Here is a 53,028-nt window from a genome sequence, read left to right on the forward strand (position 1 = left end):
CAGGGTGTTCCGGTCCTGTGCTGGACCGTTCGCTCGGCCGCGCAAGAGGCCGAGGCTCGCAAGATTGCCGATAATGTGACTTTCGAAGGGTACTTAGCCGCGCATCCGGGTTGAACCGCGCCCCTTCCGTCACAGATAAAGATCAAACGCAGAGGGCACATGGATCAGGCACAAATCGAGGTTCGGGTACTTGGATCGCTCTCGCAGATTACTGCGGCAGAGTGGGACAGCTGTGCCTGCCCCGAGGCTGCGGATGGGGGCCGTCCGCTTGATCCCTTTACCACTCATCGCTTTCTTTTGGCTTTGGAGGAGAGCGGGTCGGTCGGGCCGGGTACCGGCTGGCAGCCGCAATACCTGACGGTTTATCTGGATGGAATGTTGATCGGGGCCGCCCCGATGTATGCCAAATCGCATAGTCAGGGCGAATATATCTTCGACCACAACTGGGCGCATGCCTATGAAAACGCCGGCGGGCGGTATTATCCCAAACTGCAGATTGCCGTGCCGTTCACCCCGGCCACCGGGCGCCGCTTTCTGCTGCGGCCGGGATATCAGGCGGTGGGAATGTCCGCCTTGGTGCAGGGGGCGGTGCAGCTGGCCGCGGATAATCAGGTATCGTCGGTCCATGCGACCTTTTGCACTGAAGATGAGGCGCTGGCGGGCGAACAGATGGGCCTGATGTTGCGCCATTCCCAGCAATTTCACTGGCTGAACGACGGGTATGCGAATTTCGATGGATTTCTGGCCGCTTTATCCTCGCGCAAACGCAAGAACATTCGCAAGGAACGCGCGCAGGCCTGCGCCTTTGGCGGCGAAATCCGCGCGTTGACGGGTGATGACCTGCGCCCTGAACATTGGGACGCGTTCTGGGAGTTCTATCAGGATACCGGCGCTCGGAAATGGGGCGTGCCCTATCTGACGCGGCAATTCTTTGATATCGCTCAGGAAACCATGGCGGATGACATGGCATTGGTTCTGGCCGAGCGCGGCGGGTATCCGATTGCGGGCGCGCTGAACTTTATCGGGCGCGAGACGCTTTATGGCCGTTACTGGGGCTGCGTCGAACATCATGCCTGCCTGCATTTCGAACTGTGCTATTATAGGGCAATCGACTTTGCTATTGCGCAAGGCCTGGCTCGGGTCGAGGCTGGGGCGCAGGGCGAACACAAGCTGGCGCGCGGCTATCTTCCCACGCGCACGCACAGCCTGCACTGGGTCAATGACCCCAGCTTTGCCGATGCGATCAAAAAATATCTGGACGCCGAGGCCCAAGCAGTGGGAGAAGAAATCGAGATTCTGACTGATTATGGCCCGTTCAGAAAGTCGAACCCGGAGGAACACCAATGACTGAACTTCTGTCGACCGAGACCCGTGGCCCCTTGCTGGACCCGCTGTTCAAAAGCGGCTGGACCATGGTCAAGGACCGGGATGCGATCACCAAAACCTTTATGTTCGAGGACTTCGTCCACGCCTTTGGTTGGATGACCCAAGTGTCTATGTTTGCCGAGAAATGGAACCATCATCCCGAATGGTTCAATGTCTACCGCACGGTCGAGGTGACGCTGTCCACCCATGATGTCGGCGGGCTTTCGGCGCTGGACGCCAAACTGGCCCGCAAGATGGACAGCCTGGTCTAGCCGCTGTCACCGCGTGATCCGACACCACCGGCAAGGCTGGCAACCTGACCCAGCCGCCTGAACTCGGCTGGGGTGACCAGGTTGTCACTAACGTCGATTTCGGCAGGTATCCGGGTAGTTCTGTTGCCGTTCATGCGCACGGACCGTGCTGCGGGGTTGATGTCGAGACAACGCCGGTCATAGCAGGTCAGGCCATTGGTACTGATCTCTATCCTCGGTTGGCCATCAGGGCCGGTCACAATAGGGGCCTGCGGCACATCACATGCCGCAAGCAACCCCAACGCAAAAAGAGCGTTCCATTTGGTCATTGCATACTCCTGTCTGGCCCAAGGCCGCAGAGCCTAATCCAGTTGACCGTTGCTGTTCTGATCAGCAGAAATAAAATCTTCGGTCATATGCTGATCGTATTCCGTTCTTGAAATATTACTATCCCGGTCCCGGTCAACCTTTTGGAATTGCTTTATATCCAGAAACGGCTTGGCTTCATCCAGGCCCAATGTGCCGTTCTTGTCCTCATCCATCGTCTGGAACGCATAGTCGGAAAAGGCGTCGAACTCATCTTTCGACAGGAAGCCGTCATTATTGGTGTCGATGGCCTTAAGCTCATTCTCATGCAGCTCTGCCACGGTTTCGGCCGTTGCGGCACCCGCCAGGGACAACATCGACAGGACGATTGCGGTTTTCATCTTCATCCCTCTCAACATGCGAACCTCTGACCTTCAACGCCGCCGACCGCAGCACCCGCTGCCGTCAGGATGGTTTTCCCGGAACCGCCGCCAAACTGATTGCCGATGACGCCGCCCAGCAAGGCACCACCCACTGTGCCGCTCAGGCAGGCGATCTCATGCTGTTGCTGCGGGGTAGGGGCCGGTCCACAAGCGCCAAGTGCGCCGGTCAGACCTAAAAGAAAGGTAAATGTCTTTAGGTTCATAAACAAACTCCCTGATGAATATGTACCAAGTATTCGCCCATCATGAGAGTGCCGCAAGTTAAATTGCGAAAATGGCCCCAGCAGCACTGGGGCCAGATCAAGTCAGATAACCTCTAACAGCCCTTCACCTGCGGAAATCTCGCAGACGCCGGGATTTTCCTCCAGGTTCATGGCGACCACTTTGCCGTCTTCGACCAGCATCGCATAGCGCTTGGACCTGCCGATCAGACCAACGGGCGGGGCGTCGAAATCCATCCCGATGGCTTTGGTGAATTCTGACGCCGCATCGGCCAACATGGTTAGGCCAGTCGCAGTTGCGCCGGTGGACTCACCCCAGGCGCTCATGACAAAGGGATCGTTGACCGAGATGCAGATGATTTCTTCCACGCCTTTTGCATCGAACTGGTCTTTGGTACGCATAAAGCTTGGAACATGCGCCGTTGTGCACGTGCCGGTATAGGCGCCGGGCACGGCGAAAATGACAACCTTGCGCCCTTTGGTCTTGTCCGAAACGCGGACCTCTTCAGGGCCATTTGCCCCCATTTGGGTCAATGTGGCGTCGGGCAGAGTGTCACCTGTTGAAATCATTTTTTCGCTCCTGTCATTTGGATTTGCAGAGTCGGGCCTAGCCGCAATATAGGTGAGCTAACAAAAGTGACCACGGGAATTCGACAGGGTGAGGGGAATATGAGCCATATTGTCGTGATTGGCGCCGGCCAGGCAGGTGCTTCGCTTGTCGCCCGGCTGCGCAAAGATGGGTTCGACGGCGAGATTACTCTGATTGGCGCAGAGCCGCATTTGCCCTATCAGAGACCGCCTTTGTCCAAGGCCTATCTTCTGGGTGAGATGGGGCTAGAGCGCCTCTTCCTGCGCCCCGAAAACTTCTATACCGATAACAATATCACCCTGCGCCTTGGTCAGCGTGTGACCGGTATTGACCCGCAGGCCAAGACGGTGACGCTGGGTGATGAGGTTGTTTCTTATGATGAGCTGGCCCTGACCACTGGATCGGATCCGCGCCGCCTTCCAGCCGCTATTGGCGGCGATTTGGAAGGGGTGCATGTGGTGCGTGATCTGTCCCATGTGGACGAAATGGAACCCTATGTGTCCGAAGGCGCGCGTGCGCTGATCGTGGGTGGGGGATACATCGGGCTTGAGGCCGCAGCCGTTTGCGCCAAGCGCGGGGTCAAGGTGACCCTGGTCGAAATGGCCGACCGCATTTTGCAACGGGTCGCCGCCCCCGAAACCAGTGACTATTTCAGAACGCTGCATTCCGAATATGGCGCCGATATCCGCGAAGGTGTCGGGTTGGAGCGACTGCTGGGTGAAAACGGCAAGGTCACCGGCGCGGTGCTGACCGATGGAACAGAACTGGCGGTCGATTTCGTTGTTGTCGGCGTTGGCATCGCTCCTGCAACCCAACTGGCCGAGATGGCCGGGCTTGAGCTGGACAATGGCATCAAGACCGATGCGCATGGGCGCACCTCTGATCCGTCGATCTGGGCGGCGGGCGATTGCGCCTCATTCCCGCATGCTGGCGGGCGTATCCGTCTGGAAAGCGTGCCAAACGCGATTGATCAGGCCGAGATTGTTGCCCAGAACATGTTGGGCGCGGCAAAGGATTATACTGCGACCCCGTGGTTCTGGTCGGATCAGTATGACGTCAAACTGCAGATCGCGGGCCTGAACACCGGGTATGACCGGGTGGTGACCCGCAAAGGTGACGGGCAGACCGTGTCCTTCTGGTACTATAAGGGCGATCAGCTGATCGCGGTCGACGCGATGAACGATCCGCGTGCCTATATGGTTGGTAAGCGTCTGATTGAAAGCGGAAAAACAGCTGATCCTGCTATTGTGGCCGACCCGGATGCGGACCTGAAACCGCTGCTCAGAGCGTGAGGATCATCGCCGGAGCCTTCCGAGGTCGGGCTTTGGCCTCGGTCGGCAAGGGGGACGCCGGCGCGCATCTGCGCCCGACCACAGACCGGGTACGCGAAAGCCTGTTCAACGTACTGGCCCATCAGATTGATTTTGACGGGCTGCGCGTGTTGGACCTGTTCGCAGGCACCGGTGCGCTGGGGCTTGAGGCCTTGTCGCGCGGTGCGGCACATGTGAGCTTTGTCGATGATGGCCGCGTGTCACAGGGCCTGATCCGCAAGAATATCGACCTGACCCGCAGCTCTGACTGTACCGAGCTGATCCGTCGCGACGCAACGCGGCTGGGGGCCAATCCCGACGCGCCTTATGACCTGATCTTCCTGGACCCGCCCTATGGCAAATCCCTTGGGCAAAAGGCGATTGCGGCTCTTTCTGACGGCTGGTTCGCACAAGGCGCCCTTGTCGTCTGGGAGGAAAACGCGCCCATGCAGCCGCCCGACGGGTTCGTGTTGCATAACAGCCGCAAATATGGCGACACGCATATCACCCTGATGTGGAATGGCGATCCGGATGCATGATCTGGTGATCTTTGATTGCGACGGAGTCCTGGTCGACAGTGAGCCGCTGTCCAATCAGGTACTGGTCGACAATCTTGCCCGTTATGGCCTGAACCTGACAATCGAAGACAGTATGAAGCTGTTCGTTGGGGGCACCATGACCGGGGTGCGGGACAAAGCCCGGGCGCTGGGCGCGGAGCTGCCCACAGGCTGGGTTGATGAGGTCTATGCGGAAACCTATGACCGGCTCCGACTTGGCGTGCAGCTGATGCCCGGCGTGGCGGACCTGCTGGCGGTTCTCGAGGCAAACGGGCTGCCCTTCTGTGTCGCCTCGAACGGCAGCCCGGACAAGATGCAGATCACTTTGGGTCAGAACGGGTTATGGGATCGGTTTCGCGATGTCGCCTTTTCGGCCCATGTCCTGGGAACGGCCAAGCCGGACCCGGCATTGTTTCTGACTGCGGCTGAACGCTTCAACGCGTCAAACCCTCTGGTGATCGAGGACAGCCTCAGCGGCGTGACCGCAGCAAGCAGGGCACATATGCGCTGTTTGGCCTATGCACCGCATGGTGGCGGTAAAAAACTGGCCGCTGCGGGGGGCGAAGTCTTCTCTGACATGGCGCAGGTTCCGGCGCTTTTGGGGATTTGACCCGGTCATGTTACCCTGCGGGGCATGGACCGTGCACTGACCCCGTCGAATTGGTCACTTCCGCAAGAGGCTGACACCGCAACCGATCCCCAGCGCACGCCTCTGCGCGCGCCGGTTTTCATCCATGATGCGGTCACGCCATGGGGGCAGGAAACCCTGCTGCTAAAGCTGCTACGGGATCAGGCGGCGGATCAGGAAGAATAGGTCGGGTGGTACTTGCCGCCTGGCGACAGGGTAAAGATCTCGACCCCATCTGCCGTTACACCGACCGAGTGCTCAAACTGTGCCGACAGTGACTTGTCGCGCGTCACGGCGGTCCAGTCATCGGCCAACGTCTTGGTCTCGGGGCGGCCCAGATTGACCATCGGCTCGATGGTAAAGAACATGCCCTCTTCCAGAACCGCACCAGTGCCCGGACGGCCATAGTGCAGAACGTTTGGCGGTGCATGGAAGACCCGGCCCAGCCCGTGGCCGCAAAAATCGCGGACTACGCTCATCCGGTGTGCCTCGACAAATGATTGAATCGCGTGGCCGATATCGCCGAACGTGTTGCCGGGTTTGACCATCTCGATGCCCTTGAACAGGGCATCATGAGTGATCTGGATCAACCGTTCGGCTTTGCGCGGCAGCTTTCCCGCTACATACATGCGCGAGGTATCCCCGAACCAGCCGTCGACAATAACGGTCACGTCGATATTCAGGATATCGCCATCCTTCAGCTTTTTGTCGCCGGGAATGCCGTGGCAGACCACATGATTGACGCTGATACAGCTGGCATGCTGATAACCCTTATAGCCAATCGTGGCCGACGTCGCGACCGCATCCTCGACCATCTGCGTGATGAGCCCGTCAATCGCGCCAGTGGTCTGGCCGACGAAAACATGATCGGCAATATCATCCAATATCCGCGCAGCCAAAGCCCCTGCCGCCTGCATGCCGGCAAAGTCACCCTGTTCATAGATACGGATACCGTCCTTGGTCAGACGGCCACGATGTTCTTTCATCGATGCGAGGCTCCAAATATTTCGCGCAGCACCCTTTTTACGCTGCTTGTGCAGAAAGTACCAGAGGGCGCACGGTCGCGGGTTAAGATGGGGATCAATGCTGTGGCTTCAAGGATTAGTCGGATCGCCTTTGTTGGGCGGGTGCTTTTTCAGAGCTCTATGCGCAGTTAGAGGGGGGTGCTAATGTCGGCTTGGCGGACAAATCTGCCGTTCGCCGCACCTGCATCAGTGTGACCTTCCGAAACACTGGAGTGACCTTTCAAGCTCTGTTCGCGTTCACTGTGACAAGACCCATTTCCTACTAGTTTCTGTACCTGTTTTTACCTGAATTTTGCGACCAGAAAAGATCCGATGTGATAACCGGAGTACAAGACCCATAAGAACCACAATGCGTCCAGCGCCCAAGCAGGGTTAAAACTGCCTTCTCCGAAAGAGAAATACATCTCGTTTGATACGCCGCTAATCAGAAAGTATGAAACAAACGTTGACGAAATTACTAGCAACGGTCTCTTGTCCAGAACACTTTTATACACTTTGCTTCCCATTTCTTTCCGCTATGTCGCGATAGTAATGCGTTTTCGCGGCACGCCCGTGAGCCAACTTGGGGCAGCGAATTGGACATTGCAAGTTTGGGCTCAAACTACCCCTTCAACGCTTCTGCATGAACGATAGTTTTTCGGCTAAGTTCACCCAGACCCCCTCAGTCGAAACCCGCGTGCCGTAGACCAGTTTCTCGACACCCCTAGCTGCGCCGCCTCGAACGCCGCTGCATAGGTCGGGTCGATATCTGCGGCCATGGAAATTCGTCCACAATCGCCGTTTTGCCATTCCACAACCTGAGCGATGATCCAGAACAGTTTTTCAGTGATGGTATTACAGAAGACATCATCACAGGATTGTCGCGCTTTTGCACGCTTCAGTTGGTCTCAAGGAACGCTTCTTTTCGCTTCAGAGGCAAGGAGGCCGATCCAGCTGAAATTGCGGCGACTTTGGGCGCGGATTATCTTGTCGAAGGTAGTGTGCGAAAAGCAGGGAGCGGGGTCAGAGTTTCGGTGCAGCTCTCCGACTCAATTTCGGGATCGCAGTTGTGGTCGGATCGAAATGATCGTGAACTAGAGGATGTTTTGGAGGTTCAAGACGATGTGACACGAAGCATCGTGGCGGTCCTCCCCGGGCGGGTTCAGCACGATGTTGACGATCGTTCGACCCGAAAGCCAGAAAATGAAATGAAGGCTTACGAGCTAATGCTAAAGGGCAAAGCCCTTCGCGAGGGCCTGAATGCCCTAGATACGGCAAAGGCACGGGCCCTGCTAGAACAGGCGGTAGCCCTCGACCCGACAATCGCGCGATCGTTCATGTACCTTTCAGATACCTATGTCATTGATATTTGGCTAGAGTTAGCGGTTACCGTAGCAACCAACCATGTATTGCACATTGCTCGAAAGGGGACGGCACTGGACAACCGGGATGTCTACATCCAGGACCAACTCGGTTTCGCCTATTTGTGCGCAGGCCTTTGGCAAGAGGCTGAGACCCAGTTTGAAAAAACGCTGTCTTTGATCGAAAACGAGGCAGAGTCCATGGCTTGGTGCGGATACGCCTATTTTTGCTCGGGAGGCATGAGAAGGCGCGTGACGTCGTATCTGAGGCAGTGCAGTTGGATCCTTTGCACCCCCCCCCCGGCCATCGATTGGATTATGGGACAGATACAATTCTTCTGCGAAGACTTCTAAGCGGCACTCGGTTTGTTGATGGGAGAGGCTCGGCTCAATTCCTTGGCGACGGCACTGGTGGCGGCCTCCTACGCAAAGCTAGATCGTCAGGCAGAGGCCGAAGCAGCCCTCGTTGAATTTTACAGCCGAGCGTCGCGACGAACTCATGAGCCGAGGTATCCGAGTGAATGAAGAAACCGTTTCCACTCTCGCTCATGGGTTTCAGACGATGTGGCGGCAACCAGATGATTTCGAACACCTTGCTGCTGGCCTAGGCGCAGCCGGTTTGCCCAGTTGAACTTAAGTATAGAAAATGCTTTCGACTTTGTAGGGCTGGACCAGACCTCGGAGGCAGAAGGAAATTCGGGGTTCAGACACATTTACTTGGATGAGGACGGCCTAGAGCAGCCACTCGATCCGGCCCTGTCATGCTGCGGTGCAGCCCGCCATTGCCGCCGTTGATACATGGCGCAGCATTCACAAAGGATCAGTTTTGTTGTTGGGGCAAATCAATCCCTGATGCGTTTCTACTTAAGGGTACGATCGGATTGATTTGATTCCAGTTGCCTAACATCATGTCCAAGCCTGAACTCGGTGGTATCAATCCGGTCGCAAACCTAATATGCCTCCCTGCAACCAAGAGAGGACACCCAATGCCTAAATCCAAAAAGCCCAAGGCGAGGCGCCCGGGTGCAAACCCTGTCAAGAAGCCTGCTTGGCATCAAGCGCTCAACGGTACTGCCGGACAACATGGGGAACGGCCTACCAAAACAGGCAAAAAGGCACAGAACAAATCGGCCTAGGCAAATAGCCAATTTCGCCAGATCCATCCTTCGCAATGCTAGCGGCGTTAGCTTCTTTTTCTTACTATCAAATATGTAGTGGATTGCTTTCGACCGTGAAGTATCTCGCAGAGCGCGTGTTTCCTAGAAGTCGTCGTATCGAGCCGCACCGACAGCTCAACACACTTCTAAAGGAACAACACAATGACCACGCAACCCCAAGACAAGCCCGTTTCAAATGGCGTAAATACCGAGGCCCTGATCGGGGCACGGGGCGCATTTGCCGAGATGCCAAAAGCTGCGTCCTTCACATTCCGCAGCACTTGCGACTGGGTCGACGGCAGTGAAAGCCGCAACACCATCAATGGCTATTTTGGCCTGGGTGAAGAACACACACGCAAAGAAACTTTTTCAATTTGCTCGGACCATCCAGAAGTTTTCGCTGCTCGTGACAGCGCGCCGACCCCCCCGGAAATCGCATTGTCCGCATTGGCGAGCTGCCTGACCGGTGGCATCGCTGCAGTCGCGCAACATCGGGGCATCCAACTGCATGACGTACAATGCGTTGTCGAGGGTGATATGGATATGCGCGGGATATTGGGCATGGACCCCGACATTCGCAACGGCTTCAGCGCAGTCCGTGTGACCTTTGATATCGATGCGGACGCAAGCGACGATGACATTCGCGCTTTGGTCGCACAGTCACAAAAACGATCCACTGTTTTTGATCTTATGACCAATCCGACCAACGTACATGTGGTCGTGGCCTAAGCCGCGATTACAACGGGAGCGAGTGTCATGCGACATATTTCGACCGTCATCATTGGCGCCGGGCAAGCCGGGCTTGCAATGAGCAAGTGTCTTTCGGACCGTTCCGTTGCGCATGTTGTGGTGGAGCGGGGCGAGGTGGCGCAGTCCTGGATGAAAGACAGGTGGGACAGCCTGCGGCTGCTTACTCCAAATTGGCAGTCAAGGTTGCCGGGGTATGGGTATAAAGGACCTGATCCGGACGGGTATATGAACATGCCCCAGATCACTGGTTATCTGCGTGACTATGCCCATGCGATCGATGCCCCGGTCGAAGAGCACACAGCTGTTCATTCTGTGACCTCTCACGGGAACAACTATCTGGTTCGCACCAACAAGGGCGATTGGATCTGCGACCATGTCGTTGTCGCCAGTGGGGCTTGCGCACGGCCTAAACTGCCTCAGTTGGCGGGCGCTGTTCCGGAAGGCGTCACGCAGCTGTCGCTCGGAACGTATAAATCGCCTGATCAAGTTGCAAAGGGCGGTGTGCTGGTGGTTGGAGGGTCAGCCAGCGGCGTGCAGATTGCCGCTGAACTCTGCAATGCAGGGCATGCTGTGACCCTTGCCGTTGGGGAGCATATCCGTGCGCCGCGGCGTTATCGCGGGCGGGATATTCAATGGTGGATGGATCGTAGCGGCATTCTGGACGTCCGCGTCAAGGATGTGGACGATATCGAACGCGCCCGCCGCGTGCCCTCGTTCCAACTGATGGGTGATTCTGGAATAGGCTCCATTGACCTGAATACGCTTCAGGCGATGGGGGTTGCAGTAACGGGTCGACTGGTCGGCATTCAAAACGGTATGGCGCAGTTTTCCGGCTCAGTTGCCAATCACTGTGCCATGTCGGACTTGAAGATCGGCCGCCTTCTTAAGCATTTCGACGACTGGGCCGAACGCGTGAACATTACAGGCCTTCCCGAGGCGCAGCTGTTGCCCCCGACGTTATTGTCCAACCCGCCACACCTCATGTCCAATCTGAGAAACGGAGCGATCTGCACCATCATCTGGGCAACGGGTTATTCCCCCGAATTCAGTTGGCTGAAGCTTCCTGTGTTCGACCGGAAAAGCATTTTGGTCCACGATCAGGGCATCGTTGCACCCGGTCTATACGTCCTGGGATTGCCCTTCATGCGGCGTCGGAAGTCGGCGCTGATTGATGGCGTGGGCGGCGATGCGCAGGCCCTTTCCGATCACCTTATTGCCAATCGAAACCGCCACGCGGCTTGAAGGAGTTCAATCATGAACAAGGCGATCAAAACCCGCGCAATTTCGACGGCGTTTACAGATCTGGTTGCGGTTGATCACCCTATCGCGCTGGCCCCCATGGCCGGCGCCGTGGAAAGCGACTTGGCTGCTGCTGTTGGCAATGCAGGCGGCTATCCGATCATGCCCTTCTCGTGGAGCAGCAGAGAGACTATTGAGGCTGAACTTACAAACCTGCGGGCAAAGACCGGTGCGCCATTTGCCGTAAACCTTTGCCTCGACATGCCGCAAGAAGCCCGATTAGAGCTTTGCCTATCGCATCGCCCTCATGCTGTGCATTTCTTCTGGGGGGATGCAGCGCCCTTCGTAAAACAAGTGCATGCCAGCGGGGCATTGGTAATCCAAACCGTCTCGTCTGCGAATGAGGCAAAACGCGCCGTTGATGCGGGCGTTGATGTATTGGTCGCGCAGGGTTGGGAAGCAGGAGGGCATGTTCGTGGGACCGTTGCGACCCTGCCGCTGATCCCGGCCGTCGTGGATGTGGCAGGATCGGTGCCAGTTCTGGCGGCCGGAGGTATCTCGGACGGGCGCGGGTTGGCTGCGGTCCTCTGTTTGGGGGCCAGCGGCGTTGTCATGGGAACTCGTTTTCTGGCAACCGCAGAAAGTGCGGCGCATTCCGAATACATCGCACAGCTTTTAGCGGCCCAGCATTCAGACACAGTCCATGAGACCGATCTTTATAATGTTGGATGGTCAAATGCTGCACATCGCGTGCTGCGTAACGCCGTAGCGGATCGTTGGCTAGCAGAGGGCCGCCCCGGCAATCGGGCACGTCACCGGTCCGGTGAAACGGTTGCAATGCGAGGCATCGCCCCAATCAAGGCCTATCAATCCACGACACCCCATCATTCGATGACCGGTGAGATTGAAGCGTTATCGATGTGGGCAGGTCAAAGCGTTGGCCTGGTGAACAGCACTGAACCCGCTGGAACGATTATCGACAGTATTATGGCACAGGCCGGCGCTGCGCTAAGATTGTCCTAACGTGTTGCCAAAATCTCTTCGGCATTCGGCAAGCTTGCAAAAATGCAATCGGAAAGCCAGCTTGATATATTACGTGTCAGAGCCGCCGGTCCGATGATCTCCATCGCGCCAGAGGCTTTGGCAGCCTTATAGGTCGTGTGACCCAACCATGCATCCGCCATCGCGCGCACCTTGGTTGTGATGAATACGTCCACGTCCAGACCGGGGTCGGTTGTGCAGACATCAACATTGCCACCTTCAACCGTGATCCACCATTTAGGTTGCTCAGCGAAATCCGTAAACTGGAACAACACGACCGTTCTGCTGCCGGGCAGGTTCTCGGGAACAATACTTCGTTGAAGATAAAGCATCAAAAGCTCGACGTCGTAATCCGCGTCGCTCATAAACGCCTTTGACCATTCCATGCCCCAACTTCCAAGTGCCAGCAGGATTGGCTGCAGCTGCCGGCAGCTTGCGGTTGGTAGGTATTCGTGCCCCCGACCGCCTTGAATACGACGCTTATAGACAAGGTCATACTCCTCGAGCGTGACCAATCTGCGCGTCAAAAGCGTGGGAGAGATCGCGCCCAACCCACGCTGGAGCTCTGAAAAACGTGTGCTGCCCATCAACAGTTCGCGTACAATCAGCATGGTCCATTTCTCGCCCAAGATTTCAGTTGATTTGGCGATGGGGCACCATTGGCCATAGCTGTGCGACATCAAAGTTACTCCAGAAAGTGTAGTAAGGCACTCCAATCGGTATAGTGCTTTGCTCCAATCTGTAAAGCATCGCGTAGGGACGCCGTCAGATAGATCTCATGACATCAAGCAGCCCAACTGCGGATCTGCAAAACAGAGAGTGCTTATGACCCTATCCATACACACGCCCCAGACAGCGGCCCCACAATCACGTCCGATATTCAACGCGATCACGCAGGCACGTGGCTTTGTTCCTAACGTTTATGCCGTCTATGGCGGTCTTCCTGATGCGATGACCGGGTTTGCGGGGCTGACCGGCGCCTTTGGGAACAGCAGCCTGTCGCCCGCCGAACGCGAGGTGATCCAACTTGCGGTTAGCGTGGCCAACAAGTGCCGCTACTGCGTCGCAGGTCACACAGCTTTTGCTGCTGATGCCGAACTGAGTGACAGCCATGTTCAAGCGATGCGTGCGGGGCGCGACCCTGAAGACGATCGTCTTGGTGCTCTGGCACGGTTTTCCCGGAAACTCACAACAGACCGTGGTCGCGACTGCACCGCAGAATACGCGGAATTTTTGGCGGCGGGGTATCACCCGGATCAGGCTTTGGAGGTGATCATAGGCGTTGCAAACAAGACGCTAAGCAACATGACCGCCAACTTACTGGACCTGCCGCTAGACGCGGAATTTGCGCCCTATGCATGGACTCCTAAGGCAGACGCAGCATGAGCCCCGAAAGCCGCGCAAAGGGATTAAAGATCGCCTTGGCCCTGTTTGGGACCATCTGTTTTCTGATCTATCCACTGGCCGTTATCTGGCCTTCGGGGTGGGTCTGGCATGGTGGCGGAGGTCAGCACTATTTCCAGATGATCTGCGGTATTTACGCGGTTCTGGGATGGTTCCTGATCCGGGCATCCTCAGCCCCGCAAAACCATATGAGTCTGATCAGTTTTGCCATTTGGTCAAGTGTCGTCCACGCAGCGATTATGGCCGCTCAAGTCAGCCGGGACCATATGGAGATCGGTCATTTGGTGGGCGATATCCCAGCCCTGATCATTATGGCTGCGGTGCTTTGGTATCTGTCGCCACGCCGATCAGAGACACCCAGAACCAGCGAAGGAACACCCAAATGAAAACCGCAGCTCTGCAGCGCGTGGCCGTCAAGACCGCCCAGACACCCGCTGAAATCGCCGCCATACAAAACATGATGCGCGCCTTGGTTGATTGGTTGTTCTTGCGCCATCACGCCTATCGCAATCTTGTCGCCCGCTATTTCGACCCGGTTGAATTTGAACGAGAGCTCTCAGACCTGCATCGCATATATGGAGCGCCCACAGGAACGTTGTTAATCGCAACCATTGATAAGGAATTCGTTGGGTGTGTCGGTCTGCGCGCACTCGATACAGAATATTGCGAAATGAAGCGCATGTTCGTCGTTCCGAAATTTCACGGGCAAGGCGTAGGTCAGGCTCTTGCAACGCATCTTACCCACCGAGCCCGCGAATTTGGGTACTCAAGAATGTATCTTGATACAGGCCCAGAACAAATCGAGGCACGAGGATTGTATCAAAAGCTCGGTTTTAAGCCGATCAAACCCTATTATGATGTCAGCGAGGAAATGGCGGATTGGCTAACCTTCATGGTCCTGCAACTCGACCCACAATGACTGGATCAAGGTTGTGGACTGATTATGACAGCACTGCGTGTAATGACGCATTCCTCAGATACTCATGAAAGATATCTGCCTTGTCGTGACTGCTGACCCAATGATCGTACATTGTTGTCATTGCCGGATGTGCCAGCGGCAAACAGCCAGCGCATTCGCCGCAATCCCACTTCTTACGGCAGACAATGGGTGTTCAGATCAGGGAGGGCCAGCGCCCCGGATTTCTTGCTCACGCAGAGAATCCCAGGTTGCTAGAGGGTCGAATTCACAGGATGGGATCAAAGGGCCTTTTCAACGCTTCTGCATGAACGATTGGCTTTCGGTCACGTTTACCCAAACCCCTTCAGGCGATATCCGTGTGCCATAGACCAATTTCTCGACACCCCTAGCTTGCGCCGCCTCGAACGCCGCTGCATAGGTCGGGTCGATATCTGCGGCCAATGCAATTCGCTCACAATCGGTGCGCTGGACCAGATACAGCAGGATTGCGCGATGCCCCTGGTCCACCATAGCTGTCAGTTCCCCTAGATGTTTGGTTCCGCGCGCTGTGACGCTGTCGGGGAATTCGGCCAGACCAGGTTCGCGAGACAGGGTCACGCATTTGACCTCGACATAAGCGTCCTGAAGGCCCGGCTGGGTCAGTAGGAAATCAACGCGGCTGTTCTCGCCGTATTTCACCTCGGGGCGTACAGTTTCATACATTGCCAGTTCGGGGATCTCCCGCGCGATCAATGCCGCGCGCAACGCCCGGTTCGGGACGGATGTATCCACGCCGGTGAAATGCCCGTTTTCGTGATCGACCAGCCGCCAGCCATATTTCAGCTTTTTCTTCGGGTCGTCATTGGGCTCCAACCATATTTTCTCGCCCGGTTCGGCCAGTCCCATCATCGAGCCGGGATTGGCGCAATGCGCTGTCACCTCGCGCCCGTCCTCAAGCCTGCAATCGGCTAGAAAGCGTTTATAGCGGCGGATCAGGTGGGCGGGGACAAGAGGGGTTTCAAATCGCATGCTTCAGGGCCTATACCTGCGGAAAGGGTCGATCAAGGGGGCGCAGGCCATGCAAAATCCAACCGCAGCCATGCTGGTGATCGGGGATGAAATCCTGTCGGGTCGCACCCGCGACGCAAACATGCATTATCTCGCGCAGGAGCTGACCAAGCAGGGGATCGACCTGAAAGAGGTCCGTGTGGTCAGCGATGACGCCGCTGCAATCGAAGCCGCCGTTCAGGCGTTGTCGGCAAATTTTGATCATGTCTTCACCAGCGGTGGGATTGGACCGACCCATGATGATATCACCGCCGATTGCATCGCCCGTGCCTTTGGCGCGCATATCGACATCCGCGACGATGCTCGCGCTTTGCTTGAAGCGCATTACGAGAAATCCGGGCTGGAACTGAACGCTGCCCGTTTGCGCATGGCGCGCATCCCCGATGGTGCCACGCTGATCGACAATCCGGTTTCGACCGCGCCAGGCTTTACCATCGGCAATGTTCATGTGATGGCTGGGGTGCCCTCGGTCTTTCAGGCGATGGTAGCGAGTGTATTGCCGGGTCTGACCGGCGGTGTTCCTCTGCTGTCCCAGACCTTGCGGGTGGATCGCGGCGAAGGCGATATCGCCGCCCCCCTTGCGGCACTCGCCGCGGATTTTCAGGATTTGTCCATCGGGTGTTATCCGTTTCAGATCAACGGTGTGTTTGGCGCCAATGTGGTCATTCGCGGAACCGAAGGTGCCCGGATCGACGCGGCCTCAACCCGGTTGGCGAAAGAGCTTGGTCTGTGAGCGTTACCTGGCCTGACGTCGTCGAGGGTACATGGCCATCTGCGCAGCGCCAAAAGCTGGGGCCGTTTCTGGTGCGTCAGGGTCTGGGCGGCGGATCGCGGGTGAGTGCGGCCAATGCGCTGGGGCCTGCCTCGGATGACGATATCGCGGCGGCCGAGGTCGCAATGCAGGCACTGGGGCAAAAGCGCATCTTTTGCCTGTGGCCAGGGGACGAGGCGCTGGATACGCAGCTTGAAGGCCGGGGCTATTCCGTGTTGGATCCGGTCAATATTTACACCTGCCCGGTTGAACATCTGACTGATCTTCCGCTCCCCCGCGTAACGGTGTTCTCGATATGGGAGCCGCTGGCAATCATGCGTGAGATCTGGGCCGAGGGCGGGATTGGACCAGAGCGGCTGGCCGTGATGGAGCGAGCCCCGGGTTCAAAGACTGGCCTGCTGCTTCGAAATAGTGACCAACCTGCTGGTACCGGGTTTGTTGCGATGCACGGGGACGTGGCCATGGTCCACGCACTTGAGATTTTGCCCGCTCATCGCCGTCAGGGCCTTGGGCAATGGGCGATGCGCGCGGCTGCGCTCTGGGCACAGGATCAGGGCGCCGGGACGCTCAGCGTGATTTGCACCAAGGCGAATGCGGGTGCCAATGGCCTTTATCGCGCGCTTGGGATGGAGCTTGCCGGAGAATACCATTACCGTCAGCTGGCTGAAGGAGAGAACCCAAAGTGACCGATCTTACCCCACCCACCGCGCTGAACCTTCCGATGGTGGATCCGCTACCGCCGGAGACGCAGAAATATTTCGACATTTGCGTCGAAAAGCTGGGTTTTGTGCCCAACGTTCTGCGGGCCTATGCCTTTGACATCGACAAGCTGAACGCGTTCACCGCGATGTATAATGATCTGATGCTGGCGGATAGTGGGTTGTCCAAGCTTGAACGCGAGATGATCGCAGTGGTCGTGTCGGCAATAAACAAGTGTTTCTATTGCCTTGTCGCACATGGGGCGGCTGTCAGGCAGTTGTCGGGTGATCCGCAACTAGGCGAAATGCTGGTCATGAACTACCGGGTTGCGCCTTTGGATCAGCGGCAGCGTGCCATGCTGGATTTCGCGGCCAAAATGACCACCGAAATCACCAAGATCGAAGAGCCCGACCGACAAATTCTGCGGGTTGCTGGGTTTAGCGACCGCGATATCTGGGACATTGCCAACGTGACCGGCTTTTTCAACATGTCGAACCGTGTTGCAAGCGCGACTGCGATGTCCCCCAACCCCGAGTATCACGCCCAATCAAGATGATCCGCCGTCTCGTTATATTCCTGTTGCTCATGGCATCGCCTGTTGTCGGGCAGGAGCTGACGCTTCCTTCGGGTACGCGATTGGTCAGCGACCGCACGAGCCCGTTGGACAGCTATGACCTGCCCACTGGCCCCTATACCGACGGAGCAGTCCCGGCGCGCCGGGTCGAAGGGCGGGTCGAGCGCTATACCTGGCGGCTGCAGGCCGGGTCCAGCACCACTTTGCAGCTGCTAGCCCCGTTGCGGGAACAGATCAAAGCCCAGGGGTATGAGGTTCTCTTTGACTGCGACGCCCGCAGTTGCGGCGGCTTCGATTTTCGCTTTGGAACCGAAGTTGTCCCCACGCCTGACATGTATGTGGCCATCCAGGACTATCGCTTTTTGTCCGCTGCCAAGGGCGACGAAGTTCTGAGCCTGTTGGTCAGCCGAAACCCGCCCGATGGCTATGTGCAGATGATCCGCGTGTCACCTGAAGGGGCCGAAGCCGCGCCTCCGTTGGTGATCGAAGAAGAGGTCGATCAGGCACAGGGGCTGTTGGCAGAGCTTGCACAGGAGGGCCATGTGATTCTGGGTGATCTGCATTTTCGCACGGGCGAGATAACCCTGGGTGACGGGCCTTTCGGCTCTCTGAATGAGATTGCGCAGTATCTGTCGGACAATCCCGGAACGCGGCTGGCTCTGGTCGGGCACACGGATGATACTGGCGCACTCGAGGCCAACATATCGGTCAGCACCGGCCGGGCGCAGACCGTGCGCGCCCGGTTGATCGAGAAATACGGCGTGGCCTCCGACCGGGTCGAGGCGCGGGGGATCGGCTATCTGGCTCCGATCACCTCGAATGCAACGGCCGAAGGTCGCGATTTGAACCGCCGGGTCGAGGCGGTTCTGCTGATCAACTGATCCCTACATCACCCACCACAGGTACAGCGGCAGCCCGATCGTGATGTTGAACGGGAAGGACACACCCAGCGACAGGGTCAGATAGATCCCGGCCTCGGCCTTTGGCAGCGCGATCTTCATCGCCGCGGGCACAGCGATATACGAGGCGGATGCAGACAGGACCATGAACAGGAACAGGCTGCCTTCGGGCAGGCCGATCACCGCCCCGACCACCCAGGCCATCGCAGCGCCGATCAGGGGCATCAGCATTCCAAAGGCAAACAGACCCAGCGAGAGCTTGTCGCGGTTCTTGATCAGGCTGCGCCCCGCGGAAATGCCCATATCCAGCAGGAAAAGGCACAGGATGCCGGTGAAGGGTGTGACGATGAAGGGCGCAATCATCTGCATCCCTTCGCCACCCGTGACCGCGCCGATCAGGAAAGCCCCGGTCAGCAGGACAATCGACCCGTTTGCCAACAGATCGCGCCACAGCCCATTGTCATTGACGCCCTTGCTGCTGGTTTTATGCGCCAGCCAAAGGGCCGAAAGGATGGCGGGAACCTCCATCGCGGCGGCGACAGCAACCATGAAGCCGTCATGATCAAGACCCACCAAATCCAGCAGGCTGGTTGCGGTGACGAAGGTCACGATTGAGATTGATCCATAATGCCCGGCAACAGCCGCCGCATTCAACGCGTCCAGCCGTGTCATGACCCGGAGCAGGCCGAATGCCACAAAGGGGATGACAAAAGACAACGCCACACCGCCTAGCAAAGTCAGGAACAGATCCATGTGGATGCCATGCTCGGCCAGGCTGCTGCCGCCTTTGAAGCCGATGGCCAACAGCAGATACAGCGACATGAATTTGGCTGCCCCACCGGGGATCGACAGATCGCTGCGGGCAAGAGCTGCTAGCAGCCCGAGGACGAAGAAAAGGATGGTTGGGACCAGCAAGTTGCTGGAAAGGGTTTCGATTACGCTGGGCATTTTGGCTCCTGTCCCGATTTCACGGGCTAAGTGCCTTGCCTATATTTGTTATCCAAATATTATCTTTCTAAATTTTGGATAGTTTAAAGCTATGAAATGCGCCCAACACTAAGGCAACTGGAATATATCGTTACGGTCAGCCGACTGGGTCGATTTGGATTGGCAGCTGAGGTTCTGAATGTCAGCCAGCCCAGCCTCTCGGCGCAAATTGCCTCTGTAGAACAAGAACTTGGCCTGCGCATCTTTGATCGTAACCGGGGTGGTGTTCAGGTGACTGCCAAAGGCCAAGAGTTCATCGAGCGCGCCCAGAAGATCCTTGCCGATGTCCGGGATCTGCGCCACGCGATGAGCAGCGAGACACCGGTCTCAGGACGGCTAAGGCTGGGCGTGTTGCCCTCAATCGGGCCCTACCTGCTGCCTCAGGTCATCAAAAAGGTCCATCAAGACCGCCCCGGTCTGCGCATTGTCGTGCGCGAGGAAAACACGCGTGATCTGGAACAAGGGCTGAAATCCGGTCGGTTCGATCTGATCCTGTCCACGCCCGAGGACCATCCGAACACAATCCAGCAGCGCCTGTTCAACGAATCCCTGTGGATCGGGGTCGCTGTGGATGATGTGCTGGCGGGTGATACCCAGGGTGTCACCGCCCAGGATTTGCGCGACCGGCTGATCCTGACCCTGGACCAAAGCCACCGTCTGTCCCGGATCGTCTATGCGCTTGCGGCGGAATGCGGCGGGGTGGTGTCGGATGAATACGAGGGCACCACGCTTGATTCCATCGTGCTGATGGCAGCCTCGGGGGTTGGGGTTGCGGTGTTGCCGGACCTGTATGCAAGACGTCAGGGGATTTACCGCGATGAAGTCCATTTGCGCCCGTTGACCATAACAAATGCCAACCGCGATATCGCGCTTCTTTCCCGCAGAAAAGAAGCTGATCTGCCCGGACAGAATATCCTGATCCAATCCTTGCGTACGGTCGCGCAGAGTATGGGGCTGGCCGTGTTAAGCGACTAAAAAAATGGCCCACACAACATGTGCGGGCCGTTCAGTTTCCACCGGGAGAAATTAGAATTACCAGTCCATCGGGCCTTTTTCGTTGAAGGCATCGACAAGGAAATCAATGAATGCCCGCACCTTGGGCTGCGTAAAGCGGCCGGGCGGGTAGACGGCATAAACGCCTTGCACTTCATCGGGCAGCGACGGCATTGCGTCGACAACTTCGCCCGACTTCAGCGCCTCGGCATAGAGATAGCTGGGCAGATGCGCGATCCCAAGCCCCGAGACCGCAGCGTTCAACAAGGATTGCCCATCATTCACGCTGAGCCACCCGGCGGTGCGGACCTGACGTTTTTCACCCGAAGGTGCGGTCAGTTTCCACACATTGCCCGAAGACTGGCTGGAATAATGTAACAGCTTGTGTTCGTTCAGGTCGTCGATCTTTTGCGGACGCCCGAATTTCTCGATATAGGTGGGCGCGGCGACCATCCGCTTGACGGTTTCGGTCAGCTTGCGGGCGCGCAATGTACTGTCTTCCAGCTCACCAATCCGCACAGCAACGTCGAACCCTTCCGAGATCAGCTCAACATAGCGATTGTTCAGCACCATATTCACCGTGATGTCGGGATAGGCAGCTAGAAATCCTGACAGAACCGGAGAAAGGTGATTCACGCCGAAATCTGTCGCCACACTGATCCGCAGCAGACCAGAGGGGGCAGATTGCATCGAGGTGACCAGCGCATCAGCCTCGCCCGCGTCATTCAGAACGCGGCGGGCCCGGTCATAATAGGCCAGCCCGATTTCGGTTGGTGACACGCGGCGCGTCGTGCGGTTCAGCAGTCTTGCGCCCAGGCGTGCTTCCAGGCTGGAAACGTGCTTGGACACAGCCGATTTTGAGATGCCCATTTTCTTGGCCGCGTCGGTGAAACCGCCTTGGTCCACCACGTTGGCGAAGGCTTCCATTTCGGTCAGTCGGTCCATTCTTGTTCCCCAGGTGTAGGTTCTTTAACTGATCTTTACGTCAAATCTGGGCGGAAACAGGGCGGACATGGGATAATATCAGGGATTTGAATCGGATCGTTTGCGCTTGGGAAACTCTGAAACAGTGGTTTCCATATGGGCCACAAGCCTTTTGACAACGGGTATCCTCGATTTCGGGCCGAAACATGCTACCATGAGGATGGCAAATTTGTGACAACGGAGAAGATTATGAAAGCTGTTTTAGCTATTGCCGCAACCTGCCTGTCGGCGACATTTGCTCTGGCCGGGGGTGAAACACCATCAAACCCCGAAGCGCAGGTCTATTTTGTGAAATTGTCTGACGGCGACGTTGTCCAATCTCCGGTCACCGTGGTCTTTGGCCTCAGCGGCATGGGGGTCGCGCCGGCGGGTACTGAAAAGGAAAACACCGGGCATCATCATCTGCTGATCGACCGACCGCCTTTGGGGCAGGGAGAGGACGGTGCGGATGAGTTGTCTTATGGTCTGCCCGCGGATGACAATCATATCCATTTTGGCGGCGGTCAGACCGAGGTGACGCTGGAAATGGCTGCAGGCGAACATACGCTTCAGCTAGTGCTGGGCGATGCAGGTCATGTACCGCATTCCACGCCCATCGTGTCCGAGGTGATTACGATAACCGTTGAATAAGCGATAAGAGACTTCTGCTGTTGGTATCCGGCGGGCTTTCAGGAATGCCGCCGGGCCACGGTGATGTATGGCGTTTACTTTTCCTTTCGAACCGGAAATTCTGCGTGCTAGGAAAGGGAGGGCTAGGATGTCGACAGAGTTCCTACTGACGTCTCTGATCGTTGTGCTTTTACCGGGCACCGGCGTGATCTATACGCTTGCGGTTGGGTTGGGGCGTGGCTTTTGGGCCAGTTTTGCGGCGGCGATTGGCTGTACCATAGGGATCATACCTGCTGCGCTGGCCAGTATCGTCGGTCTTGCGGCCCTGTTGCATACCAGCGCGCTGGCCTTTCTGGTGCTAAAATACCTTGGGGTGCTGTATCTGTTTTACATGGCCTGGGGGATCGTCCGGCAAGGCGGAGCATTGGATGTACAGAGCCAGAAACCCGCAAAAGGGTATGTGAAGATTGCAATCACGGGCACCTTGATCAATGTGTTGAACCCCAAGCTATCTTTGTTCTTTCTGGCCTTTCTGCCGCAATTCATTCCTGCCGGTACAGGTGCCGCCGAAGCAGAGCTGATCAAGTTGGCCTTGTCCTTCATGGCCATGACCTTTGTCGTATTTGTTGGCTATGGCGCTTTCGCTGCGGTGGCACGCGACTATGTGATCCAGCGGCCCACTGTCATGGCTTGGGTCAGGCGCTGTTTCGCCGGGGCCTTTGGGGCATTGGGTGCAAAGCTGGCGCTGGCCGACTGACCCCAATACCAGCAGAGCGATTGGCCCGGTTCTGGACCGGGCCAAGGCAAATCAGAAAGTGGTTGCCAGCCGCGTGCCCTGATTGATGGCCCGTTTGGCGTCCAATTCGGCTGCAACATCCGCGCCGCCGATCACATGTGGGGTGATGCCACGTTCGATCAACGTATCGGCCAGGCTGCGGTCCGAGATCTGGCCCGAGCACAGAACAATCGTATCCACCGCAATTACTGTCGGGTTCTCGCGTGCTTCGCCGAAACTCACATGCAGCCCGTCATCGTCGATCCGCTCATAATTCACGCCACCGACGAAATTGACGTTTTTCATCTTCAGCGTTGCGCGATGAATCCAGCCGGTGGTCTTGCCCAACCCTTTGCCATGGGCTTGCGCCTTGCGCTGCAGCAAAGTCACCTGGCGCGCGGGGACGGCAGGTTGTGGCCCTTCAGGTGCCAGCCCCGAGCGATGCTCGGCCGGGTCGGTAACGCCCCATTCCTTCATCCAGGCAGGCAAGTCGGTGGTGATGCTGTGGCCTTCTTCCAGCAGGAATTCGGACACGTCAAAGCCAATCCCACCTGCTCCGATCACGGCCACTGATTTGCCAACCGGGGTCTTGTGGCGCAGGACGTCGATATAATCGACGACATTGTCTCGGTCCTGACCAGGGATTTTCGGATCACGCGGAACGACACCGGTGGCAATTACCACCTCGTCATAACCAGTCAGATCGTCGGCGCCCACTTCGCGCTCAAGCACTACCTTAATGCCCAAATCGGCAATCATGGCGCGGTACCAGTCGACCAGACCCCAGAATTCCTCTTTGCCCGGAACCTGCTTGGCCATGTTCAACTGGCCGCCGATCTCACGGGCACGGTCAAAAATGGTCACGTCATGGCCACGCTGCGCGGCGGTCATTGCGGTGGACAGGCCTGCCGGGCCCGCCCCTACGATGGCGATTTTCTTCACGCTGTCGGCCTGTGTGATCACCAGTTCGGTTTCGTGACAAGCGCGCGGGTTTACCAGGCACGAGGTCAGTTTGCCCTGGAATGTGTGATCCAGACAGGCCTGGTTGCAAGCGATGCAGGGTGCAATCGTCGCCGCCTCAGCAGCGATGGCTTTGTTAACGAAATCCGCATCTGCCAGCATCGGGCGGGCCAGCGAGACCATGTCGGCGCACCCCGTGGCAAGAACTTCTTCGGCGACCTCCGGCGTGTTAATCCGGTTTGACGTAATGACCGGGATCGAGACCTTGCCCATCAGCTTTTTGGTCACCCAAGCAAAGGCCGCGCGCGGAACGCTGGTGGCAATGGTGGGAATCCGCGCCTCGTGCCAGCCGATGCCGGTATTGATGATCGTGGCGCCAGCCTCTTCGATCCGCTGCGCCAGTTCCACAACCTCATCATGAGTAGATCCGTTGGGAACCAGGTCAATCATCGACAAGCGGTAGATGATGATGAATTCCGTGCCGACGGCCTCGCGCGTGCGGCGCACGACCTCAATCGGCAGGCGCATCCGGTTCTCGTAAGAGCCACCCCAACGGTCCTCGCGCTTGTTGGTGTGAGTCACCAGAAACTGGTTGAGGAAATACCCTTCGGACCCCATGATCTCGACCCCGTCATAGCCCGCCTTCTGGGCCAGGACCGCGGCATTCACGATATCGCTGATCTGTTTCTCGATACCCTCTTCGTCCAGCTCGGTCGGCGGGAAAGGAGAGATCGGAGATTTCACTGGGCTGGGTGCGACACATTTCGGCCCGTAGGCATAGCGCCCCGCATGCAGGATCTGCATCGCGATCTTGCCACCGGCCTCATGCACCCGTTGGGTGACGATTGAGTGGTTTGCCACTTCTTTGTCGTTGGTCATCATTGATGCCCCCGGCAGTACCGAACCTTCAAGATTTGGTCCAATCCCTCCAGTCACCATCAGCGCCACGCCACCGCGCGCGCGGTCGGCATAGAACTCGGCCACCCGATTCCAATCGCCGGTCTCCTCAAGCCCGGTATGCATCGAGCCCATCAGCACGCGGTTCTTCAGCGTGGTAAAGCCCAGATCCAGCGGGGCCAGCATGTTTGGGTATGCAGTCATCCAGAACTCTCCCTTATAGAATTTGGCTGCCAGATTGACCTTCGCGTCATCTTTGTCACGCGAAACCTAACGTCATACCCTTTGCCTTGGGCCCGCTGCTTGTTACAGACGCTCCAAAGCATGTTCACGAGGCCGCGTATGACCCCCGAAGAGATTGCCAAACTGCCCTACCGCCCCTGCGTCGGGCTGATGTTGATGAATGCCGAGGGTAAGATATTCGTCGGCCAGCGCAACGACCGCCACAAGGACGCCTGGCAGATGCCTCAGGGTGGTGTGGACCAGGGTGAAGACCCGCTCGATGCGGCGCTGCGCGAGCTGTGGGAAGAAACCGGCGTCACGGCAGATCTGGTCGAGATCATCGCCGAGACCGAGGGGTGGTTGCCCTATGATCTGCCGCATGACATCGTGCCGAAGATCTGGAAAGGTCGGTATCGGGGTCAAGAGCAGAAATGGTATCTGATGCGGTTCTCTGGCCGCGACGATCAGATCAACATTCAGACTGAGCATCCCGAATTCACCCGCTGGAAATGGCAGGAACCGGAACAGCTGGTTGCCGAAATCGTGCCGTTCAAACGCGACGTGTATGAACGCGTGGTTGCAGCGTTTTCGGATCACCTGAACTGACATGATCCCACAGACCTATCCCAGTCCGGACCCATGCCACCGCCGCGTCGATCTGGTCGTGCATCTTATCGGTCTGGCGTTGATTTTGACCGCTGGCGGAGCGCTGATCCGCAAATCGTACCTGATGCTCGACAGCGGGCTTATTCTTGCGGTTCTGGTTTATGTAGCCTGTGCGTTGGGCTCTAATCTGGCCTCGTGTTTTTATCACTTTTCCCGCTGGCACCAGCGTCGGCAGCTGCTGCGACGCATAGACCATGCCGCAATCTATTCCAGTATCTGCGGCACCTTCACACCCTTTTTCCTGCTGGCCGGTACCGGCTGGACCATGACTTTGCTCTGGTTGTGCTGGGGGCTGACTGTGGTGGCCATCTGGAACAAGATCGCCAACAAGACGGTCAAGTCCCGATGGTCAACAGCATCCTATCTGGGTCTGGGCGCGCTGGGGCTGTGCGCCATACCCGATCTGAAAGATGTCCCCGTTTCAGTCCTGTGGTGCATTCTGGCCGGGGCGGCAAGCTACGTGATCGGCACAGTCTTTTATGCCCGCAAGACACTGCCTTTCCGCTATGCGATTTGGCACGCTTGGGTCAATCTTGGCGGCATATTCATGTTCGTAGGCATCTGGATCGCCCTATTCGTGCAGGGATAACCGTGAGGGGAGGGGCTCTGCCCCTCCCACAAATTATAGGCCAGTCCTGATCCGATTAAAGCAAGCCGCCCTGCTTGAGCAAATCGATCATATCCGCCTTGGGGCGCGGGCCGATATGGCTGATCACCTCACGGGCGCAGACATTGCCCATCTTGGCGCAGGTCTCATAGTCCCGCCCAGTGGCCATGCCAAACAGGAACCCGGCTGCGAATTGGTCGCCTGCGCCGGTGGCGTCGACGGGAACGATTTTTTCCACCGGAATGTCAAAGCGCTGACCTTCATTCAGCACAGTTACCCCGTCGCCTGACCGGGTGCAGACCACCAGAGGGCAGATATCGGCGGTTTTCGCCAGTGCATCCTCAAGATCGTTGGTTTCGAACAGGGATTTGATCTCGGCCTCGTTGCCGATCACAAAATCCAGTTCATTTTCGATCAGCAGCAGGAAATCGACCCGGTGCCGTTCAACACAGAACGGGTCAGAAATGGCGATCCCGGCCTTGCCGCCGCCCTTGTGGCAATCCCGTGCGGCCTGAAGGAACGCAGCTTTGCCTTTTTCCTTGTCGAACAAATAGCCTTCAAGGAACATGATCTGGCTGTTTCCCGCGACCTCGGCTGACACATCCGCCGAGGAAAGCTCCGAGGAAATCCCCAGATAGGTGTTCATCGACCGTTCACCGTCGGGTGAGACAAAAATCATCGAGCGCGAAGTCGGAAGCTCTCCACCCGGTACGGGCGGATTCACGAAATCCACACCGTCCTCGTGCATCGCCTCTGCGTAGAATCGTCCCAACGCATCATCATGTACGCGTCCGATAAAGGCTGCGCTCAGTCCCAGTGCGCCGGCACCGGCAATCGTGTTAGCAACGGATCCGCCCGGCGTTTGCACGCGGCCTTCCATAGCGGCGTAAAGAAGTTCACCCCGCTCCTGTTCTATCAGCTGCATGATGCCCTTCTCGATGCCCATCAGTTCCAGAAAACTGTCATCGGCCTGAGAGATCACGTCCACAACGGCGTTTCCAATACCGGTGAGCTGGTAGGTTTTCATAGGTTCTTGTCCTCGAATTGGCAGAGATCGCGGATGATACAGGTTCCGCACATAGGTTTGCGTGCTTTGCAGTGATACCGGCCATGCAAGATAAGCCAGTGATGTGCGTGCAGTTGGAAGTCGGTCGGGATGTTATCTTCGATTGCGCGTTCAACCGCATCCACATGTTTTCCCGGACAGATGCCTGTTCGGTTTCCGACACGGAAAATATGCGTATCCACGGCCTGCGCCGGATAGCGCCACCACATGTTCAACACCACATTGGCGGTCTTACGCCCGACGCCCGGCAGCGATTGCAACGCGGCGCGGGAATTGGGAACTTCGCCGTCATACTCTTCGACCAGAATATGGCTGAGCTTGATGACGTTCTTTGCCTTTTGGCGGAATAGACCGATGGTTTTGATATGCTCGATCAGGCCATCTTCGCCCAGGTCCAGCATCTTTTGCGGGGTGTCGGCGGTTTTGAAAAGGGCGCGCGTAGCCTTGTTGACGCCGACATCGGTGGCCTGTGCAGACAGCGCCACCGCTACGACCAGAGTATAGACATTCACATGCTCTAGCTCACCCTCAGGTTCCGGGTCAGCCTGCTGAAAGCGGGTAAAAATCTCTCGGATAGTGTGGTAATCAAGTTGCTTGGCCATGCGGCGACGTATGCACGTATTGCGGCGCAGGGCAAGCCGATGGCTCGGGTAACCACACAAGCAAGAATCTGCTTAGCGGATAGCTGTGGGTTTTGGATTACGTAGGGTAAGCCTGATTCGTGTTATTCTTGCCAGGCGCAGCCTATTTTTATTTCAGCGCATTTTTCCCGCATTGGCGGATATTTTATTTAATTGTTGAAAGGTTGATCCATGGCGAACCCAGATCTTGCCGCAAAAATGCAGTCCCGTTATCGGTCTGTTGAGCTGGCCCATCAAGGAGACGAAGACCTCGGCCCCCTGAAATTACTGCCCGGAGTTTGGAAGAACGGCGACAGCACGCGCGGACGTGGCTGGAACATGATCGCGCTTCCGTTTGCGACCGAGCCTGGCAGCCGTCTCAACTATCGTCTGCTGGTTAATCAATTCGAGGAAACGCTTCAATTCACGACCGTTGACAAAGCGGTTCCAAACCGCGGGATTGAGCGTCCGAACCCGGCCTCAGGAGACCCGACCATTAACACCGATCAGTTTGTGGTTACGCTGGATTATCAGCAGTCCATCGCGCAGCTCTCGGCTGAAGATCGCCCCGACAGCGGACTGGCGGGACCTGCCGATCTGGCCATCCATCACGAGCCCGGTCTGTTCCTGCATATGACCAATCTGACCACAAACAATCTGAACGTTGCACGTTTGGGAACGGTGCCACATGGCGACTCGCTGTTAGGTCTTGGAGAAGCGAGCGAGATCGATGGACCGCCAACGATTCCGGTGGTGGACGGGCTGCCCGAAGGGGCCACAAAGGACCTGAACAGCGGATATCTTTCGCCCTACAAACATTATCACGATAATCCGTTCAACGGCGTTGTGACCGCCCCGGGGTTCCCAGGCTTCGATCCTGTGCACCCGCATCTGTTGCTGGCAGCTGGAATACCGAACAATGTGAAAAAAACCACGATATTGCCGTTCAACACCGCGCTTGAGGATGCCGGGATCGTCAACATTCCGTTTGTTGTCAAACAAGCCAACGCGGCGGTTATGGATTCGATCTTTTGGATCATGGAGCTGGACGAGCCGGGAATTGGCGGTGAACCCAAGCTGCTGATGATGTATCTGCAGAATGTCGGTCTGGATTTCTTCCCACGCTTTGACGGGAAGCCCGGTCTGATCCGCTGGCCGCATGTCAGCATCAACGTCATGGAAAAGGTTGCACCCCCGGAAGAGGCGGCACCTTATACCGTTATCCCGCAGGTCTGAGGGGCAGATAGCGCAAGAATCGGGTCGCACTCTGGTCGGTAACAGGCCATCTTCTGTCTATCGAAGGAGTGCGACCATGAATGTCCAGACCCCAGAAAGCGGCTATCATTATAATGTCATGCGCCGGGCGATTGACCTGATTGATCAGGGTGGAGAGGCCCTGAGTCTTGAGGAACTGGCACAGCAGATGGATATGAGCCCCGCGCATTTCCAGCGCCTGTTCTCACGTTGGACCGGGGTATCGCCCAAGCGGTATCAGCAATATCTGACGCTGGGCCATGCCAAGGCGTTGCTGCGCGAGCGGTTCACGACACTGGAAACCGCTCTGAATGTTGGCCTGTCCGGCAGCGGTCGCCTGCATGATCTGTTCCTGAAATGGGAATCCATGAGCCCCGGCGAATACGCCCGCAGGGGTGCCGGTTTGACCATCTATTGGGGATGGTTTGAATGTCCTTTTGGTCCTGCTTTGGTGATGGGCACCGACAAGGGCATCTGCGGAATGGCCTTTGGGGCCGAAACCGGCGAAGAAAATGCCATGGCGGATATGTTGTCGCGTTGGCCCAATGCCAATTTCGTCGAGGACCCGATGCGCCTGCGGCCCTGGGCGCTCAGTGCATTTGGCGCGGTGAGCGACCGATTGGAACCAACGCCTCTGTATCTGATAGGCTCGCCCCTGCAGATCAAAGTGTGGGAAGCGCTGATGCATATCCCTTCGGGCCAGGTCACAACCTATTCCGAGATCGCGCAACGGGTGAGATCACCGCAAGCTGTGCGCGCCGTCGGGACGGCCGTGGGTCGAAACCCGGTCAGTTGGCTGATCCCTTGCCACCGCGCGCTGCGAAAATCCGGGGGGCTGGGTGGATATCATTGGGGCCTGCCGGTGAAACGCGCCATGCTGGCCTATGAGGCGGCACAAGCAGACGCTTGATTTCTGATCAGAAAAAGCCATAGGGATCATCGAACAAAGTGATAGACCTGTCCCAAGGTTGCAGGACACCAATGCGATGATCCAGAAATTTGCCCTGTGGTCGATCCCGATTTCCATCGCGGTTCTGGCCTTGAAACTGTTGGCCTGGTGGTTGACGGGATCGGTCGCCTTGTTGTCCGATGCGATGGAATCCGTGGTCAATGTGGTCGCGGCCTTGCTGGCGTTCTTTGCGGTTTCGATCGGCGGCAAACCTCCTGACGATAATCACCCCTTTGGGCACAAGAAAGCCGAATACCTGTCTGCTGTTGTCGAAGGTGTGCTGATCGTGCTGGCGGCGCTTCTAATCCTGCGAGAGGCCGTTGCCGCGCTGTCATCGTCGCATCTGGACCAGGCCCCGCTGACCGGGGTGGCAATCAATGTGCTGGCAACCGCTCTGAACGGTGCCTGGGCCTATATGTTGCTGCGGGTCGGGCGGCAGTACGCCTCTCCGGCGCTTGAGGCCAGCGCAAAGCATATCTTTACCGATGTGTTCACTTCGGTGGGCGTTGTCATCGGATTGATGTTGGCCCTTGCCACCGGCTGGCTGATCCTGGACCCGATCCTGGCCATTCTGGTCGCCCTGAACATTCTGTGGGAGGGATGGAAGGTCATTCGCAAGTCGATTGACGGTCTGATGGACGTGTCCCTTACTGATCCCGAACTGGATGAGGTGCGGAGCATCATCGATGCAAATCTGGGCCGGGCGCTGGAATATCACGACCTGCGGGGCCGCCGATCCGCCAGCATGATCTTTGTCGAGTTCCATCTGGTCGTTGACGGTGGCATGAGCGTGGCGACGGCCCATGATATCTGTGACGATATCGAAGACGCTTTGACCGATCAGTTCCCCGGATCGGTTTTTGTGATTCATCTCGAGCCGGATTCAGAGTCTAAAGGGCCCGGCGCAGATAGCGCACGGGCCCCGAAAACAGATTAGACGGCAGGTGGGTTACTCGGCAGCCCAGCCGCCGACGGCCTTGACCTCAAGGAAATCCTCCAGCCCCCAGACGCCGCCTTCGCGCCCGTTGCCGGATTGTTTCATGCCGCCGAACGGGGAACCCGCGCTGCGGGATTTGCCATTCATCTCGACCATACCCGACCGCAGAGCGCGGGCCATGCGGTTGGCACGGACGTTATCCTGCGTCTGGACATAGTTGGTCAGCCCATAGGGTGTGTCATTGGCGATTTCGATGGCCTCTTCCTCGGTATCGAAGGGGATCATGGTCAGAACCGGTCCAAAGATCTCTTCGCGGGCGACGGTCATCTGGTTGTTGACGTCGGCAAAGACAGTGGGCCGCACGTAATAGCCCTTGTTCAGCCCTTCGGGCCTGCCAGTGCCACCAGCGACAAGGCGCGCGCCTTCGTCGATACCCTTTTGGATCAGGTCCTGAATCTTGCCCCATTGCAGCTCATTCACAACCGGGCCGATATGGCGGCCTTCTTCCATCGCCGGGCCAACGGTGACACCTTTGGCAACCTCAGCTGCGGTTTCCACCGCCGCGTCATAGATGGGACGCTGAACCAGCATCCGGCTAGGGGCGTTACAGCTTTGACCGGTGTTGTTCATCATGTGCAGCACGCCACGTTTGACGGCCTTTTCATCCGCATCGGCAAAGACCACGTTTGCACCCTTGCCACCCAGTTCCAAATGCACCTTCTTCAGCGTATCGGCTGCGGCTTTGGAAATCGCCGTGCCCGCGCGGGTGGATCCCGTAAAGCTGACCATATCCACATCGGGGTGCGTGGACAGCTGAGACCCGACGCCAACCCCGTCACCGTTGACAAGGTTGAAGACACCGGGCGGGAATCCGGCCTCATCCATCAGCTCAGCAAAGATCATCGCGTTCAGCGGGCTTTGCTCCGAGGGTTTCAGAACCATTGTGCAGCCCGCAATCGCAGCCGCACCGACCTTCAGCGTGACTTGGTTCATTGGCCAATTCCACGGTGTGATCAGGGCGGCGACACCGACGGCCTCATAGATGATCTGGTCGTTGGGAGCGTGATCGCCCAGCGGCCGCTCGAAAGGAAACGCTTTGGCAGCGCGGATGAAATTTGCCAGGTGCCAACTTCCTGCTCCGACTTGCTGGCTACGCGCCATGTCGATCGGGGCGCCCATCTCCAACGACATTGCCTGGGCTAGATCCTCGGACCGTTCGGCATAAAGCGCGATCAGCTTTTCGACCATCGCGATGCGGGTTTCCGCCGGGGTTTCCATCCAGCCGGGCAACGCCGCCTTGGCCGCTGCAACAGCCGCGTCCGTATCGGCCTGATCGCCCAGCGAAATCACGGCACATGGTTCTTCGGTCGAGGGGTTGATGACCTGAAAATCATGCGTAACCGATGGGGCAACCCACTGACCGTTGATGTAAAAATTGCGTTTCTCGATCATGGTGCATCCTCCTGACCATGCGACGGGGATTCTTGGTTCGGCGCCACTGTGTCAGGCCTTCAGGAAACCGGCAAGCGCGATTTGATCAAATGGAATTTTGAGGTCTGGCCTAGGGCTAAAGTGACTTGCTGACTGTTTAACATCGGCGCAAAGTGATTAGGTTCTGGACAACCGACTCGGTTTTGTAATTAGCAAAGGAGATGCTTCATGGGTTTGCGCATCAACGACACCGTTCCCAATTTCACTGCAGAAACGGATCAGGGCACCCTTCAGTTCCACGACTGGATTGGGGATAGCTGGGCCATTCTGTTCTCGCACCCCAAGGATTTCACTCCTGTCTGCACCACCGAGTTTTCGGCCGTCGCGCAGCTAAGCGATGAGTGGGCCGCGCGCAACACCAAGGTCCTGGGCGTTTCGGTTGACGGCGTCGAAGATCACAAGAAGTGGAAAAAGGATATCGAGGCCTATGGCAACGCGCATCCCGGTTTTCCAATCATTGCCGATGATGGTCTGGCCGTTTCAAAGGCCTTCGACATGCTGCCCGCCGAGGCCTATTTGCCGGACGGGCGTACCCCGGCCGACAGCGCGACCGTGCGGTCGGTCTTTATCATCGGGCCGGATAAGCAACTGAAGCTGTCGATGACCTATCCTATGACTGTGGGACGTAACTTTGCCGAGATTCTGCGTGCACTGGACGGGTTGCAGATGTCGTCGAAAGGCGTGGCTACCCCGGCGAACTGGGTGCCTGGCGAAGACGTAATCATTCCGCCTGCTGTCTCAAACGACGACGCCAAAGCAAAGTTTGGCGAGTTCGAGACCATCTTCCCCTATCTGCGCAAGACCAAGGCGCCGTCGTAAGACGGCCCAGGTCAGGGGGGCTGTCTGCCCCCCATCGCGCCTCGTGGCGCGATTCCCCCCGGAAGGTATTTTCAGCCAGATGAAGCAGGCGGGCGCTGCGGGTGCAGGTGCAGCTTGGCGCGGTAGGCTGCGCGCTTGAACTCTCGGGTTAATTTGTCTGACAGGGGCGGTTTTGTCTGAATGGTCGAGCCGCCGATTTCCTGTGCCACTTCCTGATTTCCGCTGCCTTGCAAGGCGTGAACCGGCTGGTCTGTCAGCCAGTGCATCTGCAAGAAGGTATCGACAGGGCGGTCGATTTGGTCGGTGGTCGCCAAAAGGCGTTCGGCGGCGTTTTTCCCCACCATCTGACATACGCATTGCAGGCCGATCACCTTGGGTAGGATCAGCCGCAGGCCATCTTGTTCTGCCAGGACCTCTGCCGGTACTTCGCGCTGTTTTACGGGGATGCGGATATAGTGATCGGGGGTGGCGATTGAGGCCAGCAACCCAAGCGCCTGTTCCATTCGCGCCCGATCTATGCGCAGGTCATCCTCGGTGATGATGGCCAGGTCGATATCGTCCTCGACCAGCTTGCGCCAGATGCGTCGATGGCTTTCGAACACGCCGATTTCTGCGGGTCGCAAGGGGAATGGGTAATGCGGGCGGTGCAGATTTCCGGAATGCAGTTCGACACCGGAAATCTGGTCAGGGTCGCGGCCATTTACGGCCTCAAACAGTTCAGCATTGGGCAGGGCCGCGCAGAGCTGATCAGCATTGGGACGGCGCGCGGTGCTCGAGGACATATGGATGACAAAGGATCGCATGCCCCGTGCATAGAACACCGCGTCAGGCGGGGAAAGAGCAACCGTGGATTAAGCCTGGCTCTGGTCGGCGGGTTCTGACGATGAGGACGTGTTGACTAGGGGTTCGGACAAAAGCTCTTCGACAAAAAAGCTGAGCAGTTGAAGCCGTCCCGAGACACCCGCCTTGCGGTAAATCGCAGCGCTTTGTGCCTTGATAGTCCCTTCTTTCGTCTGTCTCAGCTCGGCGATTTCTGCGATCGACAGACCTTTGATAGACAAGATTGCGACATCGCGTTCCGCATTGCTGAGCTGCCACTGCGTGAATTGATTTTCGATGACCTGCGAAAACGCGCCCTGCGCCACGCCCAGTTGACGCTGCATGTCCTGCACGCGCAGGCCTTGCGCCCGGATCAGCGTGATTGTTGCAATCAGACCACCAATCAGAGCCAGGGACAGGAACAATTCGAACTGGTGCAAATGCCGGAACCCGGCAGTTTCGCCACCAAACCAATCTAGCGCTGCATCGGTTAGGAAAAAGGTGGCGCAGACAGCCTGCACCACCAGAAGGAGCCAGAGTAAAGACGTCTGTGAAATCTTCATAGCGCTCCTTTAAGATTGTCTGGTCAGTCGTCGTCCTCTTCAAGCTCGATCGCGGTGACAACGCCATCGGTCTTGTTCAGGACCAGTTCAGTTTCCACGCCATCCTTGACGAGTTCAACCTCGATCTCGCCATCTTCGAATTCGATCTCTTCGATCTGGTATCCCTGCGCCTCGAGAGTGGTGCGGATTTCGGTCTCGGTGGTGCCCAGCTTGTCCCCGACTGTCACGTTGGCAAAAGCCAGCACCGGGGCGGTCGCGATCAGTCCGGTCAGAGTCAGCATTTTGAAGGTCTCCATTTCGCATCTCCTAGATTTGTTGCGTCGATGTAGGAGACGTGGGTTCGCCTGGCCGGTGGTGCGATTGGATTTCGGTTGAATTGGGCGGAATTGGTCCAAGGTTTATGCTGACAGAACAAAAAAAGACCCCGGACAAAGCCGGGGTCTTTCGAGAAATCAGAGGGGCGAGCAGATTATTCTGCGCCTTCCTCTTTCTTTTCTTTCTTCTCAGGTGCGATCTCTTCGCCGGTTTCCTGATCGACGATTTTCATCGACAGGCGCACCTTGCCGCGGTCGTCAAAGCCCAGCAGCTTGACCTTCACTTCCTGGCCTTCCTTCAGAACATCCGACGGATGGTTCAGGCGACGGTTTTCGATCTGGGACACATGGACCAGACCGTCGCGCTTGCCAAAGAAGTTCACGAAAGCACCAAAGTCGACGATCTTGACCACTTTACCGGTGTAGATCTGGCCTTCTTCGGGTTCGGCAACGATCGAATGGATCATCTCGTAGGCCTTCTTGATCGATTCCCCATCGGGCGAGGCGATCTTGATCACGCCATCGTCGTTGATGTCGACCTTGGCACCCGAGACTTCGACGATTTCGCGGATGACTTTGCCGCCGGAACCGATCACTTCACGGATCTTGTCGGTGGGGATGTTCATGGTCTCGATGCGCGGTGCGTGGACCGAGAAATCATTGGTCTCGGACAGGGCTTTGCCCATCTCGCCCAGGATGTGCATCCGGCCGTCCTTGGCTTGCGCCAGGGCTTTCTCCATGATCTCGGGCGTGATGCCCGCAACCTTGATGTCCATCTGCAGAGAGGTGATGCCGTTTTCGGTACCCGCAACCTTGAAGTCCATGTCGCCCAGGTGGTCTTCGTCACCCAGAATGTCCGACAGGATCGCGTAATCGCCGTCATCTTCCAGGATCAGACCCATGGCAACACCGGCAACCGGTGCTTTCAGCGGAACGCCCGCATCCATCATCGACAGCGAACCGCCGCAAACAGACGCCATCGAGCTTGATCCGTTGGATTCGGTGATCTCGGACACGATGCGGATCGTGTAGGGGAAATCGGTTGCCGCAGGCAGAACCGCCTGCAACGCGCGCCATGCCAGTTTGCCGTGACCAATCTCACGACGTCCCGGAGGGCCCACGCGACCCGCTTCACCAACCGAATAAGGAGGGAAGTTGTAATGCAGCAGGAAGTTCGATTTGAAGTTGCCGTGCAGGGCGTCGATGAACTGCTCATCATCACCGGTGCCCAGCGTGGTTACAGCCAGCGCCTGTGTTTCACCACGGGTGAACAGGGCCGAGCCGTGTGTCCGCGGCAGCATCGAGGTTTCTGCAACGATCGAACGGATATCGGTGGTCGAACGACCGTCGATCCGCTTGCCGCCTTTGACGACGTCGCCGCGCAGGATGCCTGCTTCCAGCTTTTTCATCGCCGAGCCAAGGTTCGCGTCTTCCAGCTGTTCCTCGGTGAGGGCTTCCTTGATTGCGTCGCGGGCAGCGGAAACAGCGGCAGTGCGCTCTTGCTTGTCGGTGATCGCGAAGGCTGCGCGCATCTGCTCTTCACCTGCGGCCTTAACGGCAGCGGACAGCTCAGAATAATCGGGCGCCTGGAAATCAAACGGCTCTTTTGCCGCGTCTTCGGCCAGTGAAATGATCAGGTCGATCACCGGCTGAATCTGCTCGTGTGCGAATTTGACCGCACCCAGCATCTCGGCTTCGGACAGTTCGTAAGCCTCCGATTCAACCATCATCACGGCGTCTTTGGTGCCGGCAACAACCAGATCCAGACGCTGTTCAGGGTTCAGGCGCAGGTCCTGCATGTCGTCTACGGTCGGGTTCAGAATGTATTCGCCATCCTCGAAACCAACGCGGCAACCAGCAATCGGGCCTCTGAACGGTGCGCCGGAAATGGTCAGCGCGGCAGAGGCTGCGATCATCGCAACCATGTCGGGGTCGTTGACAAGATCGTGGCTGAGGACGGTGCACATCACCAGAACTTCGTTTTTGAAGCCGTCAACAAACAGCGGGCGGATCGGCCGGTCGATCAGACGCGCGGTCAGCGTCTCTTTTTCAGTCGGGCGCGCCTCGCGCTTGAAAAAGCCACCCGGAACTTTACCGGCGGCATAATATTTCTCTTGGTAGTGGACGGTCAGCGGGAAAAAGTCCTGACCGGGTTTTTGCTTCCGCGCAAAGGTCACGTTTGCCATCACGCTGGTCTCGCCCAGCGTGGCAATCACACTGCCGTCCGCCTGACGGGCAACCTTGCCGGTTTCCAGTGTCAGCGTCTCTTCGCCCCACTGAATTGATTTCTTTGTTACATCAAACATTTGCGTATCCTAGAAGGGAGCACTCCCGCCCCTGCGGGTCTCCCGTTTGCGTGGCGGCCCCATTGCCGCCGACCCCACTTTATCTTCCATTCGAGTGCCGGAGTCAGAGCACAACGTCTCAGATGGACCGCCCATACAGCAGTTTGGGGGCTTTGGAAAGGCAGGAGTTCCGAGGAAGAGTAAGGGTATAAAGGGCGCATGCCCGATCCATCGAGGGTCGGGCATGCGCTGCGATCCTACAGGATCGCGTGGGCCAGGATCATGACGATACCACAGCCCAGCGCATAGCCGGTGTCGACCGCAATGGCGAAGCCGCTTTTTTGCGCCCATGTCCCGACCGAGGCTGTCTGCGCCGCCACCGCAAGGATCGCAAGCAGGGCGACGCCCAGGCTATTGGTGGTCTCGGTCACCGCGATTACCGCAGCCAGCAGGATCAGGAACACGATCTGTGTGGCCATCGCGCCCAGTGGCGGGGTTTCGGGCGGCGTCGGGTCGATGCGGGTGCCCTCGGCCCAGCGTTTCTGAAAGCCCATAGGGCCGTAGACCAGCCAGCCCAACAAAAAGGCAGCGACCACCCCTGCACCGAGGGCCAGCCAGTTGATCATAGTGCCGTCTCCAGCGCCGCAAGGATAGCGGACCAGCCGCCCTCGTGATTGTCCCGGCTTTCCTGCGAGGGAAAGCGGATGTGGTGCAGCCGCAGCTCGGTACCCTTTTCGGTGGGTGTGAAATCCAGTGTGACCGTGGAATCGTCTTGGCTGTAGGGCGAATTCCAGGTGAATTGCAGCCGGTTGGGGCGGTCGATGACCTTGTATTCGCCCTCATGCGGCAAATCGCCAGCCTCGGGCGCGCGCATGATGATTTTGAACCGGCCGCCGACCTTGGCGTCGGAATGCGCTTCGGGCACGGTCATGCCCGGTGCCGGCAGCATGAATTTTGCCAGCATCTCGGGGTTGAGCCAGGCATCAAACACCTTTTCGGGTGGATGTGGAATGGCGCGCGTTATTTCAAGTGACAGGTCCGTCATCTTCTGGGTCCTCCAAAGCAGTTTCCAAGGCGTCCAGCCGAAGCGCCCAAATCGAACGCAACCCGGCAAACCAAGAATCAACGGCTGATAAAGGAGCCATCTGAACCTCGATCAGATGTTCGCGCCATTCGGTCCGGCGCTGCACCAGCTCGGCGTTTTCCAGCACCTTGATGTGCTTGGAGACCGAGTTGAGGCTCATATCGAATTGCCGCGCTATGTCCGTCACCCGCAAAGGTCCCTGCTGCGCAAGCATCGTCAGAATAGCGCGGCGGGTCGGGTCGGACGCGGCCTTCAATATTGCATTGAGGTCATATCGACTCTCTCGTTCAACCATTTGGATGAATTACAACCTTATTCTGCTTCGGTCAACCATTTGGGTGAATAACATGTTGAAACTCTGATTGACCAGTCGCCAAATGCACCCTGTTGGATAAGGGTTTGGCCCTGATCGGTGCAGATGTGGCAGAATACAGTCTGAGTCAGGTAAAATTTGGGGAGGACATGTGTGGCTAACGATGTTGGTGGAGCCACTGATTACGGGTGAGATCGGACCGTATTGGCCCCGTCTCCAGCTTAAAGAAGATGATCCATTCTATTATGATCGTGCAGAAAGCGGTTTTCATATATCCGGGATCAAAGCGGGTCTGGGCCTATTGCAACGAATCTTCTTTGCTACGCGGTTGGGGAGACCCCAGTTCTTCTTCTTTCAGTATGCCGCGGAGGATTGCGGCAGTTTCCACCTCGGACATTCTTTTTACGATGCCATCTGTGCCAGAGACCATTGTTGACTTTTTTTCTGATTTAGGAGCCTGGGAAAGGTTTGCTGCAAAAACGCGGTTCAAAACTGATTTTAGAGGCATTGTTTAACTCCAGTAAAATAGTCGTCAGACACTGTCGCTGCGGGCCAGTCCGAACCACGAGGGTGGGAGGGCTCAAAGACCGTTTGCCGTGAGTGTGTACCCGCAGCGACAGGCGGCATTTAGGAACCGACCGATCCTGTGCAAAGGGGGAAGATATTGGCCTTTCGCGTCATTTTTTGACTCTCTGATAAAAAAACACGACGTTGCTTACGTTTACGTCAACTTTCTAAACCAGCGCTGAGATTCTGCGACGCAACGTCACAATTTGACACCTGTTCATCACGGGCAAATTCAACGGTCCTGAAGGCAAAAAAGCGGCCGTCTTTAGGGGCGATTCTATCGTGCAAGCAGGCGGAACCGTGGCTCCCAATAAAAACGGGCGCGCCCATTGTGGGCGCGCCTTGAAAAGGGAGGACTATGAAAAACCTAACGCTCGAAAAAAAATAAGCGCCTACTCACTACAGTTCCTAGACTGCAGCGATTTGAGCAGCTTGTCGGTGAAGTGGATCACACGGCGCGAAAAAAGTTTCCATCGTCCGAGATGTTGTCGTGATCGGTCATCGAGAAGGCAGCGAAAGGCTTTGCTTCAAGGTCGGAGAGAACCCCAAAACCAAATACGCCCGCCGAATGGCGAGCGTATCATGATCTATAGGCTTTTCAGCCTCTGTATCAAAAACAGCAGCGTGCGCTTAGCGGCGGATGCCCAGCTTTTTGATCAGGTCCTGGTACCGTGCTTCTTCTTTGCCTTTCAGATAGTCCAGCAGCTTACGGCGCTGGGCAACCATCTTCAGAAGACCACGGCGACCGTGGTTGTCTTTCTTGTGGGTCTTGAAGTGCTCGGTCAGGGTGGTGATACGCGAGGTCAGGATGGCAACCTGGACTTCTGGCGAACCGGTATCGCCGTCCTTGGTTGCGAATTCTTTCATGACGCGATCTTTTTCAGCGGCAGTAATCGACATCGGGGTCTCCTTTGAAAAGGTTAGGGTTGATGGCACAGGCCGGGATGTCGTCCAGCGCAGGCCCATGGAGAAAACCGCATCGATTCCGACACGGATGCGCGCGTATAGGCGCATTTGCGGTCAATGGCAAAGGGATTCTGGAAATTCAGCCCAGCGCGCTGAGCTGCGCCAGATCGCCTGAGGATATCAGTTGAATGTCATCGGCGCTGATTCCGTCTGCCCCGATCAGCTGCACCACGTTCTGCCCGTCGACAATTACATGGGTCAGGTTCTCGTCTTCGGTGTCTGTCTTGATCTGAATGTCCGGGTTTTCCTGACCTTCCCATGAGATCAGCAGCTTGTCTTGACCGGGCTGAAAATCCATGACGGTTACGGCGTCGTCATCCGGTTCGGGCGAAACAGCGATGTCATCATCGCCTTCGCCTCCGGTTACGATATCCCCGCTTTCAGCAATGATCGTATCATCCCCGGCGCCACCGTTCAGGAAATCCACCGCGTCGGGGTGCTCTCCATCCTGCCCGTCCAGAATATCGTCGCCATCACCGCCGAACAGCACGTCCTCGCCTTCGCCACCGCTCAACCGGTCATCACCAAACCCGCCATGCAGTGCGTCATCGCCCTCACCGCCGGTCAGAATGTCGTCATCCTGCCCGCCATACAGCTCATCCTCGCCCATCCCGCCGTCCAGGTGATCTGCGCCGAAATGCCCGTAAAGTGCATCATCCCCCTCATCGCCCGAGATTTGATCATCGCCCGCTTCGCCGTGAATGACATCCTGGCCAGTGCCGCCAAAGATCGTATCAGCGCCTCCTCCTCCATGCAGGGTGTCATCGCCTTCGCCACCATAAATCGTGTCATCCCCCGCATATCCATTGATCTGATCGTCGCCGTCCTGGCCGGTCAGGATGTCCAGATCCTCGGTACCTGCGATGATCATGTCGCCCTCGATTTCGGATATGATGGTCCCGGTCGGAATCTCGGGCGCTTCGGGTTCCTCGACATTCTCACCGACGTCAAGGAATTCGCCTGTTTCGACCGCAGGAGGCTGGTCGTCGACGACATCGTCCTCACCGGGATCTTCATCTATGTCAAAGACATCGCCGATGGCATAGGCGGCCCCGCCGACAGCCGCCAGACTCAGCAATCCGATCAGAAACATGACAACCTCCTTGAACGCATTGCTTCGAGGGTGAAATGTCTCATGCAATCAGAGCTTTGGTCAAAGCCTAGCTGAGCTTGTGGTTAACCCTTTGTCACCAGGGTTCGGGGTTTTGGGTATAGGCGATATAGAGCGGATGCTTGGGGTGGCCGTCCTTGGTAAGCCCAAGGTGGTACACCGGCTGACCGGTGCCGCGCAGCAGGGTTTCGACGGCGGTGCCTCGATCCAAATGCGCGCCATGGGTGCCCCAGGCAGCGATGACGTGATCGGCCCAGCCCACGCCATTCAGAATGGCCATGTCATTCTCTGGCCCCACCGGATCGGCAGCGGCCCGCATCTTGCGTGGATCAGTATCGCGCCATGCAAAGATATTGGTGACCTGAAACGCGCCGAACCCCAGCGCGCGTGCCCGGCGTTCGCAGCGTTCCACCGTGGGATCGTTCTGCACCTCGGTCGCGGTGGACGGATTCAGCATCACAAACAGCGCCTTGCGCCCGGCCGGATCCCAGATGCGCGTCAGGCTATAGCGGTATCTTTCGCAATCCGAATAAACAGCGGTCGAGGGCGCGTCGCCCTTGGTATGTGTGCGCGTGATCATGGGTTTCGACTAGCACGCAGATTACGTGACGAACACCCGGCTGGGATGCAATTCGCCGGATTTATAGATGCCGACCGCCACAGCCTGACCATCCAGCGAGGCCCAGGCCTCATCCCCGTATTCCACATCGGACGCCAGAACCATACCAGGGTTGCCGTTACGCAGACGGGTCGCACCTTCGGGCGTGCATTTCAGTTCGGGCAGGTCCGATAGGCCAGTTTCCAGCGGGTGCAGGAAATCATCCAGCGCGGTGGTTTTGGCCATCTCGTCGATCTGTTCAATGCTCAGCCCGTCTTTGGTCTCGAACGGGCCGGACCAGATACGGCGCAGCTCGCGGACATGGCCGTAGCACCCCAGCGCGGCCCCCAGATCGCGGGCGATCGATCGGACATAACCACCCTTGCCGCAGGTCATTTCCAGCATGACGTGGTCGGCATCTGGGCGATCAACCAGAACCAGTTCCTCGACCCACAAGGGGCGGGCGGCCAGTTCCACATCCTCGCCATCGCGGGCCAGCTTATAGGCGCGCTGCCCGTCGATCTTCACCGCCGAGAATTTCGGCGGAACTTGCATGATTTCACCAATAAAGGGCGCGAGGGCCTCTTTGATGTCATCATCCGAAGGGCGCGCATCGCTGCTTGCGATTACCTCGCCCTCGGCGTCATCGGTATTGGTGGCCTGACCCAGTCGCACGGTGAAGGTATAGGCCTTGAGTGCGTCGGTGATATAGGGAACGGTTTTGGTCGCCTCACCCAAAGCCACGGCCAGAACGCCGGTGGCCTCGGGGTCCAGCGTGCCCGCATGGCCCGCCTTCTTTGCGTCCATTGCCCAGCGCACCTTGTTGACCACGGCGGTCGAGGTCATGCCCGCGGGCTTGTCCACCACCAGCCAACCGGAAATGTCGCGACCCTTGCGTTTGCGTCCCATTGTGCACCTTGTTCTATGCCGAGGCGCGCGAGTTAGCGGATCGGTCTGGCCCTGTCAATTTCAGGGCGTGTCTTCAACCACAGCGACAATCGGCCCCAGCGAGAACCCGACATCGGATCTGCTGTTCGCCCGGTCATACATGCGAGAGATATTGCCGTCGAAGAACAGCGCATTCGGCGTTTCCAGCACATCGCGGAACAGGCTGCCGAATTGGTGGAAGGTGACGTAATCCTCGGAAATGGCGAACACCGCGCGGGTGCCATCGGCGCTGGTGCCCACGCCATTGCGCACATAAACCGACGTCGAATCAGGCAGGAACCTTGGGTGCAGCTCTCCGTCGATGACAAGCATCGGGCCGGATTGGCTGGCAAAGCGACATTCGAGGGCCTGATCAATAAACTCGAGCGTCTCATACACGTCGGCGCGGCCCTCACGGATGCAGAACACCCCGTTGGGCAGAAGGCCGAAGTTTCCGGGACCGGGGTTCGGGATCACACGCATCTGCTCCTGCCCGTCCTCGACATAATGGCCGACGGGCGAGCGGTCGTCGTGATACATGCCTGCGTTCATCGCAAAGGCCAGACGCTTGCCAACGGGCTCCAGCGCCTCATTCACCGCCGAGAAATGCCCTAGCAGGTCGCCATTCTCGTCATTGAGGAACAAGCGCATGTCCTCATTCGCGGCATCCACCTCGCAGACAGTGTAGCGTTTGTCACTATGCGTGACCTTTTCGCATGTCACTGCCCCGGTTTGTGCCGCCCACAGGAAAGCGCCCAAAGTGACAAATGCCCGGATCACTCGTCGAGATCGCGGCGCACCGCGTCCTGATCGAACATGCGGCGGGTGTCATCCAAACGGTCGAATGTGTCATCCAGCCGGAATCGCAGATCGGGGGAGAATTTTAGCCCGACCTTTTTACCAACCATGCGCCGCAGCTCGTGTTTGTTGCGGGCCAGCAGTTCGATTACATCCTCCTGCCCTTTGCCGCCCAGGGGCAGCACAAAGGCGGTGGCGATCTTCAGATCGGGTGAGGTGCGCACCTCACCCACGGTGATTGACATGCGATTCAGGTCGGGATCGTGGACATCTCCGCGCGCCAGAACCTCGGACAGGGTGCGGCGGATCAGTTCGCCGACACGCAGCTGTCGTTGGGACGGGCCGGGGCCATCGTGGAATTTGTTCTTAGCCATATCCCCGATCTAAGCGCAAAGCGGGGCTTTGCCAAGCGGGTGCGAACCGGGTAGGAGGCTTTGAGCCAATCAATGCGAAAGGACCAGCGCAATGACCCATATTCCGGGGATCGTCATCACAGGGGCTTCGGGCCGTATGGGTCAGATGTTGATCAGGACCGTGACCGACAGTGATCAGGCCCGCCTGGTCGGCGTGGTCGAGCGCACGGGTCATGATTGGGTTGGGCAGGATGTGGGCGTGGCCATGGGCGGTGCATCGCTGGGCGTCACGGTGACCGACGATCCGCTGGAGGCCTTTGCCCAGGCGCAGGCCGTGATTGATTTCACCGCACCCGAGGCGACGCTGGAATTCGCCGCGTTGGCGGCGCAGGCGCGCTGTGTGCATGTGATCGGCACTACCGGGATGAGTGACGAGCAGATTGCCGCTCTGGAGCCGGCTTCACGTCATGCGGTGATCGTGCGGGCGGGAAATATGAGCCTGGGTGTGAACCTGCTGGTACAGCTGACCAAAAAGGTCGCTGCCGCGTTGGATGAAGATTTCGATATCGAGGTGATCGAAGGGCATCACCACCACAAGGTCGATGCGCCCTCGGGCACCGCGCTGATGCTGGGCGAGGCCGCTGCCGAAGGGCGTGGTGTAGATCTGGCTGAGGTGTCCGATCGGGGCCGCGATGGTATGACCGGCGCGCGCAAACGGGGCGATATCGGGTTCCATGCCATTCGCGGCGGCGACATCGTGGGTGAGCATGACGTGCTATTCGCGGCACCGGGCGAACGCATCGTGCTGCGCCACCTGGCCACTGACCGCGCCATTTTCGCGCGCGGCGCCCTGAAAGCCGCACTTTGGGGGCAGGGTAAAGCGCCTGGCCAATATGACATGGTGGACGTTCTGGGGCTTTGACACCGCCCGGGAGCCGACAGACCGACTACAACTCTCGGATCTTATCTGCGCGCAAAGGGCAGGCGAGATAGACGCCGAATTCTTTGCCGATATCCGCACTGACCCGCGCGTGAACCTTGCCCTGCCGATCCAGAAAACGCTGATAGTCCTCGACCGGGAATATCCCCTCGTGCCAGATGCCAGGATGGATATACAGCCCGCGTGACCCATCACACCAAAAGGCCACCACCTTTTCCGGTGTCAGATTGTCGCCCGGCAATGCGGCAGGGATGATGAAAGGCTTGTTGTCGATCGGCCAGAACATCTGTCCGCCATCGGGGTGATAGTTCATGTGCCAAAGCAGAACTTGATCACGCGGAGCAGTTTGCCGGTTGGCGTTGGCCTGTTGCGGATCAGTGGACCAGCCGAGGACATAGTGGCCGTTGACCGCTTCGTTCTCACCGTAAAGGACGTCCCCTTTCCACTCACCATGAAATGTGCCTTCGACCCAACCGGCCTCATCACCGGTACCTTCGTCGATGGACCGCCAACCCTGTTGCGGCCAACGGACGATTTCAATTTCGAATTCTTCGGGGTCGTCGACCAGACAGCCATAGTCCTTGACCGACTGGTCTGTAGCACGGATCAAGGGGACCTCGTGCCAAGGCAGGGAGGGTTTGGTGTTGGCCTCAAAAATGTATTCTGGGGCGTTCATGTGAGCTCCTGATATTTTTCGACCATTCGCTGCACCATCGGCGCAAAATGGTTGAAATCGGGGGTTTCCATGTCTGCACGTTTACCTGCTTCGTCCAGATAACGCACCTGAATGATCTCTTTCAGGTTCGGGTTCTGCTCGAATTCGGCAACTTCTCTGGCACTCATCGGCCCGCCTTGCAGTTCCAGTGTATGAACCGAAGCCGTGGACAGGCGGTTGAAATATTCGGGCTTGGTAGCGCAAAGATACCGTTTGGCCGCCACGTGATAGCGGCAGCAATCGGTGATAACTGACGGAAAGAACTGTTCCAGCACCTCGGCGCCTGCATCTTCGTGATGGCGGTCTTCGGTGTCGTCGGGGTGGTACGTGCCGAATTCGGATGTGAAATGACCGATATCATGCAGCAATGCCCCTACGATGATCTCTTCGGGCATGCCGTTCTGTTCGGCAATGGTCGCGCCCTGCAGCATGTGTTCTGCCATGGTGACGGGTTCGCCCAGATATTCCTCGCCGCCGCGGCGGTCAAAGATATCCCCGATGAAGGCCACGATATTGTCGGGGGTCAGGGTCGAGAAATCAGGTTTCATTCCGCCGCCTCCAGTGTCGCCAGTTCCATCGCCGCCAGGGTTGACAGTAAACCGTCCTTGTCGGCGTAGCAGCCTTGCAACCACCGCGACCCGGCGCCGGAATAGCCCAGACGCGCGTGCAGGACGCGGGTGTTGTCAACGATGAAGCTTTCGCCCGGCTCCAGCTTGAACGACACGCCCATGGCCGGATCGTCGATTATCTCACCCAACTGGCGATAGGCGGCGTAATAGGCCTCCATCAGATCGAAAGGGATGTCCACAAACGGAGCCGACGAGCGGTTGTTAAAGCGGATACCGATCAACTCGCCATCGGGCGATAGCTCAATCATTGGGCGGCGCGACCGCAGGCAGACCCCGTCCGAGCCCTTGTATTCGAACCGCGCCGGGAAACCTGCCAACAGCGCAAATCCATCGGGGTTCTGATCGCGCAGTTTTTCCGCCGCCCGGAACCCGTCCACAACAATGGAATCGCCACCCTCGGCGCTGTTCTCCAGGCAGTACAGGATCTGCAATGTCGGTACCGGGTCGCGATAAGGGTTGTCCGTGTGCGCCTGCAGGCCAAGCCCTGTAAAGGCCAGGTTGGTCGGGTTCACCTCGGTTCGAACCTCGAAATAGGGGCCATAGTTGGTCTGACGGACGTATCCGAACAGATCAGCCACCTTCAACAGGGATTCCGGTTCGGTCGGGCCACCGGTCAGTTTGGCAAACCCGTATTCGGCGACCATTGCCAGCCAGCCGCGCTTGGCTGCGGGTTTGGTGTGGACGTCGCTCCAGTCGGCGCTGGGCGCGTCGAGCCCTTGCTCCCAGGTGGTGATCCCGGGCGCGGTGCGGCCAAAGGCGCGGCTGTCCTCTTGGTCATAGCTATGCGCAGCCAGCCAATCGGCGGGGAAAGTGACAGTCTTATTTTCGGGTTGAAATGTGACGGTGAGGTCGCCGTTGGCCACTGAGGCAGCGCTGACCATGGTATCGGCGGGGATATCGCCAATGGTGATCAGGCGCTGTCCGTTGCCCGGTGCCCGTGTTTCAGGATCAAGCGCGTTGTCGCGTAGCCAGATGGCGTGAAAGCGGGCACTTGGGCCTGTATCGAATTCCACGGTGACGATTGACGGAGTATGGGTGGCAGAGCGCAGCATGGGGTTTCTCCTGTTCGCGCGGGCTTTGCTTGAGGATATACGCCCCCTGTGGCATTACGACAATTAATCCTTGTTGCTGCTAAGGCCTGGAAAAACTTATGGATAAAAAGAAGATCGGCTTGCCCCCTCTGGACTGGTTGCGCGTATTCGAAGCGGCGGGGCGGTTGGGTGGATTCTCGGCAGCGGCGCGCGAGTTCGGTCTAACGCAGGCTGCCGTCAGTCAGCGCATCGGCAACCTTGAGGCCTGGTTGGGCCGCACGCTGTTTGTGCGCGAGGCGCGCGGTGTATCGCTGACCGTCGAGGGCGAAAGCTATCTGCCGCTGGTTCAGGACAGCTTGCAGGCGCTCGAGCGCAATACCGAAGACCTTTTCGGAAAATCCCCGCGCGAATTGCGGGTGGCTGGCCTGTCGTCCCATATTAAAGCCCTCGTCATACCCGCTCTTGCACGTTTTCACGACCTGCGCCCCAAAGTTCGGGTGCTGACAGATTCTGTGGCGCGACGGTCTTCGTTGGATGAAGAAAGGACTTGGCTTCAAATCCGCTATGGGCGTGGGGCGTGGCCCGGGCGAGATGCCGAACTGATTGCGGCCGAAGTGCTAGTGCCGATGGCAGCGCCGGGTGTGGATTGGTCCGCGCCCTTGATTGATCTGCGCGGTGAAAGGCCCGGCTGGCGTGATTGGGCGAAAAACACCACTCAGACCGACCTGCCGCCCTCGAAAATGAGCTTCGATTCGATGGAACATGCGATTTCGGCGGCTCGGCAGGGTTTGGGCGTTGTGTTGGGATCCATGCCCTTGGCGCAATCAGACTTGCGAGCGGGGCGGTTGCGTCGACTGGATTTGCCCGAATTGAACGCAAAAGATGGCTATTGGCTGACCTGGCCCGAAGAGCGTGCGAAATCCAATAAGCAAAGGGCGCTCATCGCGGATTTTCTGCAGGCCCTGCGCGGGGATTGATCAGAAATCTATCGCGATGCCTTTCTTTTCCCAATCGCCATAACGTGCAGGATCGGGGCCGTCGCGTCCGCCCAGCTCTTTGGGTTGCGCTTTTGCGTCGGCTTCGGCCTTGCGGCGGCGGTCCTCCGCCTCGGCCAGCGCGCGTTGTGCGGCAGGCGGCAGGTCTTTGGGCTCGTCACTCATGACATCGGGTTCCTTTCAGTGCATTGGCTTGATATACGCCCCCGTCCGCCCTTGGCAATGCGGACGAGGGTCACATCAAAGGCGATTCAATGTCCGATAACGCAACGGCCGCGCGACGCAGCGCAATCTACCTTCTGGATCAGATCTTGGGTGAGGGGCGGCTGATGTCAGAATGTCTGGCTGCAGGTGCGCTGGAGCGATTGGCACCAGAAGACCGGGCGCGGGCACAGCGGCTGGCGTTGCAAACGCTGCGTGGGCTCGAACGCGCCGACCGTCTGTTGGACAATCACCTGAACCGCACCCCCGCCCTGACCGTGCATAATGCCCTGCGTCTGGGAGCGGTTGAGCTGTGCCATGGCGAGGCAGCGCATGGCGTCGTAAATTCCATGGTTGAGATTGTCGGTCGCTCGCGCAAGCATGGGCGGCTCAAGGGGTTGGTGAACGCGGTTCTGCGAAAGGTCGCGGCAGAAGGGCCAGAGGCTTGGCCGAAAATGCGTGTGCCGCGCCTGCCCGAGTGGCTGCGTGATCCGTTGATCATGGCCTGGGGTGCCGAGGCCATGACCGGAATGGAACTGGCGCATTTCGAGGGCGCGCCGCTGGATCTTTCGGTCAAGCCAGGGGCAACTGCGCCGGGTGAGATGCTTCCGACCGGTTCGATGCGGGTTCGGGATGCGGGGCAGGTGTCCGCTCTGCCGGGATATGATCGCGGTGACTGGTGGGTTCAGGATGCCGCCGCCGCACTGCCTGTCCGAGTTCTGGCGCCTAAGGCCGGAGAGAAAATTCTGGACCTATGCGCCGCGCCCGGCGGCAAGACGCTGCAGCTGGCGGCTGCGGGGGCGGATGTAACCGCACTCGATATCTCGGAATCGCGGCTGGAACGGGTGCGCGAGAACCTGACGCGCACCGGGCTGAAGGGCGAAGTCATCGCAGGCGACGCGCTGGAACACCAGGGCCAGTATGACGCCATCCTGCTGGACGCGCCCTGTTCTGCAACCGGCACGATCCGCCGCCATTCCGATCTGCCCTTTGCCAAGGATGGTTCGGAATTCGGCGCACTGATCGAGCTGCAAACGCAGATGCTTGCCCATGCCTGGACCTTGCTGAAACCCGGCGGGCGGCTGGTATACTGCACCTGTTCCCTGCTGCCGGATGAGGGCGAGGTGCAGGTCGAAGAGGCGCTGCAGATGTATCCGGACATGCAGGTGGACCGGGCCGCTTTGCAGGTCGCAGGGATCGAAACCAGCTGGATCACGGAAGAGGGCGGTTTGCGTCTGCGGCCTGACTATTGGCCGGGCACGGGCGGCATGGACGGGTTCTATATCGCCTGTCTGACGAAATCGACCTAAAGGCACGCTTTTCGATGACTTGACGATTGCTCCGGTCTATCGTTGGGTCTCAGGCGCCAGCAGAGCGCAAGGGGCAGAGTAACAAGCGTCATGTCAAATTCGGACACCATGGCAAACCGATGGTCACGGTTTCAGAACCGGCTTTATGCGCGGCTCAGTCAGCGGCGCAAGGCCGTTACCGGATTTGTGGGCGATCCGGAACCACGCACGGTTGGATCATTTGCGCGCGGGCGTCAGTTGGTGGCTGGGAACCTGCTGTTCTCGGGCTATCTGGTTGAGGCGCAGGATACAGGCTTATGGGATGTCACTGCGCCCAGCACCGGATTCGACGATGAACGCCACGGTTTTGCCTGGCTGGATGATCTGGCGGCTGTTGGCGACATCCGGGCGCGTGAAAAGGCGCAACGCTGGGTCTGGGGCTGGATCGAAGCACATGGGCGCGGGCACGGGCCCGGTTGGGCACCTGATCTGACAGGCCGGCGAGTGATGCGTTGGATCAATCACGCGATCTTTTTGCTGCGCGGTGTGGATGAGCAACAAAGCAAGGTCTTTTTCAGTTCGCTATCTCAGCAGGCCTGGTTCCTGTCGAAACGCTGGCATGCTGCGACGCCTGGCCTGCCCCGGTTCGAGGCGCTAGCCGGTCTGGTGCAAGCTGGTTTGGCTTTGGAAGGGCTTGAGCAGATGGCAGAGCCCGCCCTGCGCGCTCTGGCGCGGGAATGTGACAGTCAGATAGATCAAAAAGGTGGTATCTCCACGCGTAACCCAGAGGAGCTGCTGGAAGTCTTCACGCTGCTCGCCTGGACATCGGCGGCACTTAGCGATTTGGGGCGGGGTACACCTGGGGCGCAGGCGAATGCGATTAAACGGATGGCCCCGACCATGCGTAATCTGCGTCATTCGGATGGTGCACTGGCCCGTTTCCACGGGGGCGGGCGCGGGGTCGAGGGGCGTCTGGATCAGGCTCTGGCGCAAAGCGGCGTCAGACCGCAGAGCGAGAACGGCCTGTCCATGGGATTTGCCCGTCTCTATGCGGCACGGACCAGTGTGATTATTGATGCCAGTTCGCCGCCCAAAGGGGATGCGTCATATAACGCACATGCGTCGACCCTGGCGTTCGAGCTGACCTCGGGCCGCCGACCTCTGATTGTGAATTGTGGGTCTGGGGAAACCTTTGGGCTGGAATGGCGTCGGGCCGGGCGCGCCACGCCGTCGCATTCGACACTTTGTCTTGACGGCTTTTCAAGTGCGCGTCTGACCTCAGCTGTTCCTGGTACGGAACGTGAAGGGCTGGTCGACGCGCCAAAGGATGTTCCGGTTGAGTTCGAAGACGCATTCGAGGGAACCCGGTTTATGGCCGGGCATGATGGCTATACCAAAGTGTTCGGCCTGACCCATGCCCGAACGTTCGAGCTGCGCTTTGACGGGCGGGAGCTGACCGGCGAAGATATTCTGCTTACCACAAGTGACAGGGCCAAGCGGCAATTTGACAAGGCGCTGGATGCGTCGAACCTGACTGGTATCGGCTTTGACATACGGTTCCATCTGCATCCGGACGTGGATGCGGCGATAGATTTGGGCGGTGCGGCGGTGTCCATGGCGCTCAAAAGCGGTGAGATTTGGGTGTTCCGCCATGATGGTGTGGGGAAATTGTCAATCGAGCCAAGTGTTTATCTTGAAAAGGGCCGTTTGAAGCCACGCGCGACAAAACAGATCGTTCTATCTGGCCGCGCAATGGAGTATGCGACGCGCATCCGGTGGACGTTGAGCAAGGCGCAGGATACAGCCTTTGCCGTGCGCGACTTGCACCGGGACGAGCCCGAGTTTGACTGACGCCAAAAGGACCTTTGGACCCATGACCGATCTTCACCCCGTGCGCCGCGCGTTGCTTTCCGTATCCGACAAGACCGGGCTGATCGAGCTGGGTAAGGCGCTGGCCGACCGCGGGGTCGAGCTGTTGTCGACCGGCGGCACAGCAAAAGCGTTGCGCGATGCGGGGTTGGAGGTGAAGGATGTCAGCGAGATCACCGGTTTCCCCGAGATGATGGATGGCCGGGTCAAAACGCTGCACCCGATGGTGCATGGCGGCTTGCTGGCCTTGCGTGACAATGACACCCATATCGCCGCGATGAACGAACACGGCATCGACGCGATCGACCTGCTGGTAGTGAACCTCTATCCGTTCGAGGCGACCGTGGCTAAAGGCGCTGGCTATGACGAATGTATCGAGAATATCGACATCGGCGGCCCAGCGATGATCCGTGCCGCGTCCAAGAACCACGCGTTCGTCAATGTCGTGGTCGATGTCGAGGATTACTCGTCGCTGTTGGATCAGCTGGACGAGAATTACGGCAAGACCGCATATGGTTTCCGTCAGTGGTTGGCCCAAAAGGCCTATGCCCGCACCGCTGCTTACGATACCGCCGTGTCGAACTGGATGGCTGATGCGCTGCAGCTTGAGGCCCCCAAACGCCGCGCTTTTGCGGGCGAGTTGAAACAGACACTGCGCTATGGCGAGAACAGCCATCAGACCGCTGCATTTTATACCGACGGTACCAACCGACCCGGTGTGGCGACCGCCCTTCAGCATCAGGGCAAGGAACTGAGCTATAACAACATCAACGACACTGATGCGGCGTTTGAGCTGGTTGCGGAATTCGATCCCGTCAAGGGTGCGGCCTGTGCCATCATCAAACATGCCAACCCGTGTGGCGTTGCGACAGGAGGCACGCTTCTGGACGCCTATAAGGCCGCGTTCGACTGTGACCGTACCTCGGCCTTTGGCGGGATCGTGGCCCTGAATCAGCCGCTGGACGCTGAAACCGCGCAGGAGATCACAGGGATTTTCACCGAGGTTGTGATCGCACCTGGCGCCTCGGATGAGGCCAAGGCGATCTTTGCCGCCAAGAAAAACCTGCGCCTTCTGACGACCGAAGGCCTGCCGGATGTGACCGCTGGTGGCAAAACCGTGCGTCAGGTCGCGGGCGGTTTGTTGGTGCAAGACAAGGATAACGGATTCGTCGGCATGGATGACCTGACGGTTGTCACCAAGAAGGCCCCGACGGATGAACAGATGCGCGACCTTCTGTTTGCGTGGAAGGTGGCAAAGCACGTGAAATCTAACGCCATCGTCTATGTTA

General features: G+C 57.9%; 64 protein-coding genes (2 of these 64 cut by a window edge). 33 read left to right on the forward strand and 31 right to left on the reverse strand.

Annotated elements, in window-relative coordinates:
• The 3 genes in view from AC2FLG_RS15920 to AC2FLG_RS15930 are tightly spaced (at most 45 nt apart) and all read left to right on the forward strand, a layout consistent with a single transcriptional unit that may run on beyond the window.
• Positions 1–114, forward strand: partial view of a glycerophosphodiester phosphodiesterase family protein gene (locus AC2FLG_RS15920; RefSeq protein WP_496707001.1) — the 3' portion only. It extends 654 nt beyond the left edge of the window; the window shows 114 of its 768 coding nt (coding positions 655–768); the start codon falls outside the window, past its left edge; it ends in the stop codon at positions 112–114.
• 45 nt (positions 115–159) lie between these two features.
• Positions 160–1,347, forward strand: a complete 1,188-nt coding sequence (locus tag AC2FLG_RS15925; RefSeq protein ID WP_142638665.1) for a GNAT family N-acetyltransferase — start codon at positions 160–162, stop codon at positions 1,345–1,347.
• Positions 1,344–1,637: a 4a-hydroxytetrahydrobiopterin dehydratase gene (locus tag AC2FLG_RS15930; protein ID WP_142638667.1), complete on the forward strand. Its 294-nt coding sequence runs from the start codon at positions 1,344–1,346 to the stop codon at positions 1,635–1,637. The genes AC2FLG_RS15925 and AC2FLG_RS15930 overlap by 4 nt, the downstream gene beginning before the upstream one ends.
• Here the strand turns inward: AC2FLG_RS15930 and AC2FLG_RS15935 are convergent.
• The 4 genes from AC2FLG_RS15935 to AC2FLG_RS15950 all read right to left on the reverse strand — a co-directional run bounded on the left by AC2FLG_RS15935 (position 1,634) and on the right by AC2FLG_RS15950 (position 3,156).
• Positions 1,634–1,945, reverse strand: a complete 312-nt coding sequence (locus AC2FLG_RS15935) for a hypothetical protein (protein WP_496707003.1) — start codon at positions 1,943–1,945, stop codon at positions 1,634–1,636. The genes AC2FLG_RS15930 and AC2FLG_RS15935 overlap by 4 nt on opposite strands.
• 33 nt (positions 1,946–1,978) lie before the next feature.
• Positions 1,979–2,323, reverse strand: coding sequence for an EF-hand domain-containing protein (locus AC2FLG_RS15940; protein WP_142638671.1), 345 nt, complete (start codon positions 2,321–2,323; stop codon positions 1,979–1,981).
• Positions 2,324–2,334: 11 nt separating this feature from the next.
• Positions 2,335–2,568 (reverse strand): glycine zipper 2TM domain-containing protein, encoded by a 234-nt coding sequence (locus tag AC2FLG_RS15945; RefSeq protein WP_496707005.1) that lies wholly within the window; start codon positions 2,566–2,568, stop codon positions 2,335–2,337.
• A 102-nt stretch (positions 2,569–2,670) separates the two neighbouring features.
• Positions 2,671–3,156, reverse strand: a complete 486-nt coding sequence (locus AC2FLG_RS15950) for a peroxiredoxin (RefSeq protein WP_142638675.1) — start codon at positions 3,154–3,156, stop codon at positions 2,671–2,673.
• 99 nt (positions 3,157–3,255) lie between these two features.
• On the opposite strand from AC2FLG_RS15950, the gene AC2FLG_RS15955 reads away from it, so the two are divergent.
• Genes AC2FLG_RS15955 through AC2FLG_RS15970 form a run of 4 tightly spaced genes read left to right on the forward strand, consistent with a single transcriptional unit; the run spans position 3,256 to position 5,856 of the window.
• On the forward strand, positions 3,256–4,467 hold the full coding sequence (locus AC2FLG_RS15955) for an NAD(P)/FAD-dependent oxidoreductase (protein ID WP_496707007.1): 1,212 nt from the start codon (positions 3,256–3,258) through the stop codon (positions 4,465–4,467).
• Positions 4,464–5,024: a 16S rRNA (guanine(966)-N(2))-methyltransferase RsmD gene (gene rsmD, locus AC2FLG_RS15960; RefSeq protein ID WP_496692762.1), complete on the forward strand. Its 561-nt coding sequence runs from the start codon at positions 4,464–4,466 to the stop codon at positions 5,022–5,024. The genes AC2FLG_RS15955 and rsmD overlap by 4 nt, the downstream gene beginning before the upstream one ends.
• Positions 5,005–5,652, forward strand: a complete 648-nt coding sequence (locus AC2FLG_RS15965) for an HAD family hydrolase (RefSeq protein ID WP_496702538.1) — start codon at positions 5,005–5,007, stop codon at positions 5,650–5,652. The genes rsmD and AC2FLG_RS15965 overlap by 20 nt, the downstream gene beginning before the upstream one ends.
• 24 nt (positions 5,653–5,676) lie before the next feature.
• Positions 5,677–5,856, forward strand: a complete 180-nt coding sequence (locus tag AC2FLG_RS15970) for a hypothetical protein (RefSeq protein WP_496678387.1) — start codon at positions 5,677–5,679, stop codon at positions 5,854–5,856.
• Here the strand turns inward: AC2FLG_RS15970 and map are convergent.
• A complete protein-coding gene (gene map, locus AC2FLG_RS15975) occupies positions 5,844–6,656 on the reverse strand; it encodes a type I methionyl aminopeptidase (protein ID WP_496702540.1) in 813 nt (270 codons plus the stop codon). The two genes, AC2FLG_RS15970 and map, sit on opposite strands and share 13 nt — an antisense overlap.
• Before the next feature lie 821 nt (positions 6,657–7,477).
• Here map and AC2FLG_RS15980 point away from each other — a divergent pair.
• From AC2FLG_RS15980 to AC2FLG_RS15995, 4 genes are all read left to right on the forward strand, one after another.
• Positions 7,478–8,389: a hypothetical protein gene (locus AC2FLG_RS15980; RefSeq protein ID WP_496707010.1), complete on the forward strand. Its 912-nt coding sequence runs from the start codon at positions 7,478–7,480 to the stop codon at positions 8,387–8,389.
• Positions 8,390–9,354: 965 nt separating this feature from the next.
• On the forward strand, positions 9,355–9,921 hold the full coding sequence (locus AC2FLG_RS15985) for an OsmC family protein (protein ID WP_496692757.1): 567 nt from the start codon (positions 9,355–9,357) through the stop codon (positions 9,919–9,921).
• A gap of 27 nt (positions 9,922–9,948) precedes the next feature.
• Positions 9,949–11,184: an NAD(P)-binding domain-containing protein gene (locus AC2FLG_RS15990; protein WP_496707011.1), complete on the forward strand. Its 1,236-nt coding sequence runs from the start codon at positions 9,949–9,951 to the stop codon at positions 11,182–11,184.
• A gap of 12 nt (positions 11,185–11,196) precedes the next feature.
• On the forward strand, positions 11,197–12,204 hold the full coding sequence (locus tag AC2FLG_RS15995; RefSeq protein ID WP_496707013.1) for an NAD(P)H-dependent flavin oxidoreductase: 1,008 nt from the start codon (positions 11,197–11,199) through the stop codon (positions 12,202–12,204).
• Here AC2FLG_RS15995 and AC2FLG_RS16000 read toward each other — a convergent pair.
• Positions 12,201–12,902, reverse strand: a complete 702-nt coding sequence (locus AC2FLG_RS16000) for a winged helix-turn-helix transcriptional regulator (RefSeq protein ID WP_496707015.1) — start codon at positions 12,900–12,902, stop codon at positions 12,201–12,203. The genes AC2FLG_RS15995 and AC2FLG_RS16000 overlap by 4 nt on opposite strands.
• A gap of 145 nt (positions 12,903–13,047) precedes the next feature.
• On the opposite strand from AC2FLG_RS16000, the gene AC2FLG_RS16005 reads away from it, so the two are divergent.
• From AC2FLG_RS16005 to AC2FLG_RS16020, 4 genes are all read left to right on the forward strand, one after another.
• Positions 13,048–13,608 (forward strand): carboxymuconolactone decarboxylase family protein, encoded by a 561-nt coding sequence (locus tag AC2FLG_RS16005; RefSeq protein ID WP_496707017.1) that lies wholly within the window; start codon positions 13,048–13,050, stop codon positions 13,606–13,608.
• Positions 13,605–14,012: a DUF6632 domain-containing protein gene (locus AC2FLG_RS16010; protein WP_496707018.1), complete on the forward strand. Its 408-nt coding sequence runs from the start codon at positions 13,605–13,607 to the stop codon at positions 14,010–14,012. The genes AC2FLG_RS16005 and AC2FLG_RS16010 overlap by 4 nt, the downstream gene beginning before the upstream one ends.
• A complete protein-coding gene (locus AC2FLG_RS16015) occupies positions 14,009–14,545 on the forward strand; it encodes a GNAT family N-acetyltransferase (RefSeq protein ID WP_496707019.1) in 537 nt (178 codons plus the stop codon). The genes AC2FLG_RS16010 and AC2FLG_RS16015 overlap by 4 nt, the downstream gene beginning before the upstream one ends.
• A gap of 64 nt (positions 14,546–14,609) precedes the next feature.
• Positions 14,610–14,912, forward strand: a complete 303-nt coding sequence (locus AC2FLG_RS16020) for a hypothetical protein (RefSeq protein ID WP_496707020.1) — start codon at positions 14,610–14,612, stop codon at positions 14,910–14,912.
• Here the strand turns inward: AC2FLG_RS16020 and sfsA are convergent.
• A complete protein-coding gene (gene sfsA / locus AC2FLG_RS16025) occupies positions 14,837–15,553 on the reverse strand; it encodes a DNA/RNA nuclease SfsA (protein ID WP_496707023.1) in 717 nt (238 codons plus the stop codon). The two genes, AC2FLG_RS16020 and sfsA, sit on opposite strands and share 76 nt — an antisense overlap.
• Before the next feature lie 49 nt (positions 15,554–15,602).
• Here sfsA and AC2FLG_RS16030 point away from each other — a divergent pair, with 49 nt between their 5' ends.
• Genes AC2FLG_RS16030 through AC2FLG_RS16045 form a run of 4 tightly spaced genes read left to right on the forward strand, consistent with a single transcriptional unit; the run spans position 15,603 to position 18,518 of the window.
• Positions 15,603–16,325: a competence/damage-inducible protein A gene (locus AC2FLG_RS16030; protein WP_496707026.1), complete on the forward strand. Its 723-nt coding sequence runs from the start codon at positions 15,603–15,605 to the stop codon at positions 16,323–16,325.
• On the forward strand, positions 16,322–17,050 hold the full coding sequence (locus AC2FLG_RS16035) for a GNAT family N-acetyltransferase (RefSeq protein WP_496707028.1): 729 nt from the start codon (positions 16,322–16,324) through the stop codon (positions 17,048–17,050). The genes AC2FLG_RS16030 and AC2FLG_RS16035 overlap by 4 nt, the downstream gene beginning before the upstream one ends.
• Positions 17,047–17,619 carry a peroxidase-related enzyme gene (locus tag AC2FLG_RS16040; protein ID WP_496707032.1) on the forward strand — a complete coding sequence of 191 codons (573 nt, stop codon included), beginning with the start codon at positions 17,047–17,049 and terminating at the stop codon, positions 17,617–17,619. The genes AC2FLG_RS16035 and AC2FLG_RS16040 overlap by 4 nt, the downstream gene beginning before the upstream one ends.
• A 29-nt stretch (positions 17,620–17,648) precedes the next feature.
• The gene (locus tag AC2FLG_RS16045) at positions 17,649–18,518 is read left to right on the forward strand and encodes an OmpA family protein (protein WP_496707034.1); all 870 of its coding nucleotides are present in this window, start codon (positions 17,649–17,651) and stop codon (positions 18,516–18,518) included.
• Positions 18,519–18,521: 3 nt separating this feature from the next.
• Here the strand turns inward: AC2FLG_RS16045 and AC2FLG_RS16050 are convergent, their stop codons facing one another.
• Positions 18,522–19,484, reverse strand: a complete 963-nt coding sequence (locus AC2FLG_RS16050; RefSeq protein WP_496707036.1) for a sodium-dependent bicarbonate transport family permease — start codon at positions 19,482–19,484, stop codon at positions 18,522–18,524.
• 96 nt (positions 19,485–19,580) lie between these two features.
• Here AC2FLG_RS16050 and AC2FLG_RS16055 point away from each other — a divergent pair, with 96 nt between their 5' ends.
• Positions 19,581–20,498: a hydrogen peroxide-inducible genes activator gene (locus tag AC2FLG_RS16055; RefSeq protein WP_496679081.1), complete on the forward strand. Its 918-nt coding sequence runs from the start codon at positions 19,581–19,583 to the stop codon at positions 20,496–20,498.
• 57 nt (positions 20,499–20,555) lie between these two features.
• Here the strand turns inward: AC2FLG_RS16055 and AC2FLG_RS16060 are convergent, their stop codons facing one another.
• Positions 20,556–21,461, reverse strand: coding sequence for a LysR family transcriptional regulator (locus tag AC2FLG_RS16060; RefSeq protein WP_271952071.1), 906 nt, complete (start codon positions 21,459–21,461; stop codon positions 20,556–20,558).
• 228 nt (positions 21,462–21,689) lie between these two features.
• Here AC2FLG_RS16060 and AC2FLG_RS16065 point away from each other — a divergent pair, with 228 nt between their 5' ends.
• Together AC2FLG_RS16065 and AC2FLG_RS16070 are read left to right on the forward strand one after the other, a co-directional pair.
• Entirely contained in the window at positions 21,690–22,130 is a 441-nt protein-coding gene (locus tag AC2FLG_RS16065; RefSeq protein WP_281973795.1) for a DUF4399 domain-containing protein, read from the forward strand.
• A 127-nt stretch (positions 22,131–22,257) separates the two neighbouring features.
• A complete protein-coding gene (locus tag AC2FLG_RS16070; protein WP_496697784.1) occupies positions 22,258–22,866 on the forward strand; it encodes a LysE family translocator in 609 nt (202 codons plus the stop codon).
• A 51-nt stretch (positions 22,867–22,917) separates the two neighbouring features.
• Here the strand turns inward: AC2FLG_RS16070 and AC2FLG_RS16075 are convergent, their stop codons facing one another.
• Positions 22,918–24,945, reverse strand: coding sequence for an FAD-dependent oxidoreductase (locus AC2FLG_RS16075; protein WP_496707039.1), 2,028 nt, complete (start codon positions 24,943–24,945; stop codon positions 22,918–22,920).
• Positions 24,946–25,083: 138 nt separating this feature from the next.
• Here AC2FLG_RS16075 and AC2FLG_RS16080 point away from each other — a divergent pair, with 138 nt between their 5' ends.
• Positions 25,084–25,569, forward strand: a complete 486-nt coding sequence (locus AC2FLG_RS16080; protein WP_496702564.1) for an RNA pyrophosphohydrolase — start codon at positions 25,084–25,086, stop codon at positions 25,567–25,569.
• 1 nt (position 25,570) lies between these two features.
• Positions 25,571–26,218, forward strand: a complete 648-nt coding sequence (gene trhA / locus AC2FLG_RS16085; protein WP_496707041.1) for a PAQR family membrane homeostasis protein TrhA — start codon at positions 25,571–25,573, stop codon at positions 26,216–26,218.
• A 55-nt stretch (positions 26,219–26,273) separates the two neighbouring features.
• Here the strand turns inward: trhA and AC2FLG_RS16090 are convergent, their stop codons facing one another.
• Positions 26,274–27,263, reverse strand: a complete 990-nt coding sequence (locus AC2FLG_RS16090; protein WP_142639987.1) for an adenosine kinase — start codon at positions 27,261–27,263, stop codon at positions 26,274–26,276.
• Positions 27,260–27,904 carry an endonuclease III gene (gene nth, locus AC2FLG_RS16095; RefSeq protein ID WP_496707042.1) on the reverse strand — a complete coding sequence of 215 codons (645 nt, stop codon included), beginning with the start codon at positions 27,902–27,904 and terminating at the stop codon, positions 27,260–27,262. Before nth ends, AC2FLG_RS16090 begins: the two co-directional genes overlap by 4 nt.
• A gap of 210 nt (positions 27,905–28,114) precedes the next feature.
• On the opposite strand from nth, the gene AC2FLG_RS16100 reads away from it, so the two are divergent.
• The 3 genes from AC2FLG_RS16100 to AC2FLG_RS16110 all read left to right on the forward strand — a co-directional run bounded on the left by AC2FLG_RS16100 (position 28,115) and on the right by AC2FLG_RS16110 (position 31,062).
• Entirely contained in the window at positions 28,115–29,158 is a 1,044-nt protein-coding gene (locus tag AC2FLG_RS16100; protein ID WP_496693054.1) for a heme-binding protein, read from the forward strand.
• 76 nt (positions 29,159–29,234) lie between these two features.
• Complete coding sequence (locus tag AC2FLG_RS16105; RefSeq protein WP_496707044.1) at positions 29,235–30,086, forward strand: bifunctional helix-turn-helix domain-containing protein/methylated-DNA--[protein]-cysteine S-methyltransferase; 852 nt, start codon at positions 29,235–29,237, stop codon at positions 30,084–30,086.
• Between the two features lie 76 nt (positions 30,087–30,162).
• Entirely contained in the window at positions 30,163–31,062 is a 900-nt protein-coding gene (locus AC2FLG_RS16110) for a cation diffusion facilitator family transporter (protein ID WP_496707046.1), read from the forward strand.
• 12 nt (positions 31,063–31,074) lie between these two features.
• Here AC2FLG_RS16110 and AC2FLG_RS16115 read toward each other — a convergent pair whose 3' ends face one another.
• A complete protein-coding gene (locus AC2FLG_RS16115) occupies positions 31,075–32,514 on the reverse strand; it encodes an aldehyde dehydrogenase family protein (RefSeq protein WP_142639996.1) in 1,440 nt (479 codons plus the stop codon).
• Positions 32,515–32,721: 207 nt separating this feature from the next.
• Between AC2FLG_RS16115 and AC2FLG_RS16120 the strand changes: the two genes are divergently transcribed.
• Positions 32,722–33,372, forward strand: coding sequence for a peroxiredoxin (locus AC2FLG_RS16120; RefSeq protein WP_496707048.1), 651 nt, complete (start codon positions 32,722–32,724; stop codon positions 33,370–33,372).
• Positions 33,373–33,443: 71 nt separating this feature from the next.
• On the opposite strand, the gene AC2FLG_RS16125 is transcribed toward AC2FLG_RS16120, so the two are convergent.
• The 14 genes from AC2FLG_RS16125 to rbfA form a co-directional block, all read right to left on the reverse strand.
• Complete coding sequence (locus AC2FLG_RS16125) at positions 33,444–34,175, reverse strand: glycosyltransferase family 25 protein (RefSeq protein ID WP_282027884.1); 732 nt, start codon at positions 34,173–34,175, stop codon at positions 33,444–33,446.
• A gap of 48 nt (positions 34,176–34,223) precedes the next feature.
• On the reverse strand, positions 34,224–34,754 hold the full coding sequence (locus AC2FLG_RS16130; RefSeq protein WP_496707050.1) for a helix-turn-helix transcriptional regulator: 531 nt from the start codon (positions 34,752–34,754) through the stop codon (positions 34,224–34,226).
• A gap of 23 nt (positions 34,755–34,777) precedes the next feature.
• Positions 34,778–35,050: a PepSY domain-containing protein gene (locus AC2FLG_RS16135; RefSeq protein WP_282027882.1), complete on the reverse strand. Its 273-nt coding sequence runs from the start codon at positions 35,048–35,050 to the stop codon at positions 34,778–34,780.
• A gap of 173 nt (positions 35,051–35,223) precedes the next feature.
• Positions 35,224–37,374, reverse strand: coding sequence for a polyribonucleotide nucleotidyltransferase (pnp, locus tag AC2FLG_RS16140; RefSeq protein WP_281973783.1), 2,151 nt, complete (start codon positions 37,372–37,374; stop codon positions 35,224–35,226).
• 236 nt (positions 37,375–37,610) lie between these two features.
• Positions 37,611–37,979, reverse strand: a complete 369-nt coding sequence (locus tag AC2FLG_RS16145) for a DUF1761 family protein (RefSeq protein ID WP_142640007.1) — start codon at positions 37,977–37,979, stop codon at positions 37,611–37,613.
• Entirely contained in the window at positions 37,976–38,398 is a 423-nt protein-coding gene (locus AC2FLG_RS16150) for an SRPBCC family protein (RefSeq protein WP_496707052.1), read from the reverse strand. Before AC2FLG_RS16150 ends, AC2FLG_RS16145 begins: the two co-directional genes overlap by 4 nt.
• Positions 38,379–38,732 (reverse strand): ArsR/SmtB family transcription factor, encoded by a 354-nt coding sequence (locus AC2FLG_RS16155; RefSeq protein ID WP_142640011.1) that lies wholly within the window; start codon positions 38,730–38,732, stop codon positions 38,379–38,381. The genes AC2FLG_RS16150 and AC2FLG_RS16155 overlap by 20 nt, the downstream gene beginning before the upstream one ends.
• A gap of 316 nt (positions 38,733–39,048) precedes the next feature.
• Positions 39,049–39,258 (reverse strand): hypothetical protein, encoded by a 210-nt coding sequence (locus AC2FLG_RS16160; RefSeq protein ID WP_142640013.1) that lies wholly within the window; start codon positions 39,256–39,258, stop codon positions 39,049–39,051.
• Between the two features lie 689 nt (positions 39,259–39,947).
• Positions 39,948–40,217, reverse strand: coding sequence for a 30S ribosomal protein S15 (gene rpsO, locus AC2FLG_RS16165; RefSeq protein ID WP_142640015.1), 270 nt, complete (start codon positions 40,215–40,217; stop codon positions 39,948–39,950).
• Positions 40,218–40,362: 145 nt separating this feature from the next.
• Positions 40,363–41,376 carry a calcium-binding protein gene (locus AC2FLG_RS16170; protein WP_496707053.1) on the reverse strand — a complete coding sequence of 338 codons (1,014 nt, stop codon included), beginning with the start codon at positions 41,374–41,376 and terminating at the stop codon, positions 40,363–40,365.
• A gap of 94 nt (positions 41,377–41,470) precedes the next feature.
• The gene (locus tag AC2FLG_RS16175; RefSeq protein WP_496707055.1) at positions 41,471–41,974 is read right to left on the reverse strand and encodes a DUF1643 domain-containing protein; all 504 of its coding nucleotides are present in this window, start codon (positions 41,972–41,974) and stop codon (positions 41,471–41,473) included.
• Positions 41,975–41,995: 21 nt separating this feature from the next.
• Positions 41,996–42,901 carry a tRNA pseudouridine(55) synthase TruB gene (gene truB / locus AC2FLG_RS16180; RefSeq protein WP_496707056.1) on the reverse strand — a complete coding sequence of 302 codons (906 nt, stop codon included), beginning with the start codon at positions 42,899–42,901 and terminating at the stop codon, positions 41,996–41,998.
• 60 nt (positions 42,902–42,961) lie between these two features.
• Positions 42,962–43,699, reverse strand: a complete 738-nt coding sequence (locus AC2FLG_RS16185; protein WP_496707058.1) for a phosphodiester glycosidase family protein — start codon at positions 43,697–43,699, stop codon at positions 42,962–42,964.
• The gene (rbfA, locus tag AC2FLG_RS16190) at positions 43,696–44,091 is read right to left on the reverse strand and encodes a 30S ribosome-binding factor RbfA (RefSeq protein WP_142640024.1); all 396 of its coding nucleotides are present in this window, start codon (positions 44,089–44,091) and stop codon (positions 43,696–43,698) included. The genes AC2FLG_RS16185 and rbfA overlap by 4 nt, the downstream gene beginning before the upstream one ends.
• Before the next feature lie 91 nt (positions 44,092–44,182).
• On the opposite strand from rbfA, the gene dapB reads away from it, so the two are divergent.
• Complete coding sequence (gene dapB, locus AC2FLG_RS16195) at positions 44,183–44,992, forward strand: 4-hydroxy-tetrahydrodipicolinate reductase (protein ID WP_496707060.1); 810 nt, start codon at positions 44,183–44,185, stop codon at positions 44,990–44,992.
• A gap of 25 nt (positions 44,993–45,017) precedes the next feature.
• On the opposite strand, the gene AC2FLG_RS16200 is transcribed toward dapB, so the two are convergent.
• From AC2FLG_RS16200 to tmpA, 3 genes are read right to left on the reverse strand one after another with little or no spacing between them, the layout of a single operon-like run.
• Entirely contained in the window at positions 45,018–45,686 is a 669-nt protein-coding gene (locus AC2FLG_RS16200) for an ureidoglycolate lyase (RefSeq protein ID WP_496707061.1), read from the reverse strand.
• Positions 45,683–46,273, reverse strand: coding sequence for a (R)-1-hydroxy-2-trimethylaminoethylphosphonate oxygenase (tmpB, locus tag AC2FLG_RS16205; RefSeq protein WP_142640030.1), 591 nt, complete (start codon positions 46,271–46,273; stop codon positions 45,683–45,685). The genes AC2FLG_RS16200 and tmpB overlap by 4 nt, the downstream gene beginning before the upstream one ends.
• Entirely contained in the window at positions 46,270–47,406 is a 1,137-nt protein-coding gene (tmpA, locus tag AC2FLG_RS16210) for a 2-trimethylaminoethylphosphonate dioxygenase (protein ID WP_271952123.1), read from the reverse strand. The genes tmpB and tmpA overlap by 4 nt, the downstream gene beginning before the upstream one ends.
• A gap of 98 nt (positions 47,407–47,504) precedes the next feature.
• Here tmpA and AC2FLG_RS16215 point away from each other — a divergent pair, with 98 nt between their 5' ends.
• Positions 47,505–48,362 carry a LysR family transcriptional regulator gene (locus AC2FLG_RS16215; protein ID WP_496702583.1) on the forward strand — a complete coding sequence of 286 codons (858 nt, stop codon included), beginning with the start codon at positions 47,505–47,507 and terminating at the stop codon, positions 48,360–48,362.
• On the opposite strand, the gene AC2FLG_RS16220 is transcribed toward AC2FLG_RS16215, so the two are convergent.
• Positions 48,363–48,545 (reverse strand): DUF1674 domain-containing protein, encoded by a 183-nt coding sequence (locus AC2FLG_RS16220; protein ID WP_281973774.1) that lies wholly within the window; start codon positions 48,543–48,545, stop codon positions 48,363–48,365. It lies immediately after the preceding gene.
• Between the two features lie 89 nt (positions 48,546–48,634).
• On the opposite strand from AC2FLG_RS16220, the gene AC2FLG_RS16225 reads away from it, so the two are divergent.
• The 3 genes from AC2FLG_RS16225 to purH all read left to right on the forward strand — a co-directional run.
• Positions 48,635–49,891 (forward strand): RsmB/NOP family class I SAM-dependent RNA methyltransferase, encoded by a 1,257-nt coding sequence (locus AC2FLG_RS16225; RefSeq protein ID WP_496707062.1) that lies wholly within the window; start codon positions 48,635–48,637, stop codon positions 49,889–49,891.
• 90 nt (positions 49,892–49,981) lie between these two features.
• Positions 49,982–51,721: a heparinase II/III family protein gene (locus AC2FLG_RS16230; protein ID WP_496693042.1), complete on the forward strand. Its 1,740-nt coding sequence runs from the start codon at positions 49,982–49,984 to the stop codon at positions 51,719–51,721.
• Positions 51,722–51,743: 22 nt separating this feature from the next.
• Positions 51,744–53,028 carry the 5' portion of a bifunctional phosphoribosylaminoimidazolecarboxamide formyltransferase/IMP cyclohydrolase gene (gene purH, locus AC2FLG_RS16235; RefSeq protein WP_496707064.1) on the forward strand. 305 nt of this gene lie beyond the right edge of the window, so 1,285 of the gene's 1,590 nt are visible here — the first part of the coding sequence; it begins with the start codon at positions 51,744–51,746; its stop codon lies beyond the right edge, outside the window.

The sequence above is a fragment of the Ruegeria sp. CDSA193 genome, from assembly GCF_059611885.1.

What these genes read in the sequence shown, in the direction of transcription:
- AC2FLG_RS16215 (WP_496702583.1), top strand. Translation starts at nt 47,505, where the DNA reads ATGGATAAAAAGAAGATCGGCTTGCCCCCTCTGGACTGGTTGCGCGTA.
- AC2FLG_RS16150 (WP_496707052.1), bottom strand. Translation starts at nt 38,398, where the DNA reads ATGACGGACCTGTCACTTGAAATAACGCGCGCCATTCCACATCCACCC.
- AC2FLG_RS15970 (WP_496678387.1), top strand. Translation starts at nt 5,677, where the DNA reads ATGGACCGTGCACTGACCCCGTCGAATTGGTCACTTCCGCAAGAGGCT.
- AC2FLG_RS16225 (WP_496707062.1), top strand. Translation starts at nt 48,635, where the DNA reads ATGTCCGATAACGCAACGGCCGCGCGACGCAGCGCAATCTACCTTCTG.
- AC2FLG_RS15925 (WP_142638665.1), top strand. Translation starts at nt 160, where the DNA reads ATGGATCAGGCACAAATCGAGGTTCGGGTACTTGGATCGCTCTCGCAG.
- AC2FLG_RS16130 (WP_496707050.1), bottom strand. Translation starts at nt 34,754, where the DNA reads ATGAAGATTTCACAGACGTCTTTACTCTGGCTCCTTCTGGTGGTGCAG.
- AC2FLG_RS16060 (WP_271952071.1), bottom strand. Translation starts at nt 21,461, where the DNA reads ATGGACCGACTGACCGAAATGGAAGCCTTCGCCAACGTGGTGGACCAA.
- AC2FLG_RS16125 (WP_282027884.1), bottom strand. Translation starts at nt 34,175, where the DNA reads ATGCGATCCTTTGTCATCCATATGTCCTCGAGCACCGCGCGCCGTCCC.
- AC2FLG_RS16020 (WP_496707020.1), top strand. Translation starts at nt 14,610, where the DNA reads ATGAAAGATATCTGCCTTGTCGTGACTGCTGACCCAATGATCGTACAT.
- AC2FLG_RS16175 (WP_496707055.1), bottom strand. Translation starts at nt 41,974, where the DNA reads ATGATCACGCGCACACATACCAAGGGCGACGCGCCCTCGACCGCTGTT.
- AC2FLG_RS16015 (WP_496707019.1), top strand. Translation starts at nt 14,009, where the DNA reads ATGAAAACCGCAGCTCTGCAGCGCGTGGCCGTCAAGACCGCCCAGACA.
- AC2FLG_RS16010 (WP_496707018.1), top strand. Translation starts at nt 13,605, where the DNA reads ATGAGCCCCGAAAGCCGCGCAAAGGGATTAAAGATCGCCTTGGCCCTG.
- AC2FLG_RS16170 (WP_496707053.1), bottom strand. Translation starts at nt 41,376, where the DNA reads ATGTTTCTGATCGGATTGCTGAGTCTGGCGGCTGTCGGCGGGGCCGCC.
- AC2FLG_RS16110 (WP_496707046.1), top strand. Translation starts at nt 30,163, where the DNA reads ATGATCCAGAAATTTGCCCTGTGGTCGATCCCGATTTCCATCGCGGTT.
- AC2FLG_RS16045 (WP_496707034.1), top strand. Translation starts at nt 17,649, where the DNA reads ATGGCATCGCCTGTTGTCGGGCAGGAGCTGACGCTTCCTTCGGGTACG.
- AC2FLG_RS15955 (WP_496707007.1), top strand. Translation starts at nt 3,256, where the DNA reads ATGAGCCATATTGTCGTGATTGGCGCCGGCCAGGCAGGTGCTTCGCTT.
- AC2FLG_RS16000 (WP_496707015.1), bottom strand. Translation starts at nt 12,902, where the DNA reads ATGTCGCACAGCTATGGCCAATGGTGCCCCATCGCCAAATCAACTGAA.
- AC2FLG_RS16075 (WP_496707039.1), bottom strand. Translation starts at nt 24,945, where the DNA reads ATGACTGCATACCCAAACATGCTGGCCCCGCTGGATCTGGGCTTTACC.
- AC2FLG_RS15945 (WP_496707005.1), bottom strand. Translation starts at nt 2,568, where the DNA reads ATGAACCTAAAGACATTTACCTTTCTTTTAGGTCTGACCGGCGCACTT.
- AC2FLG_RS15935 (WP_496707003.1), bottom strand. Translation starts at nt 1,945, where the DNA reads ATGACCAAATGGAACGCTCTTTTTGCGTTGGGGTTGCTTGCGGCATGT.
- AC2FLG_RS16100 (WP_496693054.1), top strand. Translation starts at nt 28,115, where the DNA reads ATGGCGAACCCAGATCTTGCCGCAAAAATGCAGTCCCGTTATCGGTCT.
- map (WP_496702540.1), bottom strand. Translation starts at nt 6,656, where the DNA reads ATGAAAGAACATCGTGGCCGTCTGACCAAGGACGGTATCCGTATCTAT.
- AC2FLG_RS15965 (WP_496702538.1), top strand. Translation starts at nt 5,005, where the DNA reads ATGGCGATCCGGATGCATGATCTGGTGATCTTTGATTGCGACGGAGTC.
- AC2FLG_RS16070 (WP_496697784.1), top strand. Translation starts at nt 22,258, where the DNA reads ATGTCGACAGAGTTCCTACTGACGTCTCTGATCGTTGTGCTTTTACCG.
- truB (WP_496707056.1), bottom strand. Translation starts at nt 42,901, where the DNA reads ATGGGACGCAAACGCAAGGGTCGCGACATTTCCGGTTGGCTGGTGGTG.
- AC2FLG_RS16200 (WP_496707061.1), bottom strand. Translation starts at nt 45,686, where the DNA reads ATGAACGCCCCAGAATACATTTTTGAGGCCAACACCAAACCCTCCCTG.
- AC2FLG_RS15990 (WP_496707011.1), top strand. Translation starts at nt 9,949, where the DNA reads ATGCGACATATTTCGACCGTCATCATTGGCGCCGGGCAAGCCGGGCTT.
- rbfA (WP_142640024.1), bottom strand. Translation starts at nt 44,091, where the DNA reads ATGGCTAAGAACAAATTCCACGATGGCCCCGGCCCGTCCCAACGACAG.
- tmpB (WP_142640030.1), bottom strand. Translation starts at nt 46,273, where the DNA reads ATGAAACCTGATTTCTCGACCCTGACCCCCGACAATATCGTGGCCTTC.
- AC2FLG_RS15930 (WP_142638667.1), top strand. Translation starts at nt 1,344, where the DNA reads ATGACTGAACTTCTGTCGACCGAGACCCGTGGCCCCTTGCTGGACCCG.
- AC2FLG_RS15940 (WP_142638671.1), bottom strand. Translation starts at nt 2,323, where the DNA reads ATGAAAACCGCAATCGTCCTGTCGATGTTGTCCCTGGCGGGTGCCGCA.
- AC2FLG_RS16230 (WP_496693042.1), top strand. Translation starts at nt 49,982, where the DNA reads ATGTCAAATTCGGACACCATGGCAAACCGATGGTCACGGTTTCAGAAC.
- AC2FLG_RS16115 (WP_142639996.1), bottom strand. Translation starts at nt 32,514, where the DNA reads ATGATCGAGAAACGCAATTTTTACATCAACGGTCAGTGGGTTGCCCCA.
- AC2FLG_RS16105 (WP_496707044.1), top strand. Translation starts at nt 29,235, where the DNA reads ATGAATGTCCAGACCCCAGAAAGCGGCTATCATTATAATGTCATGCGC.
- AC2FLG_RS16145 (WP_142640007.1), bottom strand. Translation starts at nt 37,979, where the DNA reads ATGATCAACTGGCTGGCCCTCGGTGCAGGGGTGGTCGCTGCCTTTTTG.
- AC2FLG_RS16080 (WP_496702564.1), top strand. Translation starts at nt 25,084, where the DNA reads ATGACCCCCGAAGAGATTGCCAAACTGCCCTACCGCCCCTGCGTCGGG.
- AC2FLG_RS16220 (WP_281973774.1), bottom strand. Translation starts at nt 48,545, where the DNA reads ATGAGTGACGAGCCCAAAGACCTGCCGCCTGCCGCACAACGCGCGCTG.
- trhA (WP_496707041.1), top strand. Translation starts at nt 25,571, where the DNA reads ATGATCCCACAGACCTATCCCAGTCCGGACCCATGCCACCGCCGCGTC.
- AC2FLG_RS15995 (WP_496707013.1), top strand. Translation starts at nt 11,197, where the DNA reads ATGAACAAGGCGATCAAAACCCGCGCAATTTCGACGGCGTTTACAGAT.
- AC2FLG_RS16050 (WP_496707036.1), bottom strand. Translation starts at nt 19,484, where the DNA reads ATGCCCAGCGTAATCGAAACCCTTTCCAGCAACTTGCTGGTCCCAACC.
- AC2FLG_RS15985 (WP_496692757.1), top strand. Translation starts at nt 9,355, where the DNA reads ATGACCACGCAACCCCAAGACAAGCCCGTTTCAAATGGCGTAAATACC.
- AC2FLG_RS16160 (WP_142640013.1), bottom strand. Translation starts at nt 39,258, where the DNA reads ATGCCTCTAAAATCAGTTTTGAACCGCGTTTTTGCAGCAAACCTTTCC.
- pnp (WP_281973783.1), bottom strand. Translation starts at nt 37,374, where the DNA reads ATGTTTGATGTAACAAAGAAATCAATTCAGTGGGGCGAAGAGACGCTG.
- AC2FLG_RS16155 (WP_142640011.1), bottom strand. Translation starts at nt 38,732, where the DNA reads ATGGTTGAACGAGAGAGTCGATATGACCTCAATGCAATATTGAAGGCC.
- AC2FLG_RS16005 (WP_496707017.1), top strand. Translation starts at nt 13,048, where the DNA reads ATGACCCTATCCATACACACGCCCCAGACAGCGGCCCCACAATCACGT.
- nth (WP_496707042.1), bottom strand. Translation starts at nt 27,904, where the DNA reads ATGGCCAAGCAACTTGATTACCACACTATCCGAGAGATTTTTACCCGC.
- dapB (WP_496707060.1), top strand. Translation starts at nt 44,183, where the DNA reads ATGACCCATATTCCGGGGATCGTCATCACAGGGGCTTCGGGCCGTATG.
- sfsA (WP_496707023.1), bottom strand. Translation starts at nt 15,553, where the DNA reads ATGCGATTTGAAACCCCTCTTGTCCCCGCCCACCTGATCCGCCGCTAT.
- AC2FLG_RS16090 (WP_142639987.1), bottom strand. Translation starts at nt 27,263, where the DNA reads ATGAAAACCTACCAGCTCACCGGTATTGGAAACGCCGTTGTGGACGTG.
- AC2FLG_RS16055 (WP_496679081.1), top strand. Translation starts at nt 19,581, where the DNA reads ATGCGCCCAACACTAAGGCAACTGGAATATATCGTTACGGTCAGCCGA.
- tmpA (WP_271952123.1), bottom strand. Translation starts at nt 47,406, where the DNA reads ATGCTGCGCTCTGCCACCCATACTCCGTCAATCGTCACCGTGGAATTC.
- rpsO (WP_142640015.1), bottom strand. Translation starts at nt 40,217, where the DNA reads ATGTCGATTACTGCCGCTGAAAAAGATCGCGTCATGAAAGAATTCGCA.
- AC2FLG_RS16065 (WP_281973795.1), top strand. Translation starts at nt 21,690, where the DNA reads ATGAAAGCTGTTTTAGCTATTGCCGCAACCTGCCTGTCGGCGACATTT.
- AC2FLG_RS16120 (WP_496707048.1), top strand. Translation starts at nt 32,722, where the DNA reads ATGGGTTTGCGCATCAACGACACCGTTCCCAATTTCACTGCAGAAACG.
- AC2FLG_RS16030 (WP_496707026.1), top strand. Translation starts at nt 15,603, where the DNA reads ATGCAAAATCCAACCGCAGCCATGCTGGTGATCGGGGATGAAATCCTG.
- AC2FLG_RS15950 (WP_142638675.1), bottom strand. Translation starts at nt 3,156, where the DNA reads ATGATTTCAACAGGTGACACTCTGCCCGACGCCACATTGACCCAAATG.
- AC2FLG_RS16135 (WP_282027882.1), bottom strand. Translation starts at nt 35,050, where the DNA reads ATGGAGACCTTCAAAATGCTGACTCTGACCGGACTGATCGCGACCGCC.